54 protein-coding genes (2 of these 54 cut by a window edge) are annotated in these 55,752 nt (G+C 63.5%); 24 read left to right on the top strand and 30 right to left on the bottom strand.

What is annotated here, in order from left to right; all coding sequences use genetic code 11:
• A protein-coding gene (locus CLU85_RS08140) for a serine hydrolase domain-containing protein (RefSeq protein WP_369858309.1) crosses the window boundary here: on the top strand, nt 1–30 show its end. Its footprint begins 1,338 nt before the window's first position; 30 of the gene's 1,368 nt are visible here — the last part of the coding sequence; its start codon lies beyond the left edge, outside the window; the stop codon is at nt 28–30.
• A 26-nt stretch (nt 31–56) separates the two neighbouring features.
• Here CLU85_RS08140 and CLU85_RS08145 read toward each other — a convergent pair whose 3' ends face one another.
• From CLU85_RS08145 to gdhA, 3 genes are all read right to left on the bottom strand, one after another.
• Entirely contained in the window at nt 57–890 is an 834-nt protein-coding gene (locus CLU85_RS08145) for an alpha/beta hydrolase (protein ID WP_100409822.1), read from the bottom strand.
• An 82-nt stretch (nt 891–972) separates the two neighbouring features.
• Entirely contained in the window at nt 973–2,106 is a 1,134-nt protein-coding gene (locus CLU85_RS08150; protein ID WP_100409823.1) for a PilT/PilU family type 4a pilus ATPase, read from the bottom strand.
• Nucleotides 2,107–2,239: 133 nt separating this feature from the next.
• Complete coding sequence (gene gdhA / locus CLU85_RS08155) at nt 2,240–3,583, bottom strand: NADP-specific glutamate dehydrogenase (protein WP_100409824.1); 1,344 nt, start codon at nt 3,581–3,583, stop codon at nt 2,240–2,242.
• Nucleotides 3,584–3,843: 260 nt separating this feature from the next.
• On the opposite strand from gdhA, the gene CLU85_RS08160 reads away from it, so the two are divergent.
• On the top strand, nt 3,844–5,007 hold the full coding sequence (locus CLU85_RS08160) for a glycerophosphodiester phosphodiesterase (protein WP_100409825.1): 1,164 nt from the start codon (nt 3,844–3,846) through the stop codon (nt 5,005–5,007).
• 108 nt (nt 5,008–5,115) lie between these two features.
• Here CLU85_RS08160 and CLU85_RS08165 read toward each other — a convergent pair whose 3' ends face one another.
• The 3 genes from CLU85_RS08165 to mutL form a co-directional block, all read right to left on the bottom strand.
• Nucleotides 5,116–6,186: a phosphotransferase enzyme family protein gene (locus CLU85_RS08165; RefSeq protein ID WP_100409826.1), complete on the bottom strand. Its 1,071-nt coding sequence runs from the start codon at nt 6,184–6,186 to the stop codon at nt 5,116–5,118.
• Between the two features lie 116 nt (nt 6,187–6,302).
• Nucleotides 6,303–6,911: a hypothetical protein gene (locus CLU85_RS08170; protein WP_198509154.1), complete on the bottom strand. Its 609-nt coding sequence runs from the start codon at nt 6,909–6,911 to the stop codon at nt 6,303–6,305.
• Between the two features lie 125 nt (nt 6,912–7,036).
• Entirely contained in the window at nt 7,037–9,088 is a 2,052-nt protein-coding gene (mutL, locus tag CLU85_RS08175) for a DNA mismatch repair endonuclease MutL (RefSeq protein ID WP_198509155.1), read from the bottom strand.
• Nucleotides 9,089–9,196: 108 nt separating this feature from the next.
• On the opposite strand from mutL, the gene CLU85_RS08180 reads away from it, so the two are divergent.
• Nucleotides 9,197–9,844: a DedA family protein gene (locus CLU85_RS08180; protein ID WP_100412437.1), complete on the top strand. Its 648-nt coding sequence runs from the start codon at nt 9,197–9,199 to the stop codon at nt 9,842–9,844.
• A gap of 109 nt (nt 9,845–9,953) precedes the next feature.
• Here CLU85_RS08180 and CLU85_RS08185 read toward each other — a convergent pair whose 3' ends face one another.
• Nucleotides 9,954–10,193: a glycine zipper 2TM domain-containing protein gene (locus tag CLU85_RS08185; RefSeq protein ID WP_100409827.1), complete on the bottom strand. Its 240-nt coding sequence runs from the start codon at nt 10,191–10,193 to the stop codon at nt 9,954–9,956.
• A 264-nt stretch (nt 10,194–10,457) separates the two neighbouring features.
• Here CLU85_RS08185 and CLU85_RS08190 point away from each other — a divergent pair, with 264 nt between their 5' ends.
• On the top strand, nt 10,458–12,038 hold the full coding sequence (locus tag CLU85_RS08190) for a methyl-accepting chemotaxis protein (RefSeq protein WP_100409828.1): 1,581 nt from the start codon (nt 10,458–10,460) through the stop codon (nt 12,036–12,038).
• Between the two features lie 66 nt (nt 12,039–12,104).
• On the opposite strand, the gene CLU85_RS08195 is transcribed toward CLU85_RS08190, so the two are convergent.
• The 3 genes from CLU85_RS08195 to tsaE all read right to left on the bottom strand — a co-directional run bounded on the left by CLU85_RS08195 (nt 12,105) and on the right by tsaE (nt 14,517).
• Nucleotides 12,105–12,437 (bottom strand): cupin domain-containing protein, encoded by a 333-nt coding sequence (locus tag CLU85_RS08195; RefSeq protein WP_100409829.1) that lies wholly within the window; start codon nt 12,435–12,437, stop codon nt 12,105–12,107.
• Nucleotides 12,438–12,534: 97 nt separating this feature from the next.
• Entirely contained in the window at nt 12,535–13,980 is a 1,446-nt protein-coding gene (locus CLU85_RS08200) for an N-acetylmuramoyl-L-alanine amidase (protein WP_100409830.1), read from the bottom strand.
• Nucleotides 13,981–13,986: 6 nt separating this feature from the next.
• On the bottom strand, nt 13,987–14,517 hold the full coding sequence (gene tsaE / locus CLU85_RS08205; protein WP_100409831.1) for a tRNA (adenosine(37)-N6)-threonylcarbamoyltransferase complex ATPase subunit type 1 TsaE: 531 nt from the start codon (nt 14,515–14,517) through the stop codon (nt 13,987–13,989).
• 12 nt (nt 14,518–14,529) lie between these two features.
• Here tsaE and queG point away from each other — a divergent pair, with 12 nt between their 5' ends.
• On the top strand, nt 14,530–15,591 hold the full coding sequence (gene queG, locus CLU85_RS08210; RefSeq protein ID WP_100409832.1) for a tRNA epoxyqueuosine(34) reductase QueG: 1,062 nt from the start codon (nt 14,530–14,532) through the stop codon (nt 15,589–15,591).
• Nucleotides 15,592–15,650: 59 nt separating this feature from the next.
• Here the strand turns inward: queG and CLU85_RS08215 are convergent, their stop codons facing one another.
• Together CLU85_RS08215 and CLU85_RS08220 are read right to left on the bottom strand one after the other, a co-directional pair.
• The gene (locus tag CLU85_RS08215; protein ID WP_100412438.1) at nt 15,651–16,259 is read right to left on the bottom strand and encodes a GDSL-type esterase/lipase family protein; all 609 of its coding nucleotides are present in this window, start codon (nt 16,257–16,259) and stop codon (nt 15,651–15,653) included.
• A gap of 74 nt (nt 16,260–16,333) precedes the next feature.
• On the bottom strand, nt 16,334–17,239 hold the full coding sequence (locus CLU85_RS08220; protein ID WP_100409833.1) for an AEC family transporter: 906 nt from the start codon (nt 17,237–17,239) through the stop codon (nt 16,334–16,336).
• Between the two features lie 125 nt (nt 17,240–17,364).
• On the opposite strand from CLU85_RS08220, the gene CLU85_RS08225 reads away from it, so the two are divergent.
• From CLU85_RS08225 to CLU85_RS08235, 3 genes are all read left to right on the top strand, one after another.
• A complete protein-coding gene (locus CLU85_RS08225) occupies nt 17,365–18,330 on the top strand; it encodes a tripartite tricarboxylate transporter substrate binding protein BugE (RefSeq protein ID WP_100409834.1) in 966 nt (321 codons plus the stop codon).
• A gap of 67 nt (nt 18,331–18,397) precedes the next feature.
• On the top strand, nt 18,398–19,297 hold the full coding sequence (gene xerD / locus CLU85_RS08230) for a site-specific tyrosine recombinase XerD (protein ID WP_100409835.1): 900 nt from the start codon (nt 18,398–18,400) through the stop codon (nt 19,295–19,297).
• A gap of 55 nt (nt 19,298–19,352) precedes the next feature.
• A complete protein-coding gene (locus CLU85_RS08235; protein WP_100409836.1) occupies nt 19,353–20,315 on the top strand; it encodes a tripartite tricarboxylate transporter substrate binding protein in 963 nt (320 codons plus the stop codon).
• A gap of 99 nt (nt 20,316–20,414) precedes the next feature.
• Here CLU85_RS08235 and CLU85_RS08240 read toward each other — a convergent pair whose 3' ends face one another.
• From CLU85_RS08240 to CLU85_RS08250, 3 genes are all read right to left on the bottom strand, one after another.
• Nucleotides 20,415–21,695, bottom strand: coding sequence for an EAL and HDOD domain-containing protein (locus tag CLU85_RS08240; RefSeq protein ID WP_100409837.1), 1,281 nt, complete (start codon nt 21,693–21,695; stop codon nt 20,415–20,417).
• A 128-nt stretch (nt 21,696–21,823) separates the two neighbouring features.
• Entirely contained in the window at nt 21,824–23,023 is a 1,200-nt protein-coding gene (locus CLU85_RS08245) for an EAL and HDOD domain-containing protein (protein WP_100409838.1), read from the bottom strand.
• A gap of 153 nt (nt 23,024–23,176) precedes the next feature.
• Complete coding sequence (locus CLU85_RS08250) at nt 23,177–23,980, bottom strand: ferritin-like domain-containing protein (protein WP_100409839.1); 804 nt, start codon at nt 23,978–23,980, stop codon at nt 23,177–23,179.
• Between the two features lie 110 nt (nt 23,981–24,090).
• Between CLU85_RS08250 and CLU85_RS08255 the strand changes: the two genes are divergently transcribed.
• From CLU85_RS08255 to CLU85_RS08265, 3 genes are all read left to right on the top strand, one after another.
• A complete protein-coding gene (locus CLU85_RS08255) occupies nt 24,091–24,615 on the top strand; it encodes a gamma carbonic anhydrase family protein (RefSeq protein ID WP_100409840.1) in 525 nt (174 codons plus the stop codon).
• A 38-nt stretch (nt 24,616–24,653) separates the two neighbouring features.
• Complete coding sequence (locus CLU85_RS08260; protein ID WP_100409841.1) at nt 24,654–25,646, top strand: Hsp33 family molecular chaperone HslO; 993 nt, start codon at nt 24,654–24,656, stop codon at nt 25,644–25,646.
• Nucleotides 25,647–25,885: 239 nt separating this feature from the next.
• Nucleotides 25,886–26,356 (top strand): CZB domain-containing protein, encoded by a 471-nt coding sequence (locus CLU85_RS08265; RefSeq protein WP_100409842.1) that lies wholly within the window; start codon nt 25,886–25,888, stop codon nt 26,354–26,356.
• 41 nt (nt 26,357–26,397) lie between these two features.
• Here CLU85_RS08265 and CLU85_RS22975 read toward each other — a convergent pair whose 3' ends face one another.
• From CLU85_RS22975 to CLU85_RS08300, 7 genes are all read right to left on the bottom strand, one after another.
• Nucleotides 26,398–26,760: a hypothetical protein gene (locus CLU85_RS22975; protein ID WP_157803945.1), complete on the bottom strand. Its 363-nt coding sequence runs from the start codon at nt 26,758–26,760 to the stop codon at nt 26,398–26,400.
• A 288-nt stretch (nt 26,761–27,048) separates the two neighbouring features.
• Nucleotides 27,049–27,327 (bottom strand): septum formation initiator family protein, encoded by a 279-nt coding sequence (locus CLU85_RS08275; RefSeq protein ID WP_100409844.1) that lies wholly within the window; start codon nt 27,325–27,327, stop codon nt 27,049–27,051.
• A gap of 35 nt (nt 27,328–27,362) precedes the next feature.
• Complete coding sequence (eno, locus tag CLU85_RS08280; protein WP_100409845.1) at nt 27,363–28,649, bottom strand: phosphopyruvate hydratase; 1,287 nt, start codon at nt 28,647–28,649, stop codon at nt 27,363–27,365.
• Between the two features lie 19 nt (nt 28,650–28,668).
• Nucleotides 28,669–29,394: a hypothetical protein gene (locus tag CLU85_RS08285; protein WP_157803946.1), complete on the bottom strand. Its 726-nt coding sequence runs from the start codon at nt 29,392–29,394 to the stop codon at nt 28,669–28,671.
• A 37-nt stretch (nt 29,395–29,431) separates the two neighbouring features.
• Nucleotides 29,432–29,722: a DUF1330 domain-containing protein gene (locus CLU85_RS08290; RefSeq protein ID WP_100409847.1), complete on the bottom strand. Its 291-nt coding sequence runs from the start codon at nt 29,720–29,722 to the stop codon at nt 29,432–29,434.
• 3 nt (nt 29,723–29,725) lie between these two features.
• Complete coding sequence (kdsA, locus tag CLU85_RS08295; RefSeq protein ID WP_100409848.1) at nt 29,726–30,583, bottom strand: 3-deoxy-8-phosphooctulonate synthase; 858 nt, start codon at nt 30,581–30,583, stop codon at nt 29,726–29,728.
• A 15-nt stretch (nt 30,584–30,598) separates the two neighbouring features.
• Nucleotides 30,599–32,254, bottom strand: a complete 1,656-nt coding sequence (locus CLU85_RS08300) for a CTP synthase (RefSeq protein ID WP_100409849.1) — start codon at nt 32,252–32,254, stop codon at nt 30,599–30,601.
• A gap of 91 nt (nt 32,255–32,345) precedes the next feature.
• On the opposite strand from CLU85_RS08300, the gene coaBC reads away from it, so the two are divergent.
• The 3 genes from coaBC to CLU85_RS08320 all read left to right on the top strand — a co-directional run bounded on the left by coaBC (nt 32,346) and on the right by CLU85_RS08320 (nt 35,213).
• Nucleotides 32,346–33,569, top strand: coding sequence for a bifunctional phosphopantothenoylcysteine decarboxylase/phosphopantothenate--cysteine ligase CoaBC (gene coaBC / locus CLU85_RS08305; protein WP_100409850.1), 1,224 nt, complete (start codon nt 32,346–32,348; stop codon nt 33,567–33,569).
• Between the two features lie 498 nt (nt 33,570–34,067).
• The gene (gene dut / locus CLU85_RS08315; RefSeq protein ID WP_100409852.1) at nt 34,068–34,514 is read left to right on the top strand and encodes a dUTP diphosphatase; all 447 of its coding nucleotides are present in this window, start codon (nt 34,068–34,070) and stop codon (nt 34,512–34,514) included.
• Nucleotides 34,515–34,709: 195 nt separating this feature from the next.
• Nucleotides 34,710–35,213, top strand: coding sequence for a glycine zipper 2TM domain-containing protein (locus CLU85_RS08320; protein WP_100409853.1), 504 nt, complete (start codon nt 34,710–34,712; stop codon nt 35,211–35,213).
• Between the two features lie 75 nt (nt 35,214–35,288).
• Here the strand turns inward: CLU85_RS08320 and CLU85_RS08325 are convergent, their stop codons facing one another.
• Nucleotides 35,289–35,813 (bottom strand): peptidylprolyl isomerase, encoded by a 525-nt coding sequence (locus CLU85_RS08325; protein WP_100409854.1) that lies wholly within the window; start codon nt 35,811–35,813, stop codon nt 35,289–35,291.
• 54 nt (nt 35,814–35,867) lie between these two features.
• Between CLU85_RS08325 and CLU85_RS08330 the strand changes: the two genes are divergently transcribed.
• From CLU85_RS08330 to CLU85_RS08340, 3 genes are all read left to right on the top strand, one after another.
• Entirely contained in the window at nt 35,868–36,992 is a 1,125-nt protein-coding gene (locus CLU85_RS08330) for a cupin domain-containing protein (protein WP_100409855.1), read from the top strand.
• A 24-nt stretch (nt 36,993–37,016) separates the two neighbouring features.
• Nucleotides 37,017–37,538 (top strand): hypothetical protein, encoded by a 522-nt coding sequence (locus CLU85_RS08335; RefSeq protein ID WP_100409856.1) that lies wholly within the window; start codon nt 37,017–37,019, stop codon nt 37,536–37,538.
• Between the two features lie 235 nt (nt 37,539–37,773).
• On the top strand, nt 37,774–38,049 hold the full coding sequence (locus CLU85_RS08340) for a hypothetical protein (protein WP_100409857.1): 276 nt from the start codon (nt 37,774–37,776) through the stop codon (nt 38,047–38,049).
• Between the two features lie 202 nt (nt 38,050–38,251).
• Here CLU85_RS08340 and CLU85_RS08345 read toward each other — a convergent pair whose 3' ends face one another.
• The 6 genes from CLU85_RS08345 to CLU85_RS08365 all read right to left on the bottom strand — a co-directional run bounded on the left by CLU85_RS08345 (nt 38,252) and on the right by CLU85_RS08365 (nt 43,230).
• Nucleotides 38,252–39,037 carry an MBL fold metallo-hydrolase gene (locus tag CLU85_RS08345; protein WP_100409858.1) on the bottom strand — a complete coding sequence of 262 codons (786 nt, stop codon included), beginning with the start codon at nt 39,035–39,037 and terminating at the stop codon, nt 38,252–38,254.
• A gap of 97 nt (nt 39,038–39,134) precedes the next feature.
• Nucleotides 39,135–40,226 carry an outer membrane protein assembly factor BamC gene (bamC, locus tag CLU85_RS08350; RefSeq protein WP_100409859.1) on the bottom strand — a complete coding sequence of 364 codons (1,092 nt, stop codon included), beginning with the start codon at nt 40,224–40,226 and terminating at the stop codon, nt 39,135–39,137.
• A gap of 46 nt (nt 40,227–40,272) precedes the next feature.
• Nucleotides 40,273–41,169, bottom strand: a complete 897-nt coding sequence (gene dapA / locus CLU85_RS08355; protein WP_100409860.1) for a 4-hydroxy-tetrahydrodipicolinate synthase — start codon at nt 41,167–41,169, stop codon at nt 40,273–40,275.
• A 30-nt stretch (nt 41,170–41,199) separates the two neighbouring features.
• Nucleotides 41,200–41,754, bottom strand: coding sequence for a bifunctional 2-polyprenyl-6-hydroxyphenol methylase/3-demethylubiquinol 3-O-methyltransferase UbiG (locus tag CLU85_RS08360; protein WP_100409861.1), 555 nt, complete (start codon nt 41,752–41,754; stop codon nt 41,200–41,202).
• 81 nt (nt 41,755–41,835) lie between these two features.
• Nucleotides 41,836–42,006 carry a hypothetical protein gene (locus CLU85_RS23100; protein WP_198509157.1) on the bottom strand — a complete coding sequence of 57 codons (171 nt, stop codon included), beginning with the start codon at nt 42,004–42,006 and terminating at the stop codon, nt 41,836–41,838.
• Nucleotides 42,007–42,012: 6 nt separating this feature from the next.
• Nucleotides 42,013–43,230, bottom strand: coding sequence for an MFS transporter (locus CLU85_RS08365; RefSeq protein ID WP_100409862.1), 1,218 nt, complete (start codon nt 43,228–43,230; stop codon nt 42,013–42,015).
• Nucleotides 43,231–43,364: 134 nt separating this feature from the next.
• On the opposite strand from CLU85_RS08365, the gene CLU85_RS08370 reads away from it, so the two are divergent.
• From CLU85_RS08370 to CLU85_RS08385, 4 genes are all read left to right on the top strand, one after another.
• Nucleotides 43,365–45,347 carry a DNA topoisomerase IV subunit B gene (locus CLU85_RS08370; protein ID WP_100409863.1) on the top strand — a complete coding sequence of 661 codons (1,983 nt, stop codon included), beginning with the start codon at nt 43,365–43,367 and terminating at the stop codon, nt 45,345–45,347.
• A gap of 88 nt (nt 45,348–45,435) precedes the next feature.
• Complete coding sequence (locus CLU85_RS08375; protein ID WP_232727769.1) at nt 45,436–46,221, top strand: lytic transglycosylase domain-containing protein; 786 nt, start codon at nt 45,436–45,438, stop codon at nt 46,219–46,221.
• Entirely contained in the window at nt 46,218–48,575 is a 2,358-nt protein-coding gene (gene parC, locus CLU85_RS08380) for a DNA topoisomerase IV subunit A (RefSeq protein WP_100409865.1), read from the top strand. Before CLU85_RS08375 ends, parC begins: the two co-directional genes overlap by 4 nt.
• A gap of 248 nt (nt 48,576–48,823) precedes the next feature.
• On the top strand, nt 48,824–50,575 hold the full coding sequence (locus CLU85_RS08385; protein WP_100409866.1) for a methyl-accepting chemotaxis protein: 1,752 nt from the start codon (nt 48,824–48,826) through the stop codon (nt 50,573–50,575).
• Nucleotides 50,576–50,633: 58 nt separating this feature from the next.
• On the opposite strand, the gene CLU85_RS08390 is transcribed toward CLU85_RS08385, so the two are convergent.
• The gene (locus CLU85_RS08390; RefSeq protein ID WP_100409867.1) at nt 50,634–51,092 is read right to left on the bottom strand and encodes a RidA family protein; all 459 of its coding nucleotides are present in this window, start codon (nt 51,090–51,092) and stop codon (nt 50,634–50,636) included.
• Between the two features lie 163 nt (nt 51,093–51,255).
• On the opposite strand from CLU85_RS08390, the gene CLU85_RS08395 reads away from it, so the two are divergent.
• The 3 genes from CLU85_RS08395 to CLU85_RS08405 form a co-directional block, all read left to right on the top strand.
• Nucleotides 51,256–53,841: a DNA internalization-related competence protein ComEC/Rec2 gene (locus CLU85_RS08395; protein WP_100409868.1), complete on the top strand. Its 2,586-nt coding sequence runs from the start codon at nt 51,256–51,258 to the stop codon at nt 53,839–53,841.
• 57 nt (nt 53,842–53,898) lie between these two features.
• Entirely contained in the window at nt 53,899–55,452 is a 1,554-nt protein-coding gene (locus CLU85_RS08400) for a circularly permuted type 2 ATP-grasp protein (RefSeq protein WP_100412439.1), read from the top strand.
• Nucleotides 55,453–55,513: 61 nt separating this feature from the next.
• On the top strand, nt 55,514–55,752 hold the 5' end (the start) of the coding sequence (locus CLU85_RS08405) for an alpha-E domain-containing protein (protein WP_100409869.1). 721 nt of this gene lie beyond the right edge of the window; the window shows 239 of its 960 coding nt (coding positions 1–239); its start codon is at nt 55,514–55,516; the stop codon falls past the right edge of the window.

Consider the following 55,752-nt stretch of genomic DNA (forward strand, 5'->3'; position numbering starts at 1 on the left):
GCGGCGCTGGCGCAGGCGGTGCGGCGTTGAGGCCCACGCCCATACAGGGGTCTTCTCTATCTCAGCTTGAACAGTGATGCCACGGCCTCGCGGTAGAGGCCCTGGCCGACCGCATTGGTGTTGTGGTGCGAGCCGCCCTCTACCAGCACAAAGCGCTTGGGCTCTGCCGCTGCCTCGTAGAGCTGGCGGCCGAGCATGGGGCTGATGAGGCTGTCTTCGCTGCCGTGCACCACCAGCAGGGGGGAACCGATGTCGGCCACTTTGCGGACGGATTCAAACCGCTGCGTGATGAGGCCCGACACCGGCAGCCAGCCCCATTTGAAGGTGCTCACCACATCAGCGATGCTGGTGAAAGTGCCTTCGACGATGGTGCCTTGCTCGTCGTGCACCTGGCGCGCCAGGTCGATGGCGATGGCGCCGCCCAGCGAGTGGCCGAAGATGTAGCGGGGTTTGTCGGGCTGCTGCTTCGCCAGCCAGTCCCAGGCCGCACGCGCGTCCTCGGCGGCGGTGGTCTCCGAGGGCAGGCCCGCGCTGCTGCGGCCAAACCCCCGGTAGTCGATGGCCAGCACCGAAAACCCCAGCTCCTGCATGCGCCGGATGCGGCCCGAGGAGCCCGCCACGTTCCAGCGTGCCCCGTGCAGATACAGCAGCACCGGCGCGTTGGCCCGTGCATGGGGCAGCCACAGGCCGTGCAGCCGTTCGGCCTTGCCGGTTGCATCGGACTGGAAGCTGATCCACACATCTTCCATGCCCTCGGTGGATTGCGCGCCGCCCCAGCTGCGGTCGCTGGGCTGAAAAATCCACTCGCGCTGCTTGGTGTCGAGGGTAGCGCAGCCTGCCAAGACGGCAATCGCCAGCGTGAGTGTCAGGAGGAGGGGGGCTCTTTTCATCATCCGGCTGATTCGTTGGCGGCAACAAAGTTCGATGCACCCTTGTCGTGCCAGCGGGCTTTGCAGTGAGCGGGCGGCGGGTTCAGGACAGTCGAGAGGCCGACTGCATGGGCGAGGACGTGTCGATGGACAGATCCCCCGCATCCTGCGTGCTCACGCCCGCCGCCAGGCGCACACGCAGCGCCAGATCGGTGCGCGAGTCTGCGTTGTGCAGCGCCTCGTCCAGCGAGATGCGGCCTTCGGTGTAGAGCTGGTACAGCGCCTGGTCAAACGTACACATGCCGATTTCGGTGCTGTGGCCCATGGCCTCCTTGATGCCCGAGAACTCGCCCTTGGCGATGAGGTCGGCAATGTACGGCGAGGTGAGCATCACCTCCACGGCGGGCACCAGCTTCTCGTGCAAGCCGGGGATCAGGCGCTGCGAAATCACCCCGGCCAGGTTCATGCTCAGGTCCATCAGCAGCTGATGGTGGGCGTCTTCGGGGAAGAAGTTGATGACCCGCTCCATGGCCTGGTTGGCATTGTTGGCGTGCAGCGTGGACAGGCACAGGTGGCCGGTTTCGGCATAGGCAATGGCCTGTTTCATCGTGTTGCGGTCACGGATCTCGCCGATCATGATCACGTCAGGCGCTTCGCGCAGCGCGTTCTTGAGCGCCTCTTCGTACGATTGTGTGTCGATGCCGACCTCGCGCTGGTCCACCACCGATCGTTTGTGCGCGTGCAAAAACTCCAGAGGGTCCTCGATGGTGAGGATGTGGCCCGTCAGGTTTTCGTTGCGGTAGTTGATCATCGACGCCAGCGTGGTCGATTTGCCCGAGCCCGTGGCCCCGGTCACCAGCACCAGGCCCCGCTTGCGCAGCACCAGCTTTTCCAGCACCGGGGGCAGGCCCAGCGCGGCCAGCGGCGGTATTTTGTTCTTGATGTAGCGCACCACCATCCCGGTTTCGCCGCGCTGCACAAACACGTTGACCCGAAAACGCCCCAGGTTCTCGGCCGAGACCGACAGGTTCATCTCCTGCTTGGCCTCGAACTCGCTGATCTGCTTTTCGTTCATCACTGCGTAGGCCAGTTGCTTGACCTGGCCCGGCAGCAGCGCGGGCATCTTCAAGGGGTGTGTGACCCCTTCGATCTTGAGGTTGACCGGCGCGCCCACGCTGAAAAAGAGGTCCGAGCCGCCCTTTTCGACCATGGCGTTCAAGAAGCTGAAAATTTCCACTGTGAACTCCCGAAAGTGTGCGTATTTGTTTCCGTGTGCAGCATAGCCTGCACTGCGCTGCGTGCAAAAAACAAAGGGGCCGAAGCCCCAGTGATTTGCTGTGTGAACAGGCTCTGAGGCCTTGTTTGGAGCCCTACACCACACCCTGCGCCAGCATGGCGTCGGCCACCTTCACAAAGCCGGCGATGTTGGCGCCGTCGATGTAGCTCACGCTGCCGTCGGGGCGCTTGCCATACTGGAGGCAAGCCGCGTGGATGCCTTGCATGATTTGCAGCAAGCGGGCGTCCACTTCTTCGCGCGGCCACGAGAGGCGGGCCGAGTTCTGGCTCATTTCCAGCCCGGATGTCGCCACACCACCGGCGTTGCTGGCCTTGCCCGGAGCGTAGAGCACGCCGGCGGCCTCAAACGCCTTGGCCGCTTCGTTGGTCGAAGGCATGTTGGCGCCTTCGGCCACACACACCACACCGTTTCGGATAAGGGTCGCCGCGTCCTCGACATCCAGCTCGTTTTGCGTGGCGCAGGGCAGGGCCACGTCCACCTTCACATGCCAGGGGCGCACCCCGGCCTCGAATTGCACGCCCGTGCGGGCTGCGTAGTCGCTTACACGGCCATACAGGTGGTTCTTGACGTCCATCAGGATGGCGAGTTTTTCAGGGGTGAAGCCGTCTTCGTCCACCACCGTGCCGCTGGAGTCGGACACGGTGATGACCTTGGCGCCCAGCTCCATGGCCTTTTGCACCGCGTACTGCGCCACATTGCCCGAGCCAGACACCGACACACGCAGGCCGTCGAACGAGCGGCCCCGGGTCTTGAGCATCTCCTGCGCAAAGTACACCGTGCCGTAGCCCGTGGCCTCGGGCCGGACCAGCGAGCCGCCAAACGACAGGCCCTTGCCCGTGAACACGCAGTCCGAGCGGTTGCTGAGTTTTTTGTACATGCCGGCCATGTAGCCCACCTCACGGCCACCCACGCCGATGTCGCCCGCTGGCACATCGGTGTCGGCACCCACATGGCGGAACAGTTCGGACACAAAGGCCTGGCAAAAGCGCATGACCTCGCCAGGGCTCTTGCCCTTGGGGTCAAAGTCTGAGCCGCCCTTGCCGCCGCCCATGGGCAGGGTGGTCAGCGCGTTCTTGAAGGTCTGCTCGAACGCCAGGAACTTCAGCACCGAGAGGTTGACCGACGGGTGAAAGCGCAGGCCGCCCTTGTAGGGGCCAATGGCCATGCTGTGCTGGATGCGGTAGCCCCGGTTGACCTGCACGCTGCCATGGTCGTCCACCCACGACACGCGGAACATCACGGTGCGCTCTGGCTCCACCAGGCGCTCCAGCAGGCCATGCTCGGCATAGCGCGGATGCTGCTCGATGAAGGGCCACAGGCTTTCCATCACCTCGGTGACGGCTTGCAGAAATTCAGGTTGACCGGGGTTGCGGAGAGCGACGTGGGAAAGGAAGCTCTCGACGGACGCGTGTTTCATGGTTCAAAGGGCTTTCTGCATCAAAAGATCAAGCAACGGCAGGCGGCAATGGCGCGCTGCAACATCGAATTATGTTCAAAAGTTATACGTTTATGCGTATGCCTATGCACAATGGTGGGGAATGTGGCGATTGATTTGCCACATATTGGTGCGGTTGATGTGCGGGTTTGCCTGCCATTGGTTTGCCACGCGGGCGTCACGGCCTTGTCACAAGGCGAGCCCACAGTTCGGCGGTTCTACAACATAACGAGGAGAAGAACATGCACATTTCTGGTGCGAAGTGGGGAGTGTTGGCCCTGGTGGCTGCGCTGGCGGCTTGCGGCGGTAATGACGACTATCCTTACCCCACGCTGAACGGTGCCAAGCCGCTGGTCATTGGTCACCGGGGTACGGCGGGTTACCGGCCCGATCACACCCTGGAAGGCTACAAGCTCGCCATCGAGATGGGGGCCGACTTCATCGAGCCCGACCTGGTGGCCACCAAGGACGGTGTGCTGGTGGCCCGCCATGAGCCCAACATCACCGGCACCACCGATGTGTCCACCCGCCCCGAATTCGCCAGCCGCAAGACCAAGAAGGTCGTGGATGGCGTGGAAGAAGAAGGCTGGTTCGTCACCGACTTCACACTGGCCGAGATCAAGACCCTGCGCGCCGTGCAGCCCTTGTCGGACCGGGACCAGTCGTACAACGGCAAGTTCCTGATTCCCACCTTTGAAGAAGTGCTGGACCTGGCCAAGACCGAAGGCGCCAAGGCCGGCCGCACGGTGGGCGTGTACCCCGAAACCAAGCACCCCACGTACCACGTCAAGCAAGGCCTGCCGCTGGAAGACCGCTTGCTGGCCATCCTGGCCAAGTACGGCTACACCACCAAGGGTTCGCCCGTCATCGTCCAGTCGTTTGAGGTGTCCAACCTCAAGTACCTGCGCACCAAGACCCAGGTGCGCCTGGTGCAACTGGTGGATGCGGATGATGTGAACCCCGATGGCACCATGTCACTGGTGGCCCCGTACGACAAGCCCTATGACTTTGCCGTGGCCGGTGATGCACGCACCTTCGCCAGCCTGTTGACGCCCGCAGGCCTCAAGGAAGTCAAGACCTATGCCGACGGTATCGGCCCCTGGAAGCCCTACCTGATTCCATCCAAGCAGGTGGATGCCAACAAGGACGGCAAGGCCGACGACCTGAACGGCGACGGCAAGATCGACGAGCGCGACCGCGTGATGATGGCGCCCACCGACGTGGTGAAGAACGCCCACGCCGAAGGCCTGTTCGTGCACGCATACACCTTCCGCAACGAAGCCAAGCGCCTGGCGTCTGACTTCAAGGGCGACCCGAAGGCCGAGTACAAGTTGTTCTTCAACCTGGGTGTGGACGGCGTGTTCAGCGACTTTGCCGACACTGCCAAGGCAGCGCGCGACAACTGATCTGCGGCTGCCCCACAGGGTCAGTCCCTGCGGCTGACTGAAACCACAAAGCCCGCACTTGCGGGCTTTGTGATGGGTGGGGCCACGACACTTGGCGCGTCGCGGCGATCACTGTGCCGTTGCGATAGGCGTGGCCGACTCTGCGGCCACGAGCCCTTCGGCCGTCGGCAGGTTCATCCATGACTGCATCAGCGGAATCTGCTTGCGCAGCCAGTGTGTGGGCATGGCCTGTGTGCCCCACACGGGGATGCGGCCCGCGTATTCACCCATCACCCAGAACTGTCGCACGGCAAGGCAAGGCGCAATGGCCGCCAGATCTGCCGCCGGTATGGCGCGCACGCGGGTGTATCCGGCCAGATAGCGGTGCCAGCGCTCCAGCACCGTGGCCGACAGGGGTGTCTCCAGGCTGCGGGGCAGCAGCACCCACAGGTATACGGCCAGCTCATAGGCCAGCAGGCCGGGGCCAGCATCGTCAAAATCGAAGAAGGCCGCCACACGGCGGCCCTCGCTGGCACCGTGGGGCCCATCGCTCATGAAGTTGTTGCTGCCATGACAGTCGCCGTGGCAATGCACACGGGTCAGGCCGGGCAGTGCGGCAAAACGCGCGCGCAGCCCATCGGCAAGCGCAGAAAATTCGCGCCCCAGCGCGGCGTCCACCGTGGGGGCGGCGATCATGCGGTCGAGCGACGCGTCAAGCAGCAGTGGCAGATCCAGCGTGTAGCGGCTGGGTGGGCCGCCGTAGGTCTGCGCTGCATCGTGCAGTTGGGCCAGCCCCTGGCCGGTGGCCTCGATGTCCGCCAGCAGCTCGCCGGGTGGATCGCCTGGCAGAAAGTCGAACAACAGCAGCGAGCGCAGGCCTTCCGGAAGGGCGAGCACCACGCTAAAGCTTCCATCCGCCGCAGGCCATGGTGCTGCGACGGGAACGCCCTGCGCCCGCAAGTGCATGAGCAAGGCGGTTTCATAGGCGAGGTTGGGCTCGCCGCGTGGCCTTTCGGTGCACAGGCGCGCAATGGCGTGCTGGCCACTTTCAAAACGCAGCTCGTACACCTGGTTGAAGCCGCGCCGCAGCAGCACGCAGTGCGCGACGGGGCCGAGCGCCCATCCGGCCGTCACCGCCTGGGCAATGGCGTCGCCAGTGGGGGTGGTCTGTGCGATGGAGTGGGCGTTGAGGGCAATCATGGAGGGGCGGGCGTGCGGCCAGGGCGGCCAGGGCGGCCGATTTTGCCGACAAAGCTGCCCCCTGTGTCTTAAGACCAGCCAAAGGCCGGCCTGAGCCAGCTCAGGCAGTCCCGCCGTCAGAAACCCAGCGCGAACCCGACGCTGAGCAGGGTGCGGCCCTGTTGTCGGCCCACCGTGGCATCGAGCTGTCGGCCAGGGGCCCATTCCCAGCGTGCGCCGGTCTGAAATACGGGCGCGCCGTGCTGGGTGCCAAAGGCTTCCAGGTGCGGGGTGATGGCGCCCCAGGTGTGCTCCACCGATGCGCCCCAGGTGGCGCGCCAGGCTTGTGTGGACTCTCGCTGGGCACCCAGATTGGCATTGACCAGGCCCCAGGGCGCCGCGCAGGTGCCGATCAGGTTCAGCGCCACCACGCCACCGCCACCATGGCCCAGCGCTTGTCGCCGGTGTGTGATGCCGGCGCTGCTGGCCGCATTGCAGCCGTCGGTCTGCGCGGGGCTCCACAGCCACTTGGCCTGCAGGCCCTGCAGCGTATGGCGTTCGCCCAAATCGCGCGCGAGCAGCACTCCCAGCTCCAGGCCGTCCGTGGGGGTGAAAGCCGGTGCTGCATAGAAGGCGCCGCGTTGCCCGCGCAGCCCTTCCCACCAGACTTCGACGTGGCCCTGGCCCACTTCGCCTACGCCCGCATCGTCCACCGTGAGAGGGCGCCCTGCATGTGCCGCAGTCATGGACAGGCACAGCGCAGCGAGCGATGTGGAGCGAAGGGGCCGGCGGAAAAACAGGGAGCTGGCGTTGTGCATTGGCTGTAACGATGCTGGCTATGCGGGGGTAACAATGAAGGCGCGGCGAGCTACTAGCGCCCGCGCAAGAACAGTGCGTCCAGCTCTTTCATCGACAACTGGCGCCAGGTGGGGCGGCCGTGGTTGCACTGGTCCGATCGGTCGGTGGTTTCCATCTGGCGCAGCAAGGCGTTCATCTCATCGAGGGTGAGCCTGCGGTTGGCGCGCACAGCGCCATGGCAGGCCATGGTGCCCAAGATCTCGTTGCGGGCGCGTTGCACCACGGTGGTGGCGTCGTGCGCGGCCAGTTCGGCCAAAACGCTGCGGGCCAGCTCGACCGCATCGCCCTGCGCCAGCGTGGTAGGCACGGCGCGCACGGCCAGGGTTTTGGGCGAGAAGGGCACGACCTCCAGGCCCAGCGTGGCCAGCACCTCGGCCGACTCTTCGGCGGTGGCCACTTCTTGCGGGGTGGCGGCAAAGGTGGCAGGGATCAGCAGCGGCTGGCTGGCAATGCGGGCGCCGCTGTCCACCTGGGATTTGAGGCGCTCGTAGACGATGCGTTCATGGGCGGCATGCATGTCCACGATGACCATCCCCTGTGCGTTTTCGGCCAGGATGTAGACGCCGTGCAATTGGGCCACCGCGCGGCCCAGGGGCCAGGCGGCGTCGCTGCCGTCGCGGCCTTGGGGCCAGGCGGCCTCATCGCCCACGTTGTGGGGGTGGGCCGATGCTGAAGCCGCCTGCGCGGTGGCAGGGCTCCAGGGCGACGGCGACAAGGGAGGGTGCGTGGTGCTGGACGATGGGCTGGTGCTGGCCGCGGCCGCCGAGTTCGCCAAAGGCGCACCCCACCCTATGGGCGTAGCAGATGCGTCCTCTTTTCTGGGGCCCCACAGGGCCTGCAGATCAGCCACGTGGTGGCCACGCTCTTCAAATTTCATAGCTGCTTGCGCTTGCCACATCAGCGCCTGAGCCTGCTTTTGCTTGAAATCCTGGTCAACGCCGTCGCCAGTGACTGCTTCGGGTGGTCCGGCGGTGGCGGCAGCCAACGCCGCCGCCCGGGGCGCGGCCAGCGCATTCTCGACCGCGTGGCGCACGGCCTGGTGCACCTCGCGGCTGTCGCGAAAGCGCACTTCGATCTTGGTGGGGTGCACGTTCACATCCACACGGGCCGGGTCGATCTCGACATACAGCGCATAGATGGGCTGCTTGTGGCCGTGCAGCACGTCTTCATACGCGCTGCGGGCGGCGTGGGTGAGAACCTTGTCGCGCACGTAGCGGCCGTTCACGTAGCAGTATTGGTGGTCGGGGCGCGAGCGGGCGGCATCGGGCAGGCCTGCGCGGCCGGTGACAACCACAGGCCCCACACGGTGCTGCACGGCGACCGATTGCGTGACGAAGTCTTCGCCCAGTACGTCTGACAGGCGGCGGGCCAGCGCGTCTTGCACGGCATCGGCGGTGCCTTGGCCGGGCACAAAAGTGGCGCGCCACTGCTCCACCAGCTTGCCCTCATGCCAGATGGCAAAACCCACATCGGGCCGCGCCAGCGCGTGTCGGCGTACCGACTCAATGCAGTGCGCCAGTTCGGTGGCGTCGGTTTTCAAAAACTTGCGGCGCGCAGGGGTAGAGAAGAAAAGCTCTTTCACTTCCACCGTGGTGCCGGTGCTGCGCGCGGCAGGGCGCAGCTCGCCGCTGCGGGCATCGAGCAAAAAAGCGCTGGCTTGCGCCGCGGGGCGCGACAGCAGCGCCATCTCCGACACCGAGGCAATGGCCGCCAGCGCCTCGCCCCGAAAACCCATGGTGGCCACGGTCTCCAGGTCGTTCAGGTTGGTGATCTTGCTGGTGGCATGGCGGCGCAGGGCCACGGGCAGCTCCTCTTGCGGAATGCCGCCGCCGTCGTCTTCCACGGTGATCAGGCGCACCCCACCGGCCGACAGGCGCACGGTGATCTGCGTGGCGCCCGCGTCCAGCGCGTTGTCCACCAGCTCACGCACGACCGAGGCGGGGCGCTCCACCACCTCACCGGCAGCGATCTGGCTGATGAGTTCGTCGGGCAGGTCGCGGATGGGGCGGCGGATGGGGGTGGTGGCGGTGTGGGCCGCTGCGAGGATGGGGGTGGTGTCGTTCACCCCAAGGATTTTAGGGCGGGGGCGGCGCAGGGGTATCGGGCTTGGATTGCGTGCGATGGGGATAATGCGCCCACCTTTTTTCCGCCCGGCGCCAGGGCCCGCCCTTTCATGGAACTTGTCACTTTTCTCATCGACTTCATCCTGCACGTGGACAAGTACCTGGAGGCGTTTGTGCAGACCTATGGCATGTGGGTATATGCCCTGCTGTTTGCCATCGTGTTCATCGAAACAGGCTTGGTGGTGATGCCGTTTTTGCCCGGCGATTCGCTGTTGTTCATCGTGGGGGCCCTGTGCGGCGCGGGGATGATGAGTTTTCCTCTGGCCTGCACGGTGCTGGTGTTGGCGGCCATTTTGGGCGACCAGTGCAACTACTCCATCGGCCGGTTCTTTGGGCCCAAGGTGTTTCAGTGGGAGGACTCCCGCTGGTTCAACCGCCGGGCGTTCAACCAGGCGCATGCATTCTATGAGCGGTATGGCGGTATCACCATTGTCATTGCACGCTTCATGCCCTTTATTCGCACCTTCGCGCCCTTTGTGGCAGGCGTGGCAGAGATGGGGCGGGGCAAGTTCACGGCCTTCAATGTGGGCGGAGCGCTGCTGTGGGTGCTGGGCATCTGCACCGCTGGGTACTTCTTTGGCAACTTTGCCTGGGTCAAGGAGAACCTGGACAAGATCATCTGGGCGATGATTTTTGTGCCCGGCCTGATCGCCATCTTCGGGGCCTGGCGTGCGGGGCGACAGGCCAGAACAGCCTGACGCATTGTTGATTTGCTATCAAAAAAGGAGCTTCATGCGCTTTTCTGACAAGCGCATGAAGCTCTTTTTATGCCAAGTCCCGATTCAGGGCATACGCCCTGGGTCTGGCTTAGCGGCGGTATGGGCGACGCTGATCGCGGTCTTCGCCGACCTCGTGGCCGATGAGGGCGCCCGCAGCGGCGCCCCCGATGGTGCCCACCGGTCCGCCAAAGACGGCGTTGCCGGCCACACCGCCGATGACGGCGCCTACGCCGGTGCCGACCTGGGCTCCCGAGGGATTGGAAGCGCAACCACCGAGTGCCAGGGCTGCCGTGCAGGTGGTCGCGAGAAGGATGTGACGGATGTTCATGGCAAGAGTCCTTTGTGTATGGGGAATCAGGCCGTGAAGCTCAGCGGCGAGTGCCACTGAAGTTCGACCTGTGCCTTGACTATCGGCGCACTGCCGGGTTGCGGGTGTAGGCAGCATGGGGCGCTGCCTGTAGGACAGGTGGCTTTGTCGTGAGGGCGCCAAGAGCGCGGGTCTAAGGGTTTACGTTGCACCGGGGGCTGTTGCCAAGAAGGTGGCGCGGGCAGATCATTTCTTTGCCCTACACAACTTACACAAGGACACGCGATGAACCAGCAAACACAGCAGGCCGGCCGGGGAGGGCTGGGCGCCCAGTGGACGGTGGCGCAGCAGATCGGGTTGATTGTGGGGGTGGCCATCCTTGCCCTGGTGGTCATCCTGGCGCTGAGTCTGGTGCGCGTGCAGCACCTGGGCTCCACGGTGGACCGCTTGGCGACTGAGCAGGTTGAGCGGCTGCAACTGGCCCTGCGTTGGCGCAGCAACATCGCTGTCAACTCCACGCGCGTGTTTTCCATCGTCCAGTCCGAAGGCGATGACCTGCAGAACTATTTCAAGGACGCGGTGGCAGCCACTACGGCCGACACGAGCAAGGTGCAAAAGCGGTACACCGAACTGGAGAGCAGTGCGGAGGGGCTGCGCATCCAGGACGAACTGGGGGTGGTGCGCAAGCCCTACCTGGAGGCCCGTGACAAGGCGCTGGCGCTGAAGAAGGCGGGCGACATGGCCCAGGCCAAGGCCTTTGCGCTGGGCAGTTTTGCACCCGTGGTGGACCAGTACAACGCGGTGGCCGACAAGATGGTGAACTACCAGGTGCAGCGTTCGGCCGAGCAAGCCGCCGAGGCGGCTGGGCTCATCCAGTCCTACCGCATGACGGTGCTGATTGCGGGCGTTGCGGGGCTGTTGCTGTTGGTGGTGCTGTCGTGGGTGGTGGTGCGGCGCATCCGCCGTTCACTCGGTGAAGTGAGTGCGGTCGCGCAGCGTATCGGGGAGGGCGATTTGTCGCAGCCCGTCCATGCCCACGGGCGGGGCGAGGTGGCCGACATGATGCGGGCGATGGAAGCCATGCAGATATCGCTGGTGCGCATTGTGGGTGATGTGCGCCAAAGCAGCGACAGCATTGCGACGGGCTCCAGCGAAATCGCTACGGGCAATGCCGACCTCAGCCAGCGCACCGAAGAGCAGGCCAGCAACCTGCAGCAGACCGCGGCGTCGATGGAGCAGATCACCAGCACCGTGAAGAACAACGCCGACACCGCGCAGCGTGCTGCGGTGCTGGCCGGATCAGCCTCTGCCGCTGCCGTCCGGGGCGGTGAGGTGGTGGGGCAGGTAGTGACCACCATGCTGGATATCTCGACAGCATCGAAAAAAATCACCGACATCATTGCGGTGATCGACGGCATTGCGTTTCAGACCAATATCCTTGCGCTCAACGCGGCCGTGGAGGCAGCGCGCGCGGGTGAGCAGGGCCGGGGTTTTGCCGTGGTGGCCAGCGAGGTGCGCAGCCTTGCGCAACGCAGCGCCGAAGCCGCCAAGGAGATCAAGTCCCTCATCGGCGCGAGTGTGGAGAAGGTGGAAAATGGCACCCAGCTCGTGAGCAATGCCGGGCAGAGCATGGAAGACATCGTCTCCCAGGTCAAACGCGTGAGCGACCTGATTGGAGAAATCTCCAGCGCCACGGGCGAGCAGACCATTGGCATCAGCCAGGTGGGAGAAGCCGTGACCCAGCTGGATCAGGTCACGCAGCAGAACGCAGCCCTGGTGGAGCAGAGCGCCGCAGCGGCCGACAGCCTCAAACACCAGGCCGCGCGGCTGGCCGAAATCGTGAGTGTGTTCCGCCTGGAGCGCTAAGCACCTGTTCACAACACGGGGGCCGGCCCTTTCTACCGGGCTGGCCTACCGTGCGCGCCCCATCATCTAACCAGGCCGAAGGCAGATCGTGACCAGCAGCGATGCGTGTTGCACGGCCTTGAGGGAGTGAAGCGCGCGGGGCGCCAAATGCACGAAGTCGCCAGCATGCAGGTGTTGGGTGCTGCCGTCGCTGGCAAATTCGACCACCCCTTCGATGCACTGCACCGTGGCTTCGCCGGGGGTCTGATGCTCTTTCATGGATTTGCCGACCGGCAGCACCACGCGCATCACTTCGAGCTGGCCCGCTTTGAGGATGGCGGTGGTGGCGGTTTCCGGCAAAAGGTTGCCCAGAGGGCGCACGCTGACGACCTGACCGGATTGAGCGTGGAGTAGTGCCATGGCTTGCCTCCTTCCCATCGCAGGGATGGGCGTCTTGATGCAGGCTACTGTGCCTGCACTTGCCCTCCAGTGCAAGGCGCTGGACGGTGAATCGGGATTACACCGAGCGGCTGCGTGCGAGCGGCGGGTTTTTTGCGAAGTAGCGCGTGATTCCGCGCATCAGCGCATCGGCCAGTTGCTCCTGGTAGGCGCCGCTGCGCAGGCGCTTTTCCTCTTCGGGGTTGCTGATGAAGGCGGTTTCCACCAGCACGCTGGGGATGTCCGGCGCCTTGAGCACGGCAAAACCCGCCTGCTCCACACGGGGCTTGTGCAGCTTGCCCACATTGCCGATTTCGCCGAGCAGCACGCTGCCCAGCTTGAGGCTGTCATTGATCTGTGCGGTGGTGCTCATGTCGAGCAGCGCGCGTTGCACATGCTGGTCCTTCGACTGCACGTTGATGCCACCCACCAGATCGGCCTGGTTCTCCTTGTTGGCCAGCCAGCGCGCTGCCGTGCTGGACGCGCCACCCTGGCTCAGTGCGAACACACTCGCGCCCCGCGCCTCGGGGGTGGTGAAGGCGTCGGCATGGATGCTCACGAACAGGTCGGCCTGCACACGCCGCGCCTTTTGCACGCGGGTGCCCAGCGGCACGAAGTAATCACCATCGCGCGTGAGGAACGCGCGCATGGGGTTGCCACCCACGGTGGTGGCGTTGATGCGGTCACGCAGCAGGTGGGCCACGCGCAGCACCACGTCTTTCTCGCGGGTGCCAGCCGGACCGATGGCGCCGGGGTCTTCACCGCCGTGGCCGGGGTCCAGGGCCACGATGATGATGCGGTCGGTCTCGGTGGCCGTGGCGCGGTTGCCCGGGCGTGTGGGTGCGGCGGCAGAGGTGGGGGTTGGCGCCGCGGGGGGCGCTGCAGCCACAACGGGCGGTGATGTGGGCTGCGGCGCCGGCGCGGGGCCGTTGGCGCGCTGGGCGATCAGGTCACCCAGCGGGTCGTGCTCGGCGGGTGCTGTGGGCGCGCGGGGGGGCACCATCGGAGCCGCCGCCTGCGAAGTCGGAGCGTCGCGCAGGCGTTCAGCGATCAGGGCTTCCAGGGGATCGACAGGCGCGGCCGGGTACAGGTCGAACACCAGACGGTGCCGGTAGGCCGCAATCGGGGGCAGCGTGAACACCTGGGGGACGGCGGCCTGTTTGAGGTCCACCACCAGTCGCACCACCCCGGGTGCGTTTTGGCCTACCCGGATTCCTGCAATGTTGGGGTCGTCGGGCTTGACCTTGGCCACCAGTTCACGCAGCTCGGGGCTCAGGTCGATGCCTTCGATGTCCACCGCCAGGCGCGGTGGGGTGGTCACAAAAAACTGCTTGGCCACCAGCGCGCCGTCGGATTCGATGGTGACGCGCGAATATTCGGGCGCTGGCCATACGCGCACCGCCACGATGGTTGCGCCCCGGGCAATCTGCTGGGTGCCCAGCAACAGCACCAGGCTGCCAGCCTGCAGTACAGCGCGGCGTGACGGCACGGGGGCGGGATGAGCGGGCAGGGTGGGTTCGTTCACAGCGTCTCAGAGTCCTTGCAGCAAGGCACGTCCCGTGGGGGTGTGGGCGTGCAGCGTGACTTTCCTTTCGGTGTCGTCAATTGCTTCAATGTGTATAGCAAGGTCAGCAAGCGGCGTAAGCGCTGCAGCCTTTTCCGGCCATTCTGCCACCTTGAGGCCAGGGTTGGCAAAAATGTCCCTGAAACCGGCGTCCTCCCACTCGCGTGGGTCATCAAAGCGGTAGAAGTCAAAGTGCCAGATTTCCAGTCCGGGGGCTTCATGGGGTTCCACCACCGCGTAGGTGGGGCTTTTGATGCGGCCTTGAACACCCAGGGCCCGCAGCAGGTGGCGCACCAGCGTGGTTTTGCCCGCGCCCAGGTCGCCATGCAGGGTCAGGTAGGCATTGGTCAGCTGCGGCTGTGCCGCAAGCTGGCGTGCGAAGGCCTCGGTGTCAGCTTCGCTGTGCCAGATGAAATGGCGCGCGTTGGATGGGGGAGATTGGGTGGCGACAGCCTCGCTGCTTTCTACAATCTGGCCGGTATGTGGTGCAACAGTCAACTCGTTCCTCAAATGCAGGAGTGGGCCCGCGAACTGGGATTTTCCCAAATCGGCGTGGCGGGGGTGGACTTGTCCGCCGCAGAGCCCGGCCTTTCGGCCTGGCTGGCGCAGGGATTCCATGGCGAGATGCATTACATGGCATCGCATGGCCTCAAGCGCGCCCGCCCGGCCGAACTGGTGCCAGGCACCGTGAGCGTGATCACGGCGCGCATGGATTACTTGCCGCGCGACACGGGCGCGCAGGCGCCCGATGGCTGGCAGGCCTTCGAGCTGGGCCGGTTGGCGCGACCCCACGAAGGCATCGTCTCGGTCTATGCACGGGGACGCGATTATCACAAGGTGCTGCGCGCACGCCTGCAAAAGCTCAGCGATCGCATTGCCGAAGCCATCGGGCCCTTTGGCCACCGCGTGTTCACCGACTCCGCCCCGGTGCTGGAGGCCGAGCTGGCTGCGCGCAGCGGCCAGGGCTGGCGTGGCAAGCACACGCTGGTGCTCAACCGCGAGGCGGGGTCCATGTTTTTTCTGGGCGAGATTTACGTGGACATGGCACTGCCCGAGAGCACGCCCGTCACCGCGCACTGCGGCAGTTGCAGTGCGTGTATCGACGTGTGCCCCACGCAGGCCATCATTGCACCGCACCGTATCGATGCGCGGCGCTGTATCTCGTACCTCACCATCGAGCATGCGGGTGCGATCCCGCTGGAGCTGCGGCCATTGCTGGGCAATCGCATCTATGGCTGCGACGACTGCCAGCTGATTTGCCCCTGGAACAAATTCGCCCAAGTCAGCCGCCTGTCGGATTTTGATGAGCGCAAAGGGTTGTCGGGCCAGCAACTGGTGCATTTGTTCGCGTGGGACGAGGCCACCTTTTTGCGCATGACCGAGGGCGGGCCGATCCGGCGCATCGGGCATGAGCGCTGGCTGCGCAATGTGGCGGTAGCGCTGGGCAATGCGCTGCACGCCACGGCGGACGAAACGCTGCGCGTCGCCCTGCAATCGCGCGAGCAGGACGACAGCCCCCTGGTGCGTGAGCATGTGGCCTGGGCGCTGGGCCGGGGTAAAAATGGCCTGTAGCGCTTTATTTATAAGCGCGAGAAGCTATTAAAAAGTGAGCTTAATGGCGCTGCAAGCGCTTACCGAGCCAGCAGCCCGGTGTCCTGAAGTGTGGACACCAGTCCCTGCGCGAACTGTGCATACCCTGAGGCATTGGCATGTATCTGGTCGGACCGCAGGTGGTCCTGTGCCAGCACCCCGGCCCAGCCCTTGCTGTGCAGCGGAATCTTCAGCTCGTCTGCAATCTCTTCATACATGGCGTGGTCACTCAGCCGGCCCATAGTGGCCATCAGCGACAACTCGGGCACGGCCACCAGCAGCACCTGGGCGCCGCTGGCGCGGGCTTCCGAGCAGATGCGCACGATGTTCGCGCGTGTGGCAGCGGCATTCTGGCGGCGCAGAAAGTCGTTGCCGCCGATGCTCACGATCACCAGCGCGGGCTGGTGCTGCAGTAGCAGACCCGGCAAGCGGTTGAGCGCCTGGGCCGAGGTGTCGCCCGAGACACCACCGCTGATCACCTTCCAGCCTGTCAGGTGCTGCAGCACGGTGGGGTAGGCGGTGTCGGCCGAGGCCCCCACACCCGAGGTCAGCGAGTCGCCCAGGGCGAGCGCTGTGGCACCGGGGGGCACGATGTGGGTGCGGGGTGTTTTGCGGCCGCAGGCGGCCAGTGGTGCCAGCAGCGCGGTCATCAGTCCCGCCGCGAGCACGCTCCGGCGTGAGGGGCGGGTGGCGCCTTGTGGGGGCTGTGATTCGCGCGCGGCCTTCATCGCAAGAACCCCAGCGCAAAAGGCAGGCTGACAACGCCCAGCAGCGTGGACAGCGTCACCAGCCCTGCCACATACGGTCCGTTGTAGCCCATGCGCGCCGCGAGCACATAGCAGGTCGATGCCGTAGGCAGGGCCGAAAAGGCCAGCAGTACCGTGGTCTGCACGGGGTCCAGCCCAAAAAGCCGCGCCATGGCAAAAGCCAGCAGGGGCTGCACCAGGTGGCGGATGGCCAGCACCGACACGCTCAACGCCTTGCCCCGCGTGAGCAGGCCAAACTGCAGCCCGGCCCCGGCGGCCATCAGCCCCAGGGCCAGCGATGCGGCGCTGATGCGGCTGACCGTGGGCACTGCCCACTCAGGGATCTGAAAGCCCAGCAGGTTGGCCGCCAGACCCGACCCGGTGGCAATGATCAACGGGTTGCGCACCAGTTCGCGCGCAAAGCTGTGCTGGCCCTGGCGCGCCATGGGCCACACGGCCGCCACGTTGAACAGCGGTACGCACACGCCGATCAGCACGGCAATCATCAACAGGCCCTGGGTGCCCGCCAGCCGCTCGGCAATCGCCAGGCCAATGAAGGAGTTGAAGCGGAATGCCACCTGCGCACTGGCGGCGTGGTCGCGCACATCGAGGCGTTTGCCCAGCCAGGGCCAGTGCGGCAGGCTGTAGGCCAGTGCAATTCCGATGACGCCCGACAGCATGCCGGCGGCAATCAATCCCGATGCAGCGCCGACGTCCACCGGGCTTTTGACGATGGACTGGAACAGCAGCACCGGAAAGAGCAGGTAGTACACCAGGCTCTCCACCGGCTGCCAGACTGAGCGGTTGAGGGCGGTGTAGCGGCAGATCAGGTAGCCGCACAGGATGAGAGAGAAATCGGGGAGCAGGAGCTGGGCGTAGTTCACGGGGTGAGAATACTTGATCCTCGACAAGCTCTCCGGGTTAGCCCTTATGTGGAATCCGCAGGCAGTTTTTGCGTCCGTTGGGCATACCATCGGCGCTGTTTGTTACCCGCACGAAGGAGAACTCCATGCATCGTCGTCAATGGCTTGCGCTGACCGTACTGGCTGCTGCAGCCGGATCTGCCGCCGCACAAGGCTACCCCAACAAAGTGATCCGTCTGGTGGTGCCCTTTGCACCCGGCGGCACCACCGACATCATTGCGCGCGTGATCGCGGAGCCCCTGGGTCGCGCCCTGGGCCAGAGCGTGATCGTGGACAACAAGGCCGGTGGTGGCGGCATTGTGGGTGCGGCTGAGCTGGCCCGCGCCACGCCCGACGGCTACACGCTGGGTGTGGCCACCGTGTCCACGACGGCGGCCAACCCTGCCATCAACCCCAAGACGCCGTACAACCCGCTGACGGACTTCACGCCCATCATCAACATCGCGGCCACGCCCAACATCATTGCCGTGAACCCAAGCTTTCCGGCCAAGGACTACAAGTCGTTCGTGGCCGAACTCAAGAAGTCGCCCGGCAAGTATTCGTACTCGTCGTCGGGCACCGGCGGCATCGGCCACCTGCAGATGGAGCTGTACAAGAACCTCTCAGGCACCTTTGTGACCCATATTCCCTACCGCGGCGCGGGCCCTGCCCTGAACGACACCGTGGCGGGTCAGGTTCCGATGATTTTTGACAATCTGCCTTCGGCCCTGCCGTTCATCAAGGAAAACCGCCTGGTGCCCATCGTGGTGGCTGCACCCCAGCGCGTGGCAGCCTTGCCCAATGTGCCCACCTTCAAAGAGTTGGGCCTGGAGCCGGTGAACCGCATGGCTTACTACGGCATCGTGGGCCCCAAAGGCCTGCCCAAGGACGTCGTGGACAAGATCAACGCGGGTGTGCGCAAGGCGCTGGAAGATGCTGCCGTGAAAAAGCGCATTGAAGACACCGGCTCGCTGGTGGTGGGCAACACCCCTGAGCAGTTTGCCGAGCAGATCAAGGCGGAGTTCTCGGTCTACAAGGATGTGGTGGTCAAGCAGAAGCTGACGCTCGAATAAGCGCGGCGCCATCCAATCCAAAGCCGCCCTTTGCCCGGGCGGCTTTTTTACGTGCTATGGTTTTTACATGTTGACCCCCAGCCTTGATGCCATAGACACCTTTGTGGATGCCCTGTGGCTGGAGGACGGTCTTTCGCGCAATACGCTGGCCGCTTACCGGCGCGACCTGACGTTGTATGCGCAATGGCTGTCAGACCAGCAACCGTCCCTCGCGCTCGACGACACCGCCGAGCACCACCTGAACGCCTACTTTGCAGCCCGCCACGCACAGACCCGTGCCACGTCAGCCAACCGGCGCCTCACCGTGCTGCGCCGCTACTTTCACTGGGCACTGCGTGAGCGGCGCATCACGGCCGACCCCACGGTGCGGCTTCAGGCCGCGCGCCAGCCCCTGCGTGTGCCCAAGACGCTCTCCCAGGCCCAGGTGGAGGCTTTGCTGACGGCGCCTGATCTGGGCAACCCTTTGGGGCTGCGCGACCGCACCATGCTGGAGCTGATGTACGCCAGCGGTCTGCGTGTGACTGAACTGGTCACGCTGAAGACATTTCAGCTCGGACTCAATGAAGGCGTGTTGCGCGTGATGGGCAAAGGCAGCAAGGAGCGCCTGGTGCCCTTTGGCGAAGAAGCCCGGCAATGGCTGGATCGCTACCTGCACGAAGCCCGGGGTGTCATCCTGGCCGGGCAGCAGACGGATGACCTGTTTGTGACCCAGCGCGGCAGCGGCATGACGCGCGTGATGTTCTGGGTCATCGTCAAGAAATGGGCCCAGGTGGCGGGTATTACCGTGCCGCTGTCGCCGCACACGCTGCGCCACGCGTTTGCTACCCATCTGCTCAACCATGGTGCTGATCTGCGCGTGGTGCAGTTATTGCTGGGCCATGCCGACATATCCACCACCACCATCTACACCCATGTGGCACGAGAGCGGCTCAAGTCGCTGCATGCGCTGCATCATCCACGTGGATAGCGGTGGTGGCGTGGGTGGCCCTCGTTTTGTATTCGCATCGACAAGAAAGTACCGTATGAAGAAACTGATTCTTGGCGCCTGCCTGCTGGGCGCCACCGCGCTGGCCATGGCCCAGGCCTGGCCCGCGGCCAAACCCGTTCGCATCATCGTGGCCTACCCGGCCGGTGGCGTGAGCGATAACGTTGCGCGGGCACTGGCCGACAAGCTGGCCGTGCAATGGGGCACGCCCGTGGTGATTGAGAACAAGGCGGGTGCCAGTGGCAGCCTGGGTGTGGATGCCGTGGCCAAGGCGGCACCCGATGGCTATACCCTGGGTTTTGCTGCCGTGAGCCCGCTGGCGCTGAACCCGCACCTGGGCAAGTCGCCCTTCGATGCGCAAAAGGACATTGCCCCGGTGGTCAGCGTGATGTACTCGCCAGTGCTGCTGCTCGGTACTGCTGCCAACAAGGCGACGGATTTCAAGGACCTGCTCACCACAGCGCGGGCCAGGCCCGGTGCGGTGCGCTGGGCAACGTCTGGGCAGGCGTCGCTGGGGCACATCATGCTGGAGCAGATCCAGGCGGTGGCGCAGGTACAGATCACGCACATCCCTTACAAGGGCGGTGGCCAGCAGATGAATGATGCCCTGGGAGGGCAGTTCGAAGTGTTGTCGACCAATGCCGGTGCAGCGGTGCTGCAACACATCAAGGCGGGCAAGCTCAAGCCGCTGGCCGTGGGGGCGCCTGCGCGGCTCGATTCACTGCCCGATGTGCCCACGCTGGCCGAGCTGAAACAACCGGCCGCCAACCTGTCGTCGCTGTTTGGCATTTATGCCCCGGCGCAGACGCCGCCGGCGATCATTGCGCGCATCAATGCGGAGGTGAACAAGGCGCTTGCCTTGCCCGACATTCGCAGCAAGCTCGACGCCACGGACAACGTGCCCACCGGCGGCACTACGGCGGAGTTCGCGCGCCAGATTGCGCAGGAGTCCGAGAGCAACGCACGCATCATTCGCTCGGCCGGCATCCAGGGAAACTGAGTCTGCGCATCGGGTTATGCAGCGCTGAAAGCGCCACAGGCCCTGGGGTTGCCAGGGCCTGTGCAGCGAGCGTGAGCGAGGTGAGGGCGATTGCTATTGCTACTCTTCGTTCAGGCTTTCGGCCCATGTCAGGGCCTGCAAGTGGGCCCAGTTGACCTGGCGGTTGGACAGGTGCAAGGCGTCTGCGTTTTTGGCAAAGGCCACTTCATCGCCACTTTCGCAGGCTTTGGTCAGATCCAGGAACGGGGCAAACACACCGGTGCCACGCAGCAGTGCATCCATCACGGGTTCAGGCAAGGCCACCGATTCGAGGGCTTTTTCCAGCGGTACGCCCAGCATGGTGTCGAGCAGCGAGAACACGCCCACCACAAAGGCGTTGTCGCACTCCTCGGGCGGCAGCAGCTCGGCCGCCAGCAGCTCCATGAGGCGGCCGCGCACGACGGCGGTCTGGCCCACGGCGGGCGGTGCACCTCCGGCGCGCGATGTGGTCATCAGCAGCGCCGCCCAGCGGAACAGCTTCTTGAGACCCAGAATCATGACCGCATGGCGGAACGAGGTGATCTCGCACGACAGACCAAAACCCGACGAGTTGATGAAGCGCAGCAGGTTGAAAGACAGCGTGGGGTCTTTCTTGAGCAGGTCTTCGATCTCGGCGGTGCTGGCCTGTTTACGCACCAGGTTGATCAGCTGGATGATGGTGGCCTGCGAGGGGCGAATCGTGGTGGCTTTCACCAGCGAAGGCAGGGCAAACCAGTAGCCTTGGTACAGCTTCACCCCCAGGTCGCGCATCAGTTCGTACTGCTCGGCGGTTTCCACCTTTTCAGCGACCAATGTGGCCTTGCTGTGTGTTGTCGCAAATTTGACCAGCGGGGCCGCCAATTCAGGCTTGAAAGCCTGCATGTCCAGCTTGATGAAGGCGGCCAGGGGCAGCCAACTGGTGTAGGCGCGGCGCAGGGCCTGCTGGTCGAACGCGAGGCGAAAGCCCCTGGTGCGCAAGGCTTCCAGTGTGGGTATGCGGCCTTCGATCTCTTCAGCGGTGGCGCCCTCGGGCAGCGGTGGGACTTCCAGCACCACCTTTTCGGGGTGGATCAGCTCCAGATGGCCGCCTGAAAGGCTGTCATGGGTGCAGTTGATGAAGACGGTTTTTTTGCCCACCAGGGCTTCGGTGCCCGCGTATGAGAGAGCATTGAACAACAGCGCAGCATCGCTGGCGGCCGTGTGCGAATCCGAAGCCGTGGAGCGATCGAACAGCTCATAGCCATAGACTGCGCGGCTTTCGTCCACGATGGCCTGGCGGGCAATGATGGCAAGGTTTTCGTCGACGGGTTCCACCGCAGGGGATGCCGCTTCCGGGGTGTCTTGTTCAGGTGTACTCGACATGGGGTCTGCTGTAGTGAAGGGCTGTGCTCTGAGAACGTCAATAGGTTCTTGGAGATTCTAGACCCGCAGGCCCTCGCCGCGAACCTTTGCTTGGCAATAGGCCCTGATGCGTGCAGGCAGTGCTTGGGCTACTCGGTGAGATGGTCTGCCCAGGCGAGGGCTTGCAGGTGTGCAAAGTTGATCTGCTGGCTGGTCAGGTGCAGCAGGCCAGCCGCCCGGTCAAAAACCGCATCGTCGCTGGATTCGCAAGCTTCTGCCAGGGTGAGCAGATCCCCCAGAAATCCCTCACGCCGCAGCAGTGCCGCTGTAACGGTCTCTGGCACATTGAGCAGGCCAATGGCCGACTCCATGGGCATGGACAGCATCACATCCAGCAACGAGAAGATACCCACCACAAAGGCCTGGTCGGCTTCTTCGGGGGGCAGGGTCTCCAGCGCCAGCAGTTCCATGAGTCGTCCTCGCACGACGGCCGTGTGGCCCACCGAGGACGGCGTGCCGCTATTGCGCGACGCGGTCAGTAGCAGCGCTGCCCAGCGAAACAGCTTCTTCAGACCCATGAGCATCACCGCTTGGCGGAAGGAGGTGATCTCGCGCGTCAGCCCAAAACCTGCCGAGTTGATCAGGCGCATCAGGTTGAAGGCCAGGCCTGCGTCTTTCTTGAGCACTTCTTCAATGTCGTCGGTACTGGCCTGTTTACGCACCTGATTGATGAGTTCAATGATGCTGGTTTGTGCAGGCGTCAGCAGCTTGGCCTCGACCAACGAAGGGCGCGCAAACCAGTAGCCCTGAAACAGTTGCACCCCCTGGCTGGACACCATGTCGTACTGCTGGGCCGTTTCGACCTTTTCAGCGATCAGCTCGGCCTTGGAATGGCGCCCTGCGTAGCTGATCAGCACGGCCAGCTGGTCAGGTGCCAGCGCCGACAGGTCGAGCTTGATGTAGTCCGCCAGCGGCAACCAGGGGGCATAGGCCGATTGCAGAACCGTGTGGTTGAACGCCAGGTGAAAACCACGTTCACGCAGCTCAGCCAGGATGGGCATGCGGGTCGCAACTTCTTCGGAGGCCGTGTGGCCCAGCGGCGGGATCTCCAGCACCACTTTGTCGGGCTCGAGTAGTTCCAGGTGTCCCCCGGAGAGGCTCTCGTGGGTGCAATTGACGAAGATAAGTTTTTTGCCCACCAGCTCGTCGGTGCCCGCATGTGAAAGCGCCGTGAAAACCAGGATGACATCGGTAGCCGCCGTGTGTGCGGCCCCGTTGCGTGATCGGTTGAACAGCTCATAGCCAACCACCACCTGCTGTGCATTCACGATGGCCTGTCTTGCGATCATGGCGACCGATGACTGGTTGCCTGGGGTCGGCGCTGGGGAGTCCCGGTGGCGGAGAGTGAGGTCATGGGCGTGTTCGTGAAGGGTGAGACGGAGCCCCGTTGCAGGGGCCGCGGCGGATTGTAGGAGCCATCGTATTCTGTGTGCGCTGTGGCGTCAGACCTGTTGTAGCCAACGCAGCTCGGCGTCGCTGAAGCCCGCGCTGCGTCGCGCAGATTCATTGAACGGAGGCTTCAGGCGAGGGGCTTCATATTGTTTTACCAGGGTGCCATAGTGGGTTTCAGGGTCTTGGCCTTCGCGCTCGCACAGCCACCTGTACCAGTGGTTGCCAATGGCCACATGTCCGACCTCGTCGTGCAAGATGGTGTCCAGGATGGTCACGGCAGCCAAGGCATCCGGGGTTCCGACCTGTCTCAGTTTGGCCTGGATTTGCGGGGTGGCGTCCAGCCCGCGCGCCTCCATGGTGCGTGGCACGAGGGCCATGCGTGCAAGGACATCATGCTGCGTTTTCTCGCACATCGTCCACAGGCCCTGGTGGGCTGGAAAGTCGCCATAGTCATGCCCCTGGGCGCGCAGGTGGTCGCGCAACAGGCGAAAGTGCCGGGCCTCTTCACCGGCCACCAGCATCCAGTCGGTGTAGTAAGCGTGGGGCATGCCGTCAAAGCGCCACACAGCATCGAGCGCCAGGTTGATGGCATTGAACTCGATGTGGGCGATGGCGTGGATCAGGATGGCACGGCCTTCTGCGCTGGCGGGAGACCGCCGGGCCAATTCGTTATGGCGCAACAGCTCAGGGCGCGCAGGCCGGCCGGGCAGGGTGTCCGGGTTGGCAGGGGCCGGAGGGGCTGAATCTGCTATTGAAAGCGTAGCTGCTTGCGCATACAAATCCAGCGCTGCAGCCGCTTTTTGTTCAGGGTCAGCAAGGCACAAGACCTGCAGTGCGCGTTGGCGAAGCTCCATCCTTACAATTCTAGGCCTTGCTATGGGCCCCAAGGCACACGCTTTGTAACGACTGGCGACTTCCCGGGGCCTGCGCAGGCACAGGCTTTTTCTCTTTTTTGGAGTGGTGCATGGCGATTTACGAACTCGATGGTGTGGCGCCGCAATTGGCTGCATCGGCCTGGGTGGCCGACAGCGCGCAAGTGATGGGCAACGTGGTCCTTGGCGAAGATGTCAGCGTGTGGTTTGGCACGGTGATCCGCGGTGACACCGAGAGCATCACGATTGGCGCGGGCTCCAACATTCAAGACGCGAGCGTGCTGCACGCGGACATTGGCAAACCCCTCGTGGTGGGTGAGCGGGTGACGGTGGGCCACCAGGTCATGCTGCACGGCTGCACCATCGGGGACGAATCTTTGATCGGCATTGGCGCCGTGGTTCTCAATGGCGCGAAGATTGGCAAGAACTGTCTGGTGGGTGCCGGTGCGCTGGTCACTGAGGGCAAGGAGTTTCCCGATGGTTCCATGATCATCGGCAGCCCCGCCAAGGCCGTTCGCGAGCTGACGCCAGAGCAGATCGAAGGCCTGCGCGAGAGCGCGCAGCACTACATCGACAACGCGCGCCGCTTTCAAAACGGCCTGCACAAAATCGGCTGAGCACCGCTGCCGTTCATTTTTTCTCCTGGAACCCCTGCGTGTCTGAACTCCACAAGTTTCTTTTCGATGGTTTGCCCGTGCGCGGCATGATCGTGCGCCTCACCGATGCCTGGACCGAGATCCTGAGTCGCCGCGCGGGCAATTCCGCCACCGGCGCTTACCCCGCGCCCGTGAGCGAACTGCTGGGCGAGATGGCCGCAGCGGGGGTGCTGATGCAGTCCAACATCAAGTTCAATGGAGCGCTCGTGCTGCAGGTTTTTGGCGATGGCCCTGTGAAACTGGCAGTGGCCGAAGTGCAATCGGACCTGAGCCTGCGCGCCACGGCCACCCTCAAGGGCGAAGTGGCTGACGGCGCGCGTTTGAGCCAGATGGTCAATGTGGGTGGTGGTGGTCGCTGTGCCATCACGCTGGACCCCAAAGATCGGCATCCCGGCCAGCAGCCCTATCAGGGCGTGGTGCCATTGCATGGCGACCAGCATGAAAAGCTCGACCGCTTGTCGGATGTGCTGCAGCACTACATGCTGCAGTCTGAGCAACTCGACACCATTCTGGTGCTTGGGGCCAACGAAAAGGTCGCTGCAGGCCTTTTGATCCAGCGCATGCCGATCAAGGGCGAGGGCAATCTGGCTGCAGGCCTCACGCACCGCGAGAACGAAGACCAGATCGGTCACAACGAAGACTACAACCGCATCGCCCATCTGGCTGCCAGCCTCACGCGCGAAGAGCTTTTGACGCTGGACGTAGACACCATCCTGCGCCGCCTGTTCTGGGAAGAAAAGCTGCTGCGCTTTGAGCCCCAGCAGGGTGATCGTGGTCCCCGCTTTGCCTGCACCTGCACGCTCGAACGGGTCCGCAACATGTTGCGCAGTCTGGGCGTTGAAGAGGCTGAGAGCATCCTGGCCGAGCGTGAGGACATTGAGGTGGGCTGCGAGTTCTGCGGCCAGCAGTACCGGTTTGATGCGGTGGACGCTGCGCAGATTTTTGTCTCCCCCGGTGCAAACCAGCCACCAGGGCCGACAGGCATTCAATAGGCGCGTTCGACGCCTGGCTGCGGAATCAGAGGCGCGCCTTTGGCTTGCGTCTGAAAGCATCGGCCAGCGGGCTCCCGTGGCTGTGTCTGGCTGACCATCGTTGACAATCGCCAGCGTCTTCCCCGCCTAAGATCCATCCACCCTCAGTGGCGTTGACCACTGCGCATGGGATCGGCGCAAAGTCTGCGTCGCCGGGCTGTATCGGACCGTTGATGGATTGAGCGAGAGGGGTGGGTGTCATGGAGTTTTTTCGTCGTGTTCTTGGCGCTCGCCGTGCAGGCTTGGCTGCGCCACCGCTGGCGTTGTTTGATGGCTCTGTAGCACCGGATTCGCTGCGCGCCGACACCTTGCTGGCCGCCCTGGACATCGATGCCGCCATCAATGCCCATGAGCGCTGGAAGGTCCGTCTGATGGACTACCTCGAAGGCCGTACCTCCGTGGGGCTGGACCCGGCCCTGATACGCCGTTCTGATCACAGCGCTCTGGGGCGCTGGTTGCATGGTGTGGGAGGCGAGTTGCTAAGGGACCAAGCCGCTTACCCGTTGTTGATGGCGCGCCACCAGTATTTTCACGAACAGGCCGCAACACTGATTGAACTGGCCCAACTGGGGGAGTGGGACCGGGCGGTGCAGGTGCTCAACGGCGGGTACCGCTATGGCTCCAGTCAGGTGGTGCTGTTGCTCAAGGAACTCAAACGCGGGCTGGTGTGAGCAACGTGTACCTGGCGGTCGCTGGTTTTACTGCTCCGGGGCTAAGCCCGGTGGTCCAACAGGGCGGTGAACAGGCGGTGCTCGCATTCGGGGTCGCTGCATTTTTCGCAGTCCCGGGTGCGCAGCCGGGTGGCACGTGCGCCTTGTTTCGTATCCGATAGGGCGCTTGCGCTGGATGATATTGTCTGATTTGCTATATTATTTATAGCAAAAAATGCGTTGTTGAAGCGCCTGGCTTCCCGCCCATATACGACCCGGTAAGACAATTTGGCGCTGTCCAAAGCGGAGCGCAACTTCGCGTCGATCGCCTCCTGCGACGGGCGATCGTAGAGAGGAAGGGGAAGATCCAGCCCCATCAGCAGGATCTGGTCCGCCGATCGGAGCAGCGTGATCCATGCGGCCAAACTGCTGGTTCCCGTAGCAATGCCTGCAGATGTCTCCCCACCGCCAAGGGGTGACGCAGGAGATAGATCGGGCCCCGTTAGGCAAAGAGCATCCCCCATCGAAGATGCATCCCTGATCTGCACCGAGCCCGCGTCTATCCGCTGCTGCAGCTCCAGTGCCAGAGCCTGTGCTCCAGTGTGGGGTGCCCCCAGCAGAATCACCAGGGGGCGTGGCGGGGAGGGGGGCGACACAGGCAGAAGGAGAGGGGGCAAAAATGGACCTCAGCGCAGTGAGGGCCGTGCTGACGTTCAGCGCGGCGTGAATTGCACGTAAACCTCATTGGGTTTGACCATGCCCAATTCGCTGCGTGCTTTTTCTTCCACCATGTTGAGCCCCTCCTTGAGGTCATGCACCTCGGAGGTCAGCCGCGCATTGACCTGCCGGGCCTGGTCATTGGCCGCCTTTTGGACATCGATCTGCCGCTGCATTTCGTTGACGCGCGGAATGCTGCCCCGCCCCAGCCAGAGCTGGGCGTGCAGCGCCCCCAGCAGGGCTAGCAGGATGACGGGCACGATGCGGGAGACCAAGGTGGGGCTAGCTCAGGCGAGGGGGGCTGCCGGGCTCAGCGCAGGTTGTAGAACGCAGCGCGGCCTGGGTATTGCGCGATGTCGCCCAGGTCTTCTTCGATGCGCAGCAGCTGGTTGTACTTGGCGATGCGGTCCGAGCGGCTGAGCGAGCCGGTTTTGATCTGACCTGCATTCGTGCCCACGGCGATATCGGCGATGGTGCTGTCCTCGGTCTCGCCCGAGCGGTGCGAGATCACGGCGGTGTAGCCGGCGCGCTTGGCCATCTCGATGGCGGCGAAGGTTTCGGTCAGCGTGCCGATCTGGTTGATCTTGATGAGGATCGAGTTGGCGATGCGCTTGTCGATGCCTTCCTTCAGGATCTTGGTGTTGGTCACGAACAGGTCGTCACCCACCAGTTGCACCTTGTCACCCAGGCGTTCAGTCAGGTGCTTCCAGCCGTCCCAGTCACCTTCGTGCATGCCGTCTTCGATGCTGATGATGGGGTACTTATCGACCCAGGCTGCCAGCATGTCCGTCCATTGCTCGGCAGACAGCTTCAGGCCGCCTTCGCCTTCCAGCACATACATCCCGTCCTTGTAGAACTCGCTCGCGGCGCAGTCCAGGCCCAGGGCAATTTGTTCGCCCGCCGTATAGCCAGCGGCTTCGATGGCTTGCAGAATGAGGCGGATGGCCGCTTCGTGGTTCTCCACGCTGGGTGCAAAGCCGCCTTCGTCGCCCACGGCGGTGCTCATGCCCTTGTCGTGGATGATTTTCTTGAGCGCGTGGAACACCTCAGCGCCCCAGCGTACCGCTTCGCGGAACGTGGGAGCCCCCACGGGGATGATCATGAACTCTTGCAGATCCAGGCTGTTGTTGGCGTGTGCCCCGCCATTGATCACGTTCATCATGGGCACGGGCAATTGCACGCTGCCCATGCCACCCAGGTAGCGGTACAGCGGCAGGCCCGATTCTTCGGCGGCGGCACGGGCTACGGCCATCGATACCGCCAGCATCGCGTTGGCGCCCAGGCGGCTCTTGTTCTCGGTGCCGTCGAGGTCGATCAGGGTCTTGTCCAGAAAGCCCTGTTCCGACGCATCCAGGCCCAGCACGGCTTCGGAGATTTCGGTGTTGATGTGTTCGACAGCCTTGAGCACGCCCTTGCCCAGGTAGCGGCTCTTGTCGCCATCACGCATTTCAATGGCTTCGCGGCTGCCGGTGGAGGCGCCGCTGGGCACCGCGGCGCGACCCATCACGCCCGATTCCAGCAGCACGTCGCATTCGACGGTGGGGTTGCCGCGGCTGTCCAGCACTTCGCGGCCTACGATGTCAACAATTGCGCTCATGTTTACTTACTCTCCAGGTTTATTGACTTTTGAGAGGCGTGCCGTTCAGCTCGCCTGATTGCAAAATTCGGGATTCGCCGCCGCTGATGTCGCGACGCACGACAAGGCTGCGGTGCAACCATTCGGTAGTGTTGCCGTTGACCTCGTAGCGGCAAGCGGTGAAGGTGCCTGCTGGCAAGGTGATGCTCTCCACACCCACGAACTTGACTTGGTCTTGTCGGGTGTGGGGTCCGGAATTCGGAGGGAACATTTCCGTGCGTGTGCCCTGGCCAGTGAAGGTGCGCGTTTCGCCCACACCCAACTCGACACGCCGATCTTCGTAGGGTGGAGTGTAGGTGGTGGTAGTGAACGATTGGGAGCCCTGCGCGGCCTCGGTTCCATAGAGGGCGACGACTGAAGACGGCTGAGTGAAGGCAGCTTGCGGGCTCAGCGGCTTCAAGTAGCGCGTGACGACGATGGAAACGGTGTTGCTCGTGGTTTCCACAAATTGCACCAGATCCGGAACGCCGTTGAAACTGGCATTGGTGGCGAGCACCGAGCCGGAAACCACTGGGCTGGCTGTGCCCTCTTTGAAGTTCAACTTGTATGAGGCTCCCGAAGCGTAGATCCCATTGTCAAAGCAGAGACCCTTCGTCAGTTCGGGGACATGAATGGGATTGTCGCTGCTTCCACCGCCACATGCGGAGAGAGTCAAGGCCGCTGAAATGACGAACAGCAAAGTCGATCGATTGTGAAGGATGGGCATTCGATGAAGTCTCCGTTCTTTTTCAGCCAATGGCTGTTTAAGTGCCCTCTACACACACCATGCGCATGATGGCCGCGCCTTCGCGGGCGGCCTTGGCTTTCTGGTATTCGGGCGTGTCGTAGAACGCGCGGGCGGCTTCAAAACTTGCGAACTTGAGGATCACCGTGCGGCCGGGATTCCAGTCGCCTTCGAGTACCTCGACCTTGCCGCCGCGCACGCACACTTCGGCTCCGTGGGCTTGCATGGCCAGGGTGCTCCACTTGCGGTACTCCTCGTACTGGGTGGGGTTGGTGACGGTGACGGATGCGATGACGTAACCACTGCTCATGTCTCAAACTCCAAAGTTGTTTTCTAGGAATCCGCTTTTCTTGGTGATGTCGTCCAGCGACACCAGCGTTTCCAGCAGCGCCCTCATGTGCTTCAGGGGCACGGCGTTGGGCCCGTCCGACCAGGCCTCTGCGGGCTTGGGGTGGGTTTCCATGAACAGGCCCGCCACACCAGCCGCCACGCCCGCCCGGGCCAGCACCGGCACCATGTCGCGCGCGCCACCGCTCACGGCACCCAGGCCGCCGGGTTTTTGCACCGAGTGGGTCACATCGAACACCACCGGCGCGCCGGAGTTTCGCATCTCGGCCAGGCTGGTCATGTCGGCCACGAGGTTGTTGTAGCCAAAGCTCACGCCACGCTCACAGGCGAGGAATCGGTCTTCTGACAGGCCGACTTCCGCCGCGGCAGCGCGGGCCTTGTCGATGACGTTTTTCATGTCCCAGGGCGCAAGAAATTGGCCCTTTTTGATGTTTACCGGCTTGCCCGACTGCGCCACAGCGCGGATGAAGTCGGTCTGGCGGCACAGGAAGGCGGGCGTCTGCAGCACGTCCACCACGCTGGCCACCTCGGCCACATGCGAGGTGTCGTGCACGTCGGTCAGTATGGGCAGCTGCAGCTGGCGGCGCACTTCATCCAGGATCTTCAGACCAGCGTCGATGCCGACGCCGCGCTTGCTGGTGCCGGACGAGCGGTTCGCCTTGTCGAACGAGCCCTTGTAGATCAAGGGAACGCCCAAGGCCGTGCAGGCTTCCTTGAGCTGACCCGCGACGTCGAGCGACATCTCCAGGCCTTCGATGGAGCAAGTGCCCGCGATCAGGAAGAAGCGCTGGTCCAGGCCGACGTTGAATCCGCACAGCTGCATGGGCTTTCCTTTCGATCAGGCTTTCGCCGCTTGCTGGTGTTCCACGGCCGCCTTGATGAAGGCATTGAACAGCGGATGGCCGTTCCAGGGCGTGGACTTGAACTCGGGATGGAACTGCACGCCGATGAACCAGGGGTGCACTGTCTTCGGTAGCTCCACGATTTCGGTGAGTTCCTCGCGCTGTGTGAGCGCCGAGATCACGAGCCCCGCTTTGCGCAGCTGGTCCAGGTAGTTCACGTTGGCTTCGTAGCGGTGGCGGTGGCGCTCGGTCACTACGTCGCCGTAGATGCTGTGGGCCAGCGTGTCCTTGGACACATCCGAGCTTTGCGCGCCCAGGCGCATGGTGCCGCCCAGGTCCGAGTTCTCATCACGCTTCTTGATGGTGCCGTCCGCATCCTTCCACTCGGTGATCAGTGCGATCACGGGGTGGGGGGTGGTGGGGTCGAACTCGGTGCTGTTGGCGTTGGCCAGGCCTGCCACATGGCGCGCGTATTCTATGGTGGCTACCTGCATGCCTAAGCAGATGCCCAGATAGGGTACCTTGTGCTCACGGGCGTAGCGTGCGGTGCTGATCTTGCCCTCGACGCCGCGAGCGCCAAAGCCGCCGGGCACGAGGATGGCGTCGTATTTTGCCAGCCGTGCCGTTACGTCAGCACTGTCGATGGTCTCGGAGTCAATGTGGTCGATTTTGACCCGCACATGGTTGCGCATGCCGGCGTGACGCAGCGCTTCGTTGACTGATTTATAGCTGTCCGACAGATCGACATACTTGCCGACCATGGCGATGGTGACTTCGCCTTGCGGGTGCTCGGTTTCATGGACCAGCTCATCCCAGCGCTTGAGGCTGGTGGGGGGCGTGTTCAGGCGCAGCTTGTCGCAAATGAGGCCGTCGAGACCCTGTTCGTGCAGCATGCGGGGCACTTTGTAGATGGTGTCCACATCCCACATGCTGATCACACCCCACTCAGGCACGTTGGTGAACAGCGAGATTTTCTCGCGCTCTTCGGTGGGCACGGGATGTTGGGCACGGCACAGCAACGCATCAGGCTGAATACCGATTTTGCGCAGCTCTTGCACGGTGTGTTGCGTGGGTTTGGTCTTGAGCTCGCCTGCGGTGGCAATCCACGGCAGGTAGGTCAGGTGCACGAAGGCGGCATTGTTGGGCCCCAGCTTCAGGCTGAGCTGGCGCACGGCTTCCAGGAAAGGCAGCGATTCGATGTCGCCCACCGTGCCGCCGATTTCCACAATGGCCACATCCACGGCATCGGGCGTTCCGATACCCGCGCCGCGCTTGATGAATTCCTGGATTTCGTTGGTGACATGGGGAATGACCTGCACGGTCTTGCCCAAGTAGTCGCCGCGGCGTTCCTTCTCCAGCACGGATTGGTAAATCTTGCCCGTGGTGAAGTTGTTGGTTTTCTTCATGCGCGTTTCGATGAAACGCTCATAGTGGCCCAGGTCCAGGTCGGTTTCTGCGCCGTCGTCGGTCACAAAAACCTCGCCGTGCTGGAAAGGAGACATGGTGCCCGGATCTACGTTGATGTAGGGATCAAGCTTGATGAGGGTGACTTTGAGTCCCCGCGATTCAAGGATCGCGGCAAGGGAGGCTGAGGCGATTCCCTTACCGAGGGAAGACACCACACCGCCGGTGACGAAGACAAATTTGGTCATGTCTTTTTTGGTGGTGGGAAATTGGGATTATAGATGGCGCCCCGGAGACACCCCGGCCGGAGGGTTCTGGCGCGTCTGCTAAATTCACTCTATGAATGAGCTCGCTGGCAAACACATTGTTCTGGGTCTGAGTGGGGGCGTGGCTTGCTACAAAGCAGCTGATCTGTGCCGTCAGCTCATCAAGGAGGGCGCGACCGTGCAGGTGGTGATGACCGAGGCTGCAGAACGCTTCATCACGCCAGTCACCATGCAAGCCCTGTCGGGGCGGCCCGTGTATGGCTCGCAGTGGGATGCCCGTGAGCCCAACAACATGCCCCACATCAACCTGAGCCGTGAGGCCGATGTGATCCTGATTGCGCCTTGCAGCGCTGATTTCATCGCGCGACTGGTGCAGGGGCGGGCGGATGAGTTGCTGAGTTTGTTGTGCCTGGCCCGCCCAGCGCAGCAGGTGCCGCTGTTGCTGGCGCCCGCCATGAATCGCGAGATGTGGGCCCATCCTGCCACCCAACGCAATCTGGCCCTGGTGGCGCAGGACGGCGCGGTGGTGCTGGGTGTGGGCCATGGCGACCAGGCCTGTGGGGAGACGGGCGATGGCCGGATGCTGGAGCCCGAAGAACTCCTGGAGGAGCTGATCGCCTTCTTTGCTCCCAAAGTCCTGGCCGGGCGCCAGGTGCTGGTGACGGCGGGGCCCACTTTTGAAGCGATTGATCCGGTACGGGGTATCACCAACCTGTCGAGTGGAAAAATGGGCTTTGCGATTGCGCGCGCAGCCCGCGAAGCTGGCGCCGAGGTCACGGTGGTGGCGGGGCCCGTGCATGTACCCACCCCGCGCGGCGTGCGCCGTGTGAATGTGCAATCCGCCCAGGAGATGCTTGTCGCCGTGGAGCGGCATGTGCAGGCTGCTTCGGTGTTCATTGCCACCGCTGCCGTGGCGGATTGGCGGCCTGCCAATCAGTCTTCCCAGAAGATCAAAAAAGACGGATCCGGCCAGACGCCAACCCTGGGTTTTGTCGAGAATCCGGACATTCTGGCAACGGTGGCCCAGTCGCCACACGCCTTGGAGGGGGATTTGTTCTGTGTGGGATTCGCGGCCGAGAGCCATGACCTGCTGGCCCATGCTACGGCCAAGCGTGTTCGCAAAGGGGTTCCGCTGCTGGTGGGCAACATCGGCCCAGCCACCTTTGGGCAGGATGACAATGCCCTGCTTCTGGTGGATGCCATCGGGCACCGCGAGTTGCCCCGTGCTTCCAAACGGGTGTTGGCCCAACAGTTGGTGGCAGAGATTTCCGTGCGCTTGCCGCCGCTCAGTTCCTGACCCCCGTCGTCGTGGAGAGATGCCATGAATCCCGGTTCTACCAAGCCCGAATGGGACACTCCACCCCATGGTGATTTTGCAGGCTATGTGGAGCGTCTGACGGCGTCCAATGCTGCACGGTCCGCTCCATCACCCGCACCGCCGAATGCGGCAAACCCTGGGCGTACTGTGCCGGGTGCATCGGGTGTGAAAGGACAGGCGCTACCGCCAGACCTGGCGCAGCTTTGGGTTCCGTGGATGGGTGGGTTGCGCATTGCGCGTGCCCTGTTGCTGCTGTTCATGGGGTTACACGGTGCGGCGCTGGTTTTTTGGGGGCGAGGTTCATTCGCCGGTTTGATATTCATGGGAGTGCTTTGGTGGGCGCTCGGGTGGTTGCTGGATGCTGCCCCCAAGATCCTCCAGATGCCAGGAGTGGTGGCCCGCGCTGGCACACAATCCCAACAAGTGAGACTGCGGCCAGCAGGGACGCAGCGCAACACAGGAAGAGAGAAAAAGTAAGTGAAGATTGACGTCCAGATTCTGGATCCGCGCATGACGGATCAACTGCCTACCTATGCCACGCCAGGCAGCGCGGGACTTGACCTCCGGGCCTGCCTGGATGCGCCTTTGACTCTGCAGCCCAATGCATGGCAACTGGTGCCTACCGGTATTTCCGTCTACATCAAGGATCCGGGGTACGCCGCCCTGATCCTGCCGCGTTCTGGTCTGGGTCACAAACATGGCATCGTTCTGGGCAACCTGGTGGGCTTGATTGACAGCGACTACCAGGGGCAGCTCATGGTGAGTGCCTGGAACCGTAGCGGTGTGGCCTTCACACTGGAACCCATGGAACGGTTGGCCCAGCTGGTCATCGTGCCCGTGGTGCAGGCCCAATTCAACATAGTGACGGAGTTCGCAGCCACCGAGCGGGGTGCGGGGGGGTATGGCTCGACGGGCAAGGCCTGAAAGCCGGTGCCCTTAGAGCCCTGTTGAGTGTTTGTTGTAAGACGGCGCTTACCGTTCTGCAGGTTTGTTACCGACGGTGTGTGGGCACATGTGTCTACGCGGCAGGCCCCTGGTGCGTTGTTTTAATCAAGGCATGCGTACTAAGGCCCATGCCTGTCTGCTTTGGACTCGCCCCATGACTTCAGGAGATTAAAAATGCTGCAATTCAAACGTTCTTTCGCCATCGCTGGCGCTGTGGTTCTTGTCAGTTCGCTGGCGGCGTGTGGTCATAACCGGTCGGCACCGGCGCCTCAATACGGCGGTGGTTACTCCGGTGGATACCAGGCAGCGCCTGCGTATCCCAACAACCCGGCGGGTACCGAATATGGCCGTGTTTCCAACATTGAGGTGCTGCAAGGGCGCACGCAAGGGCAGACTTCGGGGGCTGGTGCCGTGTTGGGAGCAGTGGTAGGCGGTGTACTGGGTAATCAGGTGGGCAAGGGCTCGGGCCGCGCTGCCGCGACAGCGGTGGGTGTCCTTGGAGGCGCGGTGGCAGGCAACGCCATCGAGGGGCGTAACAACCAGGAGTACGCGCAGGGCTATCGGCTTTCTGTGCAGTTGGACCAGGGCGGCTACCGCGTGTACGACGTGAGCAGCCCAGGCGATTTGCGCATTGGTGACCGTGTACGCCTTTATAACGGCCAGATATCGCGCCTGTGATGCTTTGACCGATGGGGAAAAGGGCGCGCTGAAGTGATTCAGCGCGCCCTTTTTGATGGGCGTGGTATCGGCTGTTCAGTGCAGCAGTGAGCTGCCGGGGGCTTGCGGTTGCACGCGGAAGAAGCCTGTTCCTGCCGTCCCTTGGCCAATTTCTTCTTCTGTGGCCTCTCGCACTGCCTGCACCGTCAGTTGCAAGCGCAGGGCGATGCCAGCCAAAGGGTGGTTTCCGTCGAGCACCACATGCTCGGGGTAGATTTCGGCCACGGTGTACAAGGCTGTGCGAGGCGCGTCTGGATTGCAGCCCTCTGGCAGCGCCATTCCATCGAATGTCATGCCCTCCTCAATCTCTGCAGGGAAGAGCGCGCGTGGTTCGAGGAACAGCAGTTGATCGTTGAAGTCGCCGAAAGCATCTTCGGGTTCGAGATGAAGTGCCAAGCTGGCTCCGGGGGCGTGGCCTTGCAGGGCTTCTTCGATACGGGGCAATAGATCGTCGCCGCCGACTAAAAATTCCACAGGTTCATCGAGTACGTCGAGTTCTTCGCCCAAGGTGTCTTTGAGCGTCCAGGTCAGTGCGACCACACATTGTTGAGTGATTTCCATAGGAGAATTGTCGCAGTTCGACCAACAGCCCCGCAAACGGGCACTGCTTTTCCTATGGATATCCAGCAACCCCTGCCCCTGCTCGGTGGCCTCACCCCCGCCCAATTCATGCGCCGCCATTGGCAGAAGAAGCCCCTGCTGGTGCGTCAGGCCATTCCCCAGTTTGCGCCACCTGTATTGCGGCCGGAGCTGTTTGCGTTGGCTGCCCAGGAGGGCGTGGAGTCGCGGCTTGTGCAGTTGGCTAAAGGTGCCTGGAAGCTGCGCCACGGTCCTTTCAGCCGCCGTGCATTGCCCGCGTTGCAGCAGCCGGACTGGACCTTGCTGGTGCAGGGCGTTGATCTGCACAACGATGCGGTGCATGCGCTGATGCAGCAGTTTCGTTTCGTCCCTGAGGCCCGACTGGACGACCTCATGATCAGCTACGCCAGCAACGGCGGTGGTGTAGGCCCGCACTTCGATAGCTACGATGTCTTTTTGCTGCAGGCCCATGGTAAGCGGCGCTGGCGCATTGGCCGCCAGAAGGATCTTTCGTTGCGTGACGACATTCCCTTGAAGGTGTTGGCGAAGTTCGAACCCGAAGAAGAGTTTGTGCTGGAGCCGGGTGACATGTTGTACTTGCCGCCGCGCTATGCCCACGACGGGATTGCCGAAGGCGAATGCATGACCTATTCCATTGGTTTTCGTGCGCCCGCGCGTGCAGAGCTCGCACAGGAATTGCTGGTGCGTCTGGCAGAGGATGCTGCAGATGAGGCCAGTCCGCTGATGTACCGTGACGCAGGACAGGAGGCGGTGACACAACCCGCTGCCATTCCCGTCGGTTTGCATGAATTTGCCCGTGAAGCGTTGTCACGCGCGCTGGCACAGCCTCTGGTGCTGGAGCGTGCGTTGGGCGAGTACCTGACCGAACCCAAGGCCAGCGTGTGGTTTGAACCTGGCGATGTGGGCGTCATGCTGGAGGGTGTGCGCCTGGACCGCAAGAGTCGCATGATGTATGACGCCCAGCACATTTTCATCAATGGCGAAAGCTACCGCGCGGCGGGACGTGATGCCACCTTGATGCGGCGCCTGGCAGATGAGCGCCAGCTCACATCGCGTGAACTGGCCCGCGCCAGCGATGATGCGCTGGAGCTGCTCTCGTCGTGGTGTGATGCGGGCTGGGCCCACGCCTGGGCTGAATAGAGCTGATCTGATCAGGAGATGTCGATGACCGATGTGGTAACCCCTCCGTCCGAGCCTTTGCGGGATCTGCCTGTAGGGCGGTTCAGTGGCCGGGATGCGTTTCAGCAGTTGGTGCGGGATGCCATTGCGACGGCGGCCCGGGATGGTTGGCAGGAGATCTTCATCAGCGATGCCAATTTTCATGATTGGCCGTTGGGTGAGCGCGCAGTGGTCGAGGCGCTGCAGGAGTGGGCCCACAGCGGTCGTCGCTTCACCATGTTGGCTTGCAGTTATGACGATGTGATTCGTCGGCATGCGCGGTTTGTCCGTTGGCGCGGCACCTGGGATCACATCATCAACTGTCGCCGCAGTCCTGCTGCCGATCCGTTGGACCTTCCCAGCGCATTGTGGTCTCCGCAGTGGGTCATGCACCGGTTGGATCCGGAGCGATGTGTGGGCGTGACGGGTAACGAGGCCGACCGAAGGGTGCTCCTGCGCGAGTCGCTCAACGAGTGGGTGCGCAGCAAAAGTGCGCCGGGCTTTCCCTCGTCCACACTCGGTCTGTAGAGCCAGGGGTGCACCGTATGTGGTGGGGCTGCTACGGTTGCTAGCGCCATGCGTAAAGTCAACAGGGTGTAAAGCTTTCGTCAGTGTTAGTCAGTATTGACTAAATACCAATATAATCAGCGGCTGCGCCTAAAAGGTGCTCGCCAAGTGCATTGTGCCAATGCGTACCATGGGCTTCAGGAAGCCTGACGCCGTGGCTTTTCAAGATTCTGTCTGTCCAAATAGGAAAATCGAAATGAAGAACTCCCTCGTTCTGGCCGCCCTGATCGCTGCTGCTGCACTCGCCGCTTGTGGCAAGAAGGAAGAGCCCGCTCCAGCACCAGCTCCCGTGGAAGCTCCTGCCGCAGCACCAGCGCCTGCTGCCGAGCCAGCCGCTCCTGCCGCCTCCGACGCTGCTGCTCCAGCGGCCGTGGCACCTGCTGCTGACGCTTCTGCTCCAGCCGCTGACGCTGCCAAGGCTGCTGCTGACGCTGCTGCCACCGCCGCTACCGGCGCTTCCGCAGCCAAGTAAGTTGCTGCAGGCCCTGAACTGGTTGCAAAACCGGTTCTTGGCAAAAATAGCCCCTACCGTAAGGTCGGGGCTTTTTTTTGCCCTTTGTCTTCGTGACGTGGAGTGCTTGGGGCATCGCGCATGCCCTGTTGCTGAGACCCCCGGCAACCAGCGGGCGCTCTGCGTGGTGGCATTTTTTTCAGCGGAGTTGGCCCCTCTTCTTCTAGTCGCCGCCCACATGGAGCCAGTCTGTCCCTTCGGTAGGGCTGGCGACGATGATGTCCTCGGAAGACCAGTCCAGTGCGGTTGCAAGCGTCTGTTGTGCGAGGCTAGGGGTGTTGTTGTGTGCGCTCAGGTGTGCGGCCACCACCTTGCGCAGGCCAGTATGCTGCACGCTGCGCAGAATCTCCGCCGTGGCTGCATTGGCGAGATGACCATAGAGCCCCCCCACGCGGCGTTTCAGAAAGGGGGGATAGCGAGAGGCCTCCAGCATCGCAGGGTCGTGGTTGGCCTCGATCATCAGGGCATGACAGCCCTGCAGCTGTTGCAAAACATGGGCGGTAGCATGTCCCAGGTCGGTCAGAACGCCGAAGTGGCTTACGCCGTCTGAGCACCTGAGTTGCAACGGTTCTCTTGCGTCGTGCGGCACGGTGAACGGTTGGGCCCGAAGGGGGCCCAGGTCAATGACCTCCATATCGCGGGCCACATTCAAAAGTCCGTCAAAGTCGGGAGATCCCAAAGCGGCATACGTGCCTTGGCTCATCCACACGGGGATGCGGTGGCGCATCGCAAGCGCTCGTGCGCAGCCGATGTGATCCGAGTGTTCGTGGGTGATGAAGACGGCATGGATGTCTTCGGGCTGCAGTTGTGCCAGTGCCAGGCGGGCCTGCAATTGCCGGATGCCAAAACCGCAGTCAATCAGCAGGCGGTGCACTCTGGCACCACTGCTTCCCTCGACCACGGTGGCATTGCCGGTACTGCCGCTTCCCAGATTTTTGAATCGCAACATGGGGTAGCGGCCAGATCCAAGTCACACAGCGATCACCCCGGCGACGCTGCCGCGCATGGGTGGTCTGGTGTGACGGGTAGGCGTTGCCTTCTACAGGTTACTTGAGGTCGTCTGCAATCACGCGCACGATACGCTCTGCATTGGCCGAGCCATCGGGTGCGCCTGCTTCATTGAGCACTGACACGGTGGTGGACTCGCCCTGGCTGCGCACGACGATGCGGTATTTGAGTGGCGGCGTTGCGGCAGAGGCGTTGAACAGCTTGCCGAAGAATCCAGGCTCTTTCTTGTCAGTATTGGGAGCTACATAGCGCACGAAGTAAGTGCCTTCGTTGCGATTGCGGTCTTCCACCGTAAAGCCTGTGCGATCCAGTGCCAGGCCCACGCGGCGCCAAGAGCGGTCAAACCCCTCGTCAAGCTGAACCACGGGCATATTGTTGACCGTGGTCATTCGTGCGGTTTGCGTACGCGCGGCAGGGGCTGCAGCGATGGCCTTGGATTGCTCCTGGCTCACCCCCAGCTTGACCATCAGGCGGCGCAGAAACTCGGTTTCGAGTTCTGGATCGGAGGGGCGCGGTTGCCAGATGGTGCTGTCTTTGGACACATTGCCATACACCTCGATCATCCCGCGGTGGGTGATGTAGATCTCTGTCCCGCCATTGGCGTTGCGCTCCAGCCGGGTACGGAATTTGTCGCGTTCGCCGGTGGAATACAGCGAATCGAGCAGCTTGCCAACCGTAGAACGGATGAAGTCCTGGGGCAGCTTGGCGCGGTTTTCTGCCCAGTCGGTTTCTATGATTCCCACATTGGACTCAGCCTGCGCCAACGTGAAGCCGTTGTCTTGCCAGAATTCGCGCACCGGTTCCCAGAGCTTGTCGGCAGGGCGGTTGACCACCAGCCAGCGCTGCTTGCCATCACGTTCAATCCGAACATCGCCCAGCGTCAGTGCCGCAGCGTTGGTCGTGCCCGAAGGCTGCGCAGCCTGTCCGGCCTGCATGGCGGCTGCCGATACGGAACCACCCGCCACCGCGTAACGCGAGTCACGCGACAACTGGGTCAGGTCGGGGGGGACTTCCAGGGTGGAGCCTTTGGCGGCGCTTTTATAGTCGATCTTGTCGCCCTCCAGAGAAGAGCAGGCAGACAGGGCCATGGCGAGGGCCAACAGGCCCAATCGGGTGGTAGCAGCTTTCACGCGGAAATCCTCGGAGTGTCTCGGGGGGAAGCGGGCACAGCCCGGATTAGATCAGGCCGCTGGTACGCAGCGCGGATTCGACGGTGGCTTCGTTGCCGCTGGACAGCGGTGTCATGGGCAGGCGCATGGTGCCGCCGCACAGACCCATACGGGTCATCGCCCATTTGACCGGGATAGGGTTGGCTTCCACAAACAGGTTCTTGTGGACCGGCATGAGTTGCAACTGGATCTGCATTGCGCGCTGGACATTGCCAGCCAGGGCTGCCACACACAGCTCGTGCATCAGGCGCGGCGCCACATTGGCTGTGACGCTGATGTTGCCGTGGCCGCCGCACAACATGAGTGCCACGGCGGTGGGGTCGTCGCCCGAATAGATGCCAAAGCCCTTGGGTACATCACGAATGAGCCATTGGGCGCGTTCGATGTTGCCCGTGGCTTCCTTGATGCCGATCACACCGGGCACTTGCGCGAGGCGCAACACGGTGTCGTGCTGCATATCGGCCACCGAGCGACCGGGCACGTTGTACAGAATGATGGGCAGATCACCTGTGGCTTCGGCAATCGCCTTGAAGTGCTGGTACTGGCCTTCTTGCGTCGGCTTGTTGTAGTAAGGCACGACCTGCAGCTGGCTGTCAGCCCCGACGCCGCGGGCAAACTTGGCCAGTTCGATGGCCTCGGCCGTGGAGTTGGCGCCGCAACCGGCCATGATGGGCACACGCTTGGCGGATTGTTCAACGGCGACGCGGATGATCTCGCAGTGCTCCTCGACATTGACCGTGGGCGACTCGCCCGTGGTGCCCACCACGCCGATGCAGTCAGTGCCTTCGGCGATATGCCAGTCGATCAGTTTGCGCAGGGTAGGGTAGTCCACGCTACCGTCCTCGTGCATGGGGGTGACGAGGGCGACGATGCTGCCGGTAAGGGGCACGGAATAAGAGGTCATGTCCGCAGTGATAAACGGTAAAAGGGCATTCTAACTAGCCCCGGTGCGCAAAAGATACCGTGAGGGTCGGCCAGGCTGCGGGAGTTCCCGCACGGCTGTGATGCGTTGCACGAAACGTGCAGGTTCTTCCTGGAAACCGTCCTCGTAGGCCACGACCCTCAGACCCCGGCAGGCTTCCAATAACTCGCCAGGCGCCAGCAGAAACTCGGGCCGCGCAGGTCGGCCCACGGTTTCGTTGCCCAGGGCAAAGGTCTCGTAGATCAGCAGCCCGCCGGGCGCCACACTGGCCACGATGAGCGGCAGCAGTGGACGCCAGAGATAGTGGGTGATCACCACGGCATCAAACTGCCGGCCGGCAAAGGGCCAGGGGCCGTTCTCGATGTCGGTGCAGACCATTTCGCCCAGGCCTGCGCAAGCGGCCATGGCTTCGGCAGAGCGGTCCACGCCCACTACGCGGTGCCCTCTGCCATGCAGCCATCGCAGATGGCGCCCCGCGCCGCAGGCGACATCCAGTGCGGTGCCGCCCGGCGCGATCAGGTGGGCCCAGCGGCGGACCCAGTCGGACGGTGCTTCAGTTCCGTGCATAGTGCTATTGAAAGTGTAGCTACCAGTGCTTGATCGACAAGCGCGAGAGGCCAAAAAGGCCTGAAATCTTCACGGAGGCGGTCAGAAACACGCCCACATCTGGTCAGCCAGCATCACCATGAACTCGGGCACCGTGTACATGCCAAATACGATCAGGCACAGCAGCACGGCCACAGCCCAGCCCAACCAGCGCAGGGCACTTGGTAAGGGTTTGGGGGCAGGGCGGGCTGCGTCGAGCTCATCAGTGTGCATGGCGTATCAGGCAGGCTGTGGAGCGCTGCGTGGGATGGGGCTTTCCTTGACGGGCAGGTTCACGAGCCCTGCAAACACGCCCAGGCCGATGGCGATGTACCAGACGATATCGTAGTTGCCTGTGGCGTCATACAGGTAGCCGCCCAACCACACGCCCATGAAGCTGCCGATCTGGTGGCTGAAGAACACAAAGCCACCCAGCATCGACAGATGCTGCACCCCAAAAATCTGGGCAATGGTGGCATTGGTCGGGGGGATGGTGGACAGCCAGAGCGTACCCATCACAGCCGAGAACACATACACCGACAGGGGCGAGAGCGGCACCACCAGAAACACACTGATCGCCACCGCACGGGCCAGATAGATGAACGCCAGGATATAGCGTTTGGGCATGCGCTGGCCCAGCGTGCCCGCGATGTAAGTGCCGAACACGTTGAACAGGCCAATCAGCGCCAGCGCATAGCTGGCCACTTGCGGCGAGAGGCCGTGGTCCTTGAGGTAGCTGGGCATGTGCACGCCGATGAACACCACCTGAAAGCCGCACACGAAGTAGCCCGCCATCAACAGGTTGAAGCTGGGATAGCGGAACGCCTCGCCCAGGGCCTGCACGATGGTCTGCTCCCGCTTGGCAGGCGCAGCGCCTTTGAACCCGGGTTCACGCAGGCCAAAGGCCAGCGGCACGATCAGCAGAACCGCCATCGACAAGACCAGCAGTGCCTGCTGCCACCCCAGCCCGGCAATCAGCCAGCCTTCGACAGGCACCATCAGAAACTGGCCAAACGAGCCCGCAGCCGCCGCCACACCCATGGCCCAGGAGCGGCGCTCTGGCGCAATCTGGCGCCCCAGCACGCCGTAGATCACGGCGTAGGTGGTGCCGGCCTGGGCCGCACCAATCAGCACGCCCGCAGTCAATGCAAACAGGGTGGTAGTGGGTGAGAGCGCCATGCCCGCCAGGCCCAGGCCATAGAGCACCGCACCGCTGATGAGCACGCGAAAAGCGCCAAACCGGTCTGCCGCCATGCCGGCAAAGATGCCGATGACCCCCCACGAGAGGTTCTGGATGGCGATGGCCAGCGCAAACGACTGGCGCGTCCAGCCCATTTCCTGCGTGATGGGCAAGAGCCACAGCCCGAACCCGTGGCGGATGCCCATGGACAAGGTCACGATGGCCGCGCCACACGCGAGCACCTGGAACATGGACAGTTTGGGAGTATTCATATGCATGCGCAGGAATGTAGCGAGATTGGCCGAAACGCGCTGATACACCGGCGACCAATACAGTTGCTAGCAGGGGCGGCTCGCATGGAGCTGTCTTTATATCCAGCTTTTGCCGTGTTGCCGCACTACAATTCGCCGCTATGTCTGCCAAACCGTCTTCCGTGTCCGCCAGTGAATATTCCGAAGGGTCGATCCGCGTGCTCAAGGGCCTGGAGCCCGTCAAGCAACGCCCGGGCATGTACACCCGCACCGACAACCCTCTGCACATCATCCAGGAGGTGTTGGACAACGCCGCCGATGAGGCGCTGGCGGGTTACGGCAAGAAGATTCGCGTCACGCTGCATGCCGATGGTTCGGTTAGCGTAGAAGACGACGGCCGTGGCATTCCCTTTGGCATGCACCCCGAAGAAAATGCCCCGGTCATCGAGCTGGTGTTCACCCGCCTGCACGCGGGTGGCAAATTCGACAAAGGCAAGGGCGGCGCGTACAGCTTCTCGGGCGGCCTGCACGGCGTGGGCGTGAGCGTGACCAATGCACTGGCCACCCGGCTGGAGGCCACCAGCTACCGCGAAGGCAAGGCGGCGCGCCTGGTGTTTTCGGCCGGGGATGTGATTGAACCCCTGGTGGCCCGGCCGCTGGAGGCGGGCGAGCGCAAGCAGGGCACCTCGGTCCGTGTATGGCCCGACGCCAAGTATTTCGAGTCGAGCGCGTTGCCCATGGGCGAACTCACTCACCTGCTGCGCAGCAAGGCCGTGCTCATGCCGGGCGTGACGGTGCAGCTCGTCAACGAGAAAACCCGCGAGACGCAAACCTGGCAGTACAAAGGCGGCCTGCGCGACTACCTCATGCAGACGCTCAACGGCGACCCGGTGATCCCGTTGTTTGAAGGCGAGGGTTTTGCCGACCGCAACAACGAGAGCTTTGCCGAAGGCGAAGGTGCCTCTTGGTGCGTGGCCTTCACCGAAGACGGCCAGCCCGTGCGCGAGAGCTACGTCAACCTGATCCCCACCAGCGCGGGCGGCACGCACGAAAGCGGTCTGCGCGACGGCCTGTTCAATGCGGTCAAGAGCTTTATCGAGCTGCACAGCCTGCTGCCCAAGGGCGTCAAGCTGCTGCCCGAGGACGTGTTTGCCCGTGCCAGCTATGTGCTCAGTGCCAAGGTGCTCGACCCGCAGTTCCAGGGCCAGATCAAAGAGCGCCTGAACTCGCGCGACGCGGTGCGGCTGGTCAGTGGCTTTGTTCGCCCGGCGCTGGAGTTGTGGCTGAACCAGCACGTCGAATATGGCAAGAAGCTGGCCGAGCTGGCCATCCGGGCTGCGCAGACCCGCCAGAAGGCGGGCCAGAAGGTTGAAAAGCGCAAGGGCTCGGGCGTGGCCGTGTTGCCCGGCAAACTCACCGATTGCGAAAGCAAAGACATTGCGCACAACGAAGTGTTCCTGGTCGAGGGCGATTCGGCCGGCGGCAGCGCCAAGATGGGCCGTGACAAGGAAAGCCAGGCCATCCTGCCGCTGCGGGGCAAGGTGCTCAACACCTGGGAGGTGGAGCGCGACCGCCTGTTCGCCAACAATGAAATCCACGACATCTCGGTGGCCATCGGCGTAGACCCGCACGGCCCCAATGACACGCCGGATTTGAGCGGCCTGCGTTACGGCAAGGTTTGCATCCTGAGCGATGCCGACGTGGACGGCTCGCACATTCAGGTGCTGCTACTCACGCTGTTCTTCCGCCACTTCCCCAAACTCATTGAAACCGGCCACATCTACGTGGCGCGCCCGCCGCTGTTCCGCGTGGACGTGCCTGCGCGCGGCAAGAAACCCGCCGCCAAGATGTATGCGCTGGACGATGGCGAACTGACGGCCATCCTTGATAAGTGCGCCAAGGATGGCGTACCGAAAGAGAAGTGCCAGATCAGCCGCTTCAAGGGCCTCGGCGAGATGAACGCCGAACAGCTGTGGGAAACCACGCTCAACCCTGACACCCGCCGCCTGTTGCCCGTGCAGCTGGGCGACATGGACTTTGCCGCCACCGAAGGCTTGATCACCAAGCTCATGGGCAAGGGCGAAGCCGCCGCGCGCCGCGAGCTGATGGAGCTGCATGGTGATGCGGTGGAGATTGATATCTGAACGGGCCCTGCCCGACAGGTCTGTCATGAGGAATTTTGGCAATAAAGGCACCATGCGCAGGTATCTATTGGGTTTTTTGCTATGTTTTATGCAGCAAAGGGCCCATGCCGATCTGTGGGCGCATGTGGACGAGCGCGGGGTGACCCACTTTGCCGCCGAGCGGGTGGATGCGCGCTACCAGCTGTTTTTCCGTGGCAACGACTTTGACTCGACCCGGGATGCACCGGCCAACGCCCCGCCTATGCCCTATGCGCTGCCTGCAGCGGGCGCGCGCCTGCTGGCCTTTTTTGACATTGCGCCTGACTACAAGCGCGTCAAGCACCACCTGCGTGCTGCGTCCAGTAAACATGGTGTGGACTACGAATTGTTGCAGGCCGTGATCGCGGCCGAATCCGGCTTTGACGCCACCGCGGTGTCGCCCAAAGGCGCCGTGGGTCTGATGCAGGTGATGCCTGCCACGGCCAACCGCTTTGGCGTGAGCACCGATGCCAAGCGCACGGTGGAGCAAAAGTTGGCCGACCCGGCGGTGAACGTGCCCACCGGCACGCGCTACCTGCGCCACCTGCTGGACCTGTTTCCAGGCCGCATGGACTTGGCCGTGGCCGCCTACAACGCGGGTGAAGGCGCGGTGCAGCGCGCGGGCAACCAGATCCCGGCCTTCAAGGAAACGCAGAACTATGTGCGAACGGTGCTGGGCCTGTATGCCCAGCTCAAGCCGCCAGCCCCGGTGCTGGCGCAACGCGCAGCGCCGGGCCGCGTGCGCATGGAGCTTTCAGGCGGTGCCCTGAACCGGGGCAACCTGCCGCCCACCCGCGTGGGGCAGACGCACAGTGGCTCCCAGAACGTGAATCAAGAACCTGTACCCAACGAATGAGCGATCAACCCACTCTCGATTTCACCACCGCCGGCGACGACGGAGGCGACTCCCTGGGCCTGGCGGGCTATGCCCAGCGCGCCTATCTTGAATACGCGCTGTCGGTTGTCAAAGGCCGAGCGCTACCCGACGTGTGTGACGGCCTCAAGCCCGTGCAGCGGCGCATTCTGTATTCGATGGACCGCATGGGTCTGTCGTACAGCGGCCCTACGCGCAACTCGGCGGCCAAGCCCGTCAAAAGCGCCCGCGTGGTGGGTGACGTACTGGGGCGTTTTCACCCCCACGGCGACCAGTCGGCCTACGACGCGCTGGTGCGCATGGCGCAGGATTTTGCCCAGCGCTACCCGCTGATCGACGGCCAGGGCAACTTCGGCAGCCGCGACGGCGACGGCGCTGCGGCCATGCGTTACACCGAGGCGCGCCTGTCGCGCATCACCAGCCTGCTGCTCGACGAGATTGATGAGGGCACTGTCGATTTCATGCCCAACTACGACGGCAGCACGGAGGAGCCGCGCCAGCTGCCCGCACGCCTGCCGTTTGCGCTGCTCAACGGCGCCAGCGGCATTGCCGTGGGCCTGGCCACGGAAATCCCGAGCCACAACCTGCGCGAGATTGCCGACGCTTGTATTGCGCTTATCAAGACGCCGTCGCTGAGCCAAGAAGAGCTGCTGGCCATCGTGCCCGGCCCGGACTACCCCGGTGGCGGCCAGATCATCAGCGGAGCGGGCGACATTGCGGATGCCTACCGCACCGGCCGTGGCAGCCTCAAGGTGCGCGCGCGCTGGAAGATCGAGGAGATGGCGCGTGGCCAATGGCAACTGGTGGTCAACGAGCTGCCGCCTGGCGTGAGCACGCAGAAGGTGCTCGAAGAGATTGAAGAAATCACCAACCCCAAGGTGAAGGCAGGCAAGAAGGCGCTGAGCCAGGACCAGACGCAATTGAAGGCCAGTATCCTGGCTGTGCTGGACGTGGTCCGAGATGAATCCAGCAAAGACGCCCCCGTGCGCCTGGTGTTCGAGCCCAAAACGGGAAAGACCCCGCAACAGGAACTGATCACGGCATTGCTGGCCCACACCAGCCTGGAGACCTCGGCCCCCATCAACCTCACCATGGTGGGGCTCGATGGCCGGCCCACCCAAAAATCGCTGCGGCAGATGCTGGAAGAGTGGATTGCCTTCCGCCAGACCACCATCACGCGCCGCACGCAGCACCGGCTGGACAAGGTGCTGGATCGCATCCACATCCTCGAAGGGCGGCAGACCGTGCTGCTCAATATCGACGAGGTGATTGCCATCATCCGCGCGGCCGAGGACCCGAAGGCGGCGCTGATCGCGCGCTTCAATCTGAGCGACCGGCAGGCCGAAGACATTCTTGAAATTCGCCTGCGCCAGTTGGCAAGGTTGGAGGCCATCAAGATCGAGCAGGAGCTCAAAGAGCTGCGCGAAAGCCAGGGCAAGCTCGAAGACATTTTGAACAACCCAGGCTCGCTGCGCCGCACCATGGTCAAAGAGATCGAGGCTGACGCCAAGACCTTTGCCGACGCGCGCCGCACCCTCATCCAGGCCGAGAAAAAGGCCGTGGCCGAAGTCAAGGTGGTGGACGAGCCCGTCACGGTGGTCGTCTCTGAAAAAGGCTGGGTGCGTGCCCGCACCGGGCACGGGCACGAGGCCGCCAGCTTTGCCTTCAAGGCAGGCGACGGGCTGTATGGCACGTTTGAATGCCGCACGGTCGATACCCTGTTGGCCTTCGGCAGCAATGGCCGCGTGTATTCAGTGGCCGTGTCGCTGCTGCCCGGTGCGCGCGGTGACGGCCAGCCCGTGACCACGCTCATCGAGCTGGAAACCGGCACGCAGGTGCTGCACTACTTTGCGGGCCCGGCCAACGCCACCTTGCTGTTGTCCAACTCGGGCGGTTACGGTTTTCTGGCAGCGGTCGAGAACATGGTCTCGCGCCAGAAAGGTGGCAAGGCCTTCCTCACTCTGGGCGATGGTGAAACCGTGTGTGTGCCCTCACACGCCGCAGGCACCACGGGCAGCAAGCCGGTGCTGCCCGCCACGCATGTGGCCTGTGCCTCCACGGGCGGGCGCATCCTCACGTTCGAGGTCAGCGAACTCAAGACCATGGCCAATGGCGGCCGAGGGCTGATGCTGATTGACCTGGAAGACAAGGACCAGCTGGCGGGCGCCGCTGCTTACACGCGCAGCATTCGTCTGGACGGTATCGGCCGGGGCGGAAAGGTGCGTGATGAGACGCTGGAGATTCGCAGCCTGAACAACGCCCGCGCCGCGCGCGGACGCAAGGGCAAGGCGGCGGACCTGGGCTTCAAGCCCAGCACGGTGACGCGCGTTGAATAGGTCATTCACCGAGTCCGGCAACGAGGCCACCCACCGGGGTGGCTTTTTTGTTGCCGCCGCGCTTCACGGGTTGCTACGGATTGGACGAAATACGGGAACGGGCGCACCATATGTAAAAAAATGTCTGCGCTGGCGTACGGGTATCTGCGCGCGCTGGACGCAGATGCTGGCCTAACACCGCGCCAGGGCGCCGCCGACGGGCTGCCAGGCAGGCACCGACAACACCCCAATATCGACAGGAGACCATGATGTTCCAACGCATCCGCATCGCCCAGAAACTATGGCTCGCCGTTATCTTTATCGTGGTCATGCTGGCCAGCGTGGTGGGCTTTTCGGCCTACCGATCGGCCAAGGTGCAGGCCGAGGCCGATGAGGTTTCCCGCGAGATGCAAAACCGTGTTGGGGCTGCCATTCGCTGGGCGGGGCTGACCGAGACCAACGCCGCTCGTACACAGGCGCTCATCGTGAGCAGCGATACGGCGGTTGAGTCTGAATTCAAGGACGTAATCTCTGCCACTTCCGCGCAGATCACCGAGGTGCAAAAATCGCTGGAGGGCATGGCCCTGTCTGACGCGGACAAGGCCCAGATGGCCAAGATTGCCGAGGCCCGCAAGACCATGATCGATTTGCGCGGCAAGGCCCGTCAGCTCAAGGCCGATGGCAAGGCCGAGGAAGCCGTTACCCTGGTCAAGCAGACCTACAACCCGGCCGTGGCCACCTATCTCAAGACGCTGCGCGACTTTGTGGAGTTGCAGCAGTCCACTGCGCAGACCAAGCTGGCCGAGATGGCGGCCTCCCGCATGCTCACGGTGAAGATTGCGGCCGTGGCCGTGGCGGCGCTGCTGGCAGCCATCATCGCCGGGGCTTACTACCTGATTGGTAGCATTCAGCGGCCGCTTGCGCAGGCCAATGACCTGGCGGCCAAGATCGCGGCAGGTGACCTCAGCGAGCAGGGCTCGGTCACGCGCGGCGACGAGTTCGGCGACCTGTTGCGCTCGCAGTACGCGATGAGCGATTCACTCGGGCGCATGGTGCACCAGGTGCGCCAGAGCACCGACAACATCGCCATTGCCAGCGCCGAGATCGCCACCGGCAACCATGATCTGTCAGCGCGCACAGAGCAGACATCGAGCAACCTGCAAGAGACGGCAGCGGCCATGGAGCAGTTCACCAGCACCATTGCGCAAAGCGCCAGCAGCGCGCGTCAGGCGAGCAGCCTGGCCGCCAGCGCTACGGGCGTGGCCGAACGTGGTGGTTCGGTGGTGACCCAGGTGGTGTCCACCATGGAAGACATCAATCACAGCAGCAAGAAGATCTCGGACATCATCGGCGTGATCGACGGCATTGCGTTCCAGACCAATATCCTCGCGCTCAATGCGGCCGTGGAGGCTGCGCGTGCAGGAGAGCAGGGGCGGGGCTTTGCTGTGGTGGCGAGCGAGGTGCGCAGCCTGGCGCAACGCAGCGCCGAGGCCGCCAAGGAGATCAAGACGCTGATCAGCGCCTCGGTGGAGAAGGTCGAAACCGGCACCCGCCTGGTGGCCGATGCGGGCACCACCATGAACGACATCGTGCGTTCGGTGCAAAGCGTGACGGACATGATTGGAGAGATCACATCAGCGTCGTCCGAGCAGAGCGCGGGCATCTCGCAAGTCAACCAGGCTGTGGGCAACCTTGACCAGATGACGCAGCAGAACGCCGCGCTGGTGGAGGAGAGCGCCGCCGCCGCACAGAGCCTGCGTGAGCAGGCCGAACACCTGGCGCAAGTGGTGTCGGTGTTCAAGGTCAACGGTGCGGCCTATGGCGGCGTGGCGCCGCCGATGCGTGCAGCGCACACGCCAACGCCCCCCGCCGCGCGGGGGGCATCTGCCCCCGCAAAGCCCGCCGTGGCGGGCAAGCCTGGCACCCAGCGTATCGCCCAGGCCGCCAGCAAGACGGCCAAGGCCAAGGCCCCTGCGCCAGCGCTGGCCCAAGGCGCGGAGGAGGACTGGGAATCGTTCTGAGCCCGGCGCTCGCTGCCCCGCCTGTCGATGGGACGGTGCGCAGCGACGAATCAGGCGGTCACGCCAGTTCAGCGATCAGTTCGATTTCGACGCAGGCGCCCATGGGGATTTGTGCCACGCCGAAGGCGCTGCGGGCGTGTACGCCCTTGTCGCCAAATACCTGGCCCAGCAACTCGCTGGCGCCGTTGGTCACCAGGTGCTGCTCGGTGAAGTCACCTGTGGAGTTCACCAAGCTCATCACCTTCACGATGCGCTGGATGCGGTTCAGGTCACCGCCTGTGGCTGCATGCAGCGTGCCCATGAGGTCGATGGCCACGGCGCGTGCTGCCGCTTTGCCTTCTTCGGTGCCGATGTCGCGGCCGAACTGCGCCGCCCAGGGCTTGCCATCCTTGCGGGCGATGTGGCCGCTCAGGAACACCAGGTTACCGGTCTGCACATAGGGCACATAGGCGGCCGCTGGCACCGACACGGGGGGCAAGGTAATGTTGAGTTCTTTCAGCTTGTCGTAAACGCTCATGGTCTTCCTCGTTATGAGATGGGTGATGGGTGGAATGTTCACGGCCTGCAGGGGCGCAGCCAGCCAAATGGGCGACTCTCAAGCCGGGTGTCGGTGGAGTGTTACACAGCAGCGTGCACCGAATCTGGCCGCCGCCTTGTCAGCGCCGCATTAGCATCAGCCCATGCCCTCCATAAGCGCCTCTAATGCCGCCCTGCTGACTGACCCCAAAGGTGTTTCAGGGGCGGTGGTGCCGCCGCAAGTCCCACCGTGGCGGGTGCCGGCCGTGCTGCTGGGGGTGGTGGTGGGTGCTGCGTTGCAGTTGTTGCAACCCGAGTTGTGGGGCGTATGGGCGTATGGCGCCTTGTTGTGCGGAGTCCTGGTGCTGGGTTGGTGCGCGGCAGCCAGTGCCAGCTTGCGCAGCACTTCACGGTGGGCCAGAGGGGCCGTTGCCGTCTCGGCGGTGGTGGCTTTGGGCGCTGGTGCGCTGGCCATGTTTGCCCTCAGTGGCTTGCGGGCCACGGTCTACCTGCAGCAGCGCCTGGCCCCTGCGCTGGAGGGGCAGGATATCCGCGTGACCGGGGTGGTGTCGGCCATGCCGCAGACCAACGAAGCGGGCACCCGGCTGCGTATGGCGGTGCAGACAGCGCTCCTGAAGGGGACGCCCGTCGAGTTGCCGTCCCAGATCGACCTGGCCTGGTATGGCGGGGCTTTCCGCGATGCAGGCGAGGTGATGGATTTGCAGCGCCTGCCACCCCCGGTGCGGGCGGGTGAGCGCTGGGACCTGACGGTGCGCTTGAAGGCACCGCATGGCCTGCGCAACCCGCACGGTTTTGACTTCGAACTGTGGGCGTGGGAGCAGGGCGTTCAGGCTACCGGCTACGTGCGTGCGGGCCCCAAGGACGAGTCGCCAGTGCGCCTTGCGGCTACGTGGAAGTACCCCGTGGAGCAATGGCGCCAGACCGTGCGCGACGCCATCCTGGACCGGCTCGGGCGCGGCGCAGACGACACCAGCGACCCGGGGCGCGCACGCATTGCCGGCGTGGTAGCGGCGCTGGTCACCGGCGATCAACGCGCCATTGACCGCTCAGACTGGGATGTGTTCCGCGCTACCGGCGTGGCCCACCTCATGAGCATTTCGGGCCTGCACATCACCCTGTTCGCCTGGCTGGCCGCATGGGTGGTGCGCAGCCTGTGGCGGCGATCTGCGCGCCTGTGCCTGGCGGTGCCCGCGCCCTCGGCTGCGCTGGTGGCCGGGGTCGCGCTGGCTGCGGCCTATGCCCTCTTCAGCGGCTGGGGTGTGCCTGCACAGCGCACGGTGACCATGCTGGGTATCGTGGCCTTGCTGCAGTGGAGCGGGCGGCGCTGGCCTTGGCCGCAGGTATGGCTGCTGGCCTGTGCCGCTGTGGTGCTGGTGGACCCCTGGGCGCTGGCCCAGGCAGGTTTCTGGCTGAGTTTTGTGGCGGTGGGGGTGCTATTTGCTACCAATCCGATAGCTGAAGGCGCTTATGAAAAGGGCGCTAAAGGGCATTTTTATGCTTTGCTGCGCGAGCAGTGGGTGGTGACGCTCGCGCTCACGCCCCTGGGCCTGTTGTTGTTTGGTCAGGTGTCGCTGGTGGGCTTTGCGGCCAATCTGGTGGCGATCCCCTGGGTCACTCTGGTGGTCACGCCACTGGCATTGGGCGGAGTCTTGTGGGGGCCGCTGTGGAGCTTGGCGGCGCTCAGTCTGCAGCCGTTGGCGGCATGGCTGCAGTGGCTGGCGCAGTGGCCCTGGGCGGTGGTGTTTCTGCCTGCGGCCCCCCTGTGGGCGGGTGTGGCTGCCGTGGTCGGCGGTGCCGTTTTGGCCATGCGTTTGCCATGGCGTGTGCGGCTGTTGGCGCTGCCTCTGCTGGTGCCCGTGTTCGGTTGGCAGCCTGCGCGGCCGCCAGTGGGGCAGTTCGAGTTGCTGGCGGCGGACATCGGCCAGGGCAATGCGGTGTTGGTGCGCACGGCCACCCACACGCTGTTGTACGACGCGGGGCCGCGTTTCAGCCGCGAGAGCGATGCAGGCCACCGCGTGCTGGTGCCGCTGCTGCGCGCATTGGGCGAGCGGGTGGATGTGCTCATGCTCAGCCACCGCGATGCCGACCACACGGGCGGCGCGGCTGCGGTGTTGGCACAGCAGCCCCAGGCCGTGCTCACCGGTTCCATTGAAGCCGAGCATGTGCTGCAGACCCTGCGTCCCGCCAGCCCCTGCCTTGCCGGCCAACGCTGGGATTGGGATGGTGTCGTCTTCGAGGTGTTGCACCCCCTCGCAGGGGACGGCGCTCCGGCCCCCCGTGCGCCGCGCCCCAATGCCTTGAGCTGCGTGTTGCGCGTCGCGGCGGCCGGGTCAGAGGGAGCTGTGGCCTTGCTGGTGGGGGATATCGAGGCTCCCCAGGAGCACTCCCTGGTGGCACGTGGCGCGGCATTGCGGGCCGATCTGCTGCTGGCGCCCCACCATGGCAGCAAGACATCGTCCTCCCCCGTGTTTCTGGAGACCGTTCAGCCTCGCACCGCTTTGGTGCAGGCTGGGTATCGCAATCGTTTTGGGCATCCGGCGCCCGACATATTGCAGCGTTACCGCGAGCGCAACATCCGGGTGGTGGAGTCTTCGCGCTGTGGGGCAGCCACATGGGCATCCGCCGACCCCTCCGTGGTGGCGTGCGAGCGCGACACGAGTCGGCGGTACTGGCAGCACGACATGCCAGCGCGGGAGCAGCGATCGGACGGGATGGCGCAGCGCGATTGAGGGCTGTTCGGGGTGGTGGGCGCGCAACTTGCTATCCTGTTCACAGGAGGCCCGTTCATGCAGAAATTTGATGAGATGTACGCCATGCTGCCTTTTGATGGCAGCGATGTGCGGGAGCACTACAAGCGTTATGCGCAGTGGTTGAGCAAACAGCCCCCCGACGTGATGCAGGCCCGTAGGGCCGAAGCCGAGATGATCTTCCGGCGCGTGGGCATCACCTTCGCCGTCTACGGCGCCAAGGACGAAGGCGGCGCTGGCAATGAGCGGCTGATTCCGTTCGACCTGATTCCCCGCATCATCCCGGCCCACGAGTGGAGCAGCATGCAGCAGGGCTTGGTGCAGCGGGTCACGGCGCTCAACCGGTTCATCCACGATGTTTACCATGGCCAGGACATCATCCGTGCCGGCATCGTGCCCGCCGACCTCATCCTCAACAACGCACAGTACCGGCCTGAAATGGCGGGCGTGCAAGTGCCTCAAAACATCTACGCGCACATCGCGGGCATCGACATCGTGCGCGCCCCCAATGCGCAGGGCGAGGGCGAATATTACGTGCTGGAGGACAACCTGCGCGTGCCCAGTGGCGTGAGCTACATGCTCGAAAACCGCAAGATGATGATGCGGCTTTTCCCCGAGTTGTTCAGCCTGCACAAGGTGGCACCCGTGGCGCACTACCCCGACATGCTGCTCGAAACCCTGCGTGCCAGCGCTCCGGCCACGGCCGACGAGCCCACGGTGGTGGTCTTGACGCCCGGCATGCACAACAGCGCGTACTTCGAGCATGCCTTCCTCGCCCAGCAGATGGGGGTGGAACTGGTGGAAGGCCAGGACCTCGTGGTCAAGGACAAGTTCGTCTACATGCGCACCACGCGTGGCCTGCAGCGGGTGGACGTGATCTACCGCCGCGTGGACGACGACTTCCTCGATCCGCAGGTGTTCCGCCGCAACTCCACGCTGGGTTGTGCGGGTTTGATGGAGGCCTATCGGGCGGGCAACGTGGGCATCTGCAACGCCGTGGGCACCGGGGTGGCGGACGATAAATCGGTGTACCCCTACGTGCCCGAGATGATTCGCTTTTACCTGGGCGAAGAGCCTATCCTGAAAAACGTACCCACCTGGATGTGTCGCAAGCAGGACGACCTGCAGCATGTGCTGGCGAACCTGAAGGACCTGGTGGTCAAGGAGGTACACGGTGCGGGCGGCTACGGCATGCTGATTGGGCCTGCGGCCACCCAGGCCGAGATCGAGGACTTCCGCCGTGCGCTGCTGGCCAACCCGGCGGGCTATATCGCGCAGCCCACGCTCAGCCTGTCGAGCTGCCCCACGTATGTGGAAAGTGGCATCGCTCCGCGCCACATTGATCTGCGCCCCTTTGTGCTCAGCGGGCGCGAGGTTCAGATGGCGGCCGGTGGTCTCACGCGCGTGGCGCTGCAGGAAGGCTCGTTGGTGGTCAACTCGTCCCAGGGCGGTGGCACCAAGGACACCTGGGTGCTGGGCGAGGCAGCGGCGTCGGTGCAGGCCCCATCGCAGTCTCAATCGCAGTCGCAAGGCATGAAGGCAACGACCCCGTCTCAGTCTCAGTCGCAAAGTCAAACGCAAGGGAGCCTTTGAGTATGCTGAGCTGCACTGCTGACCACCTGTCCCGGAAGCCCTGCTCGATCAAGGAGTCCGTATGCTGAGCCGCACCGCCGACCATTTGTTCTGGATGTCCCGCTACACAGAGCGGGCCGAGAACACCGCACGCATGCTCAATGTGAGCTATGAAACCTCTCTGTTGCCCCAGGCCGCTGATGTGGCTCAGAAAGGCTGGGAGGGGCTGCTGTCCATCAGTGAGCTGATTCCCGCCTATACCGCCAAACACGGCGAAGTGACGCCCGAGCGTGTGTTGGCTTTCATGGTGCGCGACGGCAC

The organism is Acidovorax sp. 69 (assembly GCF_002797445.1).
In the GTDB taxonomy this organism is placed as follows: Bacteria; Pseudomonadota; Gammaproteobacteria; order Burkholderiales; family Burkholderiaceae_C; genus Acidovorax.

What these genes read in the sequence shown, in the direction of transcription:
- gdhA (WP_100409824.1), bottom strand. Translation starts at nt 3,583, where the DNA reads ATGAAACACGCGTCCGTCGAGAGCTTCCTTTCCCACGTCGCTCTCCGC.
- CLU85_RS08365 (WP_100409862.1), bottom strand. Translation starts at nt 43,230, where the DNA reads ATGCATATGAATACTCCCAAACTGTCCATGTTCCAGGTGCTCGCGTGT.
- CLU85_RS08255 (WP_100409840.1), top strand. Translation starts at nt 24,091, where the DNA reads ATGGCGATTTACGAACTCGATGGTGTGGCGCCGCAATTGGCTGCATCG.
- CLU85_RS08370 (WP_100409863.1), top strand. Translation starts at nt 43,365, where the DNA reads ATGTCTGCCAAACCGTCTTCCGTGTCCGCCAGTGAATATTCCGAAGGG.
- CLU85_RS08330 (WP_100409855.1), top strand. Translation starts at nt 35,868, where the DNA reads ATGGATATCCAGCAACCCCTGCCCCTGCTCGGTGGCCTCACCCCCGCC.
- coaBC (WP_100409850.1), top strand. Translation starts at nt 32,346, where the DNA reads ATGAATGAGCTCGCTGGCAAACACATTGTTCTGGGTCTGAGTGGGGGC.
- CLU85_RS08250 (WP_100409839.1), bottom strand. Translation starts at nt 23,980, where the DNA reads ATGGAGCTTCGCCAACGCGCACTGCAGGTCTTGTGCCTTGCTGACCCT.
- CLU85_RS08340 (WP_100409857.1), top strand. Translation starts at nt 37,774, where the DNA reads ATGAAGAACTCCCTCGTTCTGGCCGCCCTGATCGCTGCTGCTGCACTC.
- CLU85_RS08190 (WP_100409828.1), top strand. Translation starts at nt 10,458, where the DNA reads ATGAACCAGCAAACACAGCAGGCCGGCCGGGGAGGGCTGGGCGCCCAG.
- CLU85_RS08170 (WP_198509154.1), bottom strand. Translation starts at nt 6,911, where the DNA reads ATGACTGCGGCACATGCAGGGCGCCCTCTCACGGTGGACGATGCGGGC.
- CLU85_RS08400 (WP_100412439.1), top strand. Translation starts at nt 53,899, where the DNA reads ATGCAGAAATTTGATGAGATGTACGCCATGCTGCCTTTTGATGGCAGC.
- eno (WP_100409845.1), bottom strand. Translation starts at nt 28,649, where the DNA reads ATGAGCGCAATTGTTGACATCGTAGGCCGCGAAGTGCTGGACAGCCGC.
- CLU85_RS08345 (WP_100409858.1), bottom strand. Translation starts at nt 39,037, where the DNA reads ATGTTGCGATTCAAAAATCTGGGAAGCGGCAGTACCGGCAATGCCACC.
- CLU85_RS08375 (WP_232727769.1), top strand. Translation starts at nt 45,436, where the DNA reads ATGCAGCAAAGGGCCCATGCCGATCTGTGGGCGCATGTGGACGAGCGC.
- CLU85_RS08195 (WP_100409829.1), bottom strand. Translation starts at nt 12,437, where the DNA reads ATGGCACTACTCCACGCTCAATCCGGTCAGGTCGTCAGCGTGCGCCCT.
- dapA (WP_100409860.1), bottom strand. Translation starts at nt 41,169, where the DNA reads ATGACCTCTTATTCCGTGCCCCTTACCGGCAGCATCGTCGCCCTCGTC.
- parC (WP_100409865.1), top strand. Translation starts at nt 46,218, where the DNA reads ATGAGCGATCAACCCACTCTCGATTTCACCACCGCCGGCGACGACGGA.
- CLU85_RS08180 (WP_100412437.1), top strand. Translation starts at nt 9,197, where the DNA reads ATGGAACTTGTCACTTTTCTCATCGACTTCATCCTGCACGTGGACAAG.
- CLU85_RS08265 (WP_100409842.1), top strand. Translation starts at nt 25,886, where the DNA reads ATGGAGTTTTTTCGTCGTGTTCTTGGCGCTCGCCGTGCAGGCTTGGCT.
- CLU85_RS08285 (WP_157803946.1), bottom strand. Translation starts at nt 29,394, where the DNA reads ATGCCCATCCTTCACAATCGATCGACTTTGCTGTTCGTCATTTCAGCG.
- CLU85_RS08145 (WP_100409822.1), bottom strand. Translation starts at nt 890, where the DNA reads ATGAAAAGAGCCCCCCTCCTCCTGACACTCACGCTGGCGATTGCCGTC.
- CLU85_RS08385 (WP_100409866.1), top strand. Translation starts at nt 48,824, where the DNA reads ATGTTCCAACGCATCCGCATCGCCCAGAAACTATGGCTCGCCGTTATC.
- CLU85_RS08235 (WP_100409836.1), top strand. Translation starts at nt 19,353, where the DNA reads ATGAAGAAACTGATTCTTGGCGCCTGCCTGCTGGGCGCCACCGCGCTG.
- CLU85_RS08360 (WP_100409861.1), bottom strand. Translation starts at nt 41,754, where the DNA reads ATGCACGGAACTGAAGCACCGTCCGACTGGGTCCGCCGCTGGGCCCAC.
- CLU85_RS23100 (WP_198509157.1), bottom strand. Translation starts at nt 42,006, where the DNA reads ATGCACACTGATGAGCTCGACGCAGCCCGCCCTGCCCCCAAACCCTTA.
- CLU85_RS08335 (WP_100409856.1), top strand. Translation starts at nt 37,017, where the DNA reads ATGACCGATGTGGTAACCCCTCCGTCCGAGCCTTTGCGGGATCTGCCT.
- CLU85_RS08395 (WP_100409868.1), top strand. Translation starts at nt 51,256, where the DNA reads ATGCCCTCCATAAGCGCCTCTAATGCCGCCCTGCTGACTGACCCCAAA.
- CLU85_RS08215 (WP_100412438.1), bottom strand. Translation starts at nt 16,259, where the DNA reads ATGACCGCGCTGCTGGCACCACTGGCCGCCTGCGGCCGCAAAACACCC.
- CLU85_RS08185 (WP_100409827.1), bottom strand. Translation starts at nt 10,193, where the DNA reads ATGAACATCCGTCACATCCTTCTCGCGACCACCTGCACGGCAGCCCTG.
- CLU85_RS08245 (WP_100409838.1), bottom strand. Translation starts at nt 23,023, where the DNA reads ATGATCGCAAGACAGGCCATCGTGAATGCACAGCAGGTGGTGGTTGGC.
- queG (WP_100409832.1), top strand. Translation starts at nt 14,530, where the DNA reads ATGCAGGAGTGGGCCCGCGAACTGGGATTTTCCCAAATCGGCGTGGCG.
- CLU85_RS08320 (WP_100409853.1), top strand. Translation starts at nt 34,710, where the DNA reads ATGCTGCAATTCAAACGTTCTTTCGCCATCGCTGGCGCTGTGGTTCTT.
- CLU85_RS08240 (WP_100409837.1), bottom strand. Translation starts at nt 21,695, where the DNA reads ATGTCGAGTACACCTGAACAAGACACCCCGGAAGCGGCATCCCCTGCG.
- CLU85_RS08165 (WP_100409826.1), bottom strand. Translation starts at nt 6,186, where the DNA reads ATGATTGCCCTCAACGCCCACTCCATCGCACAGACCACCCCCACTGGC.
- CLU85_RS08290 (WP_100409847.1), bottom strand. Translation starts at nt 29,722, where the DNA reads ATGAGCAGTGGTTACGTCATCGCATCCGTCACCGTCACCAACCCCACC.
- CLU85_RS08160 (WP_100409825.1), top strand. Translation starts at nt 3,844, where the DNA reads ATGCACATTTCTGGTGCGAAGTGGGGAGTGTTGGCCCTGGTGGCTGCG.
- CLU85_RS08300 (WP_100409849.1), bottom strand. Translation starts at nt 32,254, where the DNA reads ATGACCAAATTTGTCTTCGTCACCGGCGGTGTGGTGTCTTCCCTCGGT.
- CLU85_RS08390 (WP_100409867.1), bottom strand. Translation starts at nt 51,092, where the DNA reads ATGAGCGTTTACGACAAGCTGAAAGAACTCAACATTACCTTGCCCCCC.
- kdsA (WP_100409848.1), bottom strand. Translation starts at nt 30,583, where the DNA reads ATGCAGCTGTGCGGATTCAACGTCGGCCTGGACCAGCGCTTCTTCCTG.
- CLU85_RS08225 (WP_100409834.1), top strand. Translation starts at nt 17,365, where the DNA reads ATGCATCGTCGTCAATGGCTTGCGCTGACCGTACTGGCTGCTGCAGCC.
- xerD (WP_100409835.1), top strand. Translation starts at nt 18,398, where the DNA reads ATGTTGACCCCCAGCCTTGATGCCATAGACACCTTTGTGGATGCCCTG.
- CLU85_RS08325 (WP_100409854.1), bottom strand. Translation starts at nt 35,813, where the DNA reads ATGGAAATCACTCAACAATGTGTGGTCGCACTGACCTGGACGCTCAAA.